At 71.5% G+C, this 56266-nt stretch carries 49 protein-coding genes and 2 pseudogenes (1 of these 51 cut by a window edge); 17 read left to right on the forward strand and 34 right to left on the reverse strand.

What is annotated here, in order from left to right:
- Positions 1-329: 329 nt before the first annotated feature.
- From ACZ49J_RS41980 to ACZ49J_RS41990, 3 genes and pseudogenes are all read right to left on the reverse strand, one after another.
- Positions 330-530 (reverse strand): annotated as a pseudogene (locus ACZ49J_RS41980) (TOBE domain-containing protein); the annotation flags it as partial.
- Between the two features lie 155 nt (positions 531-685).
- Positions 686-1078: a TOBE domain-containing protein gene (locus tag ACZ49J_RS41985; protein WP_467456498.1), complete on the reverse strand. Its 393-nt coding sequence runs from the start codon at positions 1076-1078 to the stop codon at positions 686-688.
- 183 nt (positions 1079-1261) lie between these two features.
- On the reverse strand, positions 1262-3748 hold the full coding sequence (locus ACZ49J_RS41990; RefSeq protein ID WP_467456496.1) for an alpha-L-arabinofuranosidase C-terminal domain-containing protein: 2487 nt from the start codon (positions 3746-3748) through the stop codon (positions 1262-1264).
- 145 nt (positions 3749-3893) lie between these two features.
- On the opposite strand from ACZ49J_RS41990, the gene ACZ49J_RS41995 reads away from it, so the two are divergent.
- A complete protein-coding gene (locus tag ACZ49J_RS41995; protein WP_467456495.1) occupies positions 3894-4343 on the forward strand; it encodes a DUF6314 family protein in 450 nt (149 codons plus the stop codon).
- Here the strand turns inward: ACZ49J_RS41995 and ACZ49J_RS42000 are convergent.
- The 3 genes and pseudogenes from ACZ49J_RS42000 to ACZ49J_RS42010 form a co-directional block, all read right to left on the reverse strand.
- On the reverse strand, positions 4340-4924 hold the full coding sequence (locus ACZ49J_RS42000; RefSeq protein ID WP_467456506.1) for a histidine phosphatase family protein: 585 nt from the start codon (positions 4922-4924) through the stop codon (positions 4340-4342). The genes ACZ49J_RS41995 and ACZ49J_RS42000 overlap by 4 nt on opposite strands.
- Positions 4925-5137: 213 nt before the next feature.
- Positions 5138-5467, reverse strand: a pseudogene (locus ACZ49J_RS42005) (GNAT family N-acetyltransferase); the annotation flags it as partial.
- 1 nt (position 5468) lies between these two features.
- Positions 5469-6911, reverse strand: a complete 1443-nt coding sequence (locus ACZ49J_RS42010) for an aminotransferase-like domain-containing protein (RefSeq protein WP_467456493.1) — start codon at positions 6909-6911, stop codon at positions 5469-5471.
- Between ACZ49J_RS42010 and ACZ49J_RS42015 the strand changes: the two genes are divergently transcribed.
- Together ACZ49J_RS42015 and ACZ49J_RS42020 are read left to right on the forward strand one after the other, a co-directional pair.
- Positions 6910-7830, forward strand: a complete 921-nt coding sequence (locus tag ACZ49J_RS42015; protein ID WP_467456492.1) for a DMT family transporter — start codon at positions 6910-6912, stop codon at positions 7828-7830. The two genes, ACZ49J_RS42010 and ACZ49J_RS42015, sit on opposite strands and share 2 nt — an antisense overlap.
- A 96-nt stretch (positions 7831-7926) precedes the next feature.
- A complete protein-coding gene (locus ACZ49J_RS42020; protein WP_467456490.1) occupies positions 7927-8127 on the forward strand; it encodes a DUF1918 domain-containing protein in 201 nt (66 codons plus the stop codon).
- A gap of 624 nt (positions 8128-8751) precedes the next feature.
- On the opposite strand, the gene ACZ49J_RS42025 is transcribed toward ACZ49J_RS42020, so the two are convergent.
- Positions 8752-10002, reverse strand: a complete 1251-nt coding sequence (locus ACZ49J_RS42025) for a glycoside hydrolase family 10-like protein (RefSeq protein WP_467456489.1) — start codon at positions 10000-10002, stop codon at positions 8752-8754.
- 189 nt (positions 10003-10191) lie between these two features.
- On the opposite strand from ACZ49J_RS42025, the gene ACZ49J_RS42030 reads away from it, so the two are divergent.
- Positions 10192-11064 carry a 3-hydroxybutyryl-CoA dehydrogenase gene (locus ACZ49J_RS42030; protein WP_467456487.1) on the forward strand — a complete coding sequence of 291 codons (873 nt, stop codon included), beginning with the start codon at positions 10192-10194 and terminating at the stop codon, positions 11062-11064.
- Positions 11065-11336: 272 nt separating this feature from the next.
- Entirely contained in the window at positions 11337-11594 is a 258-nt protein-coding gene (locus tag ACZ49J_RS42035) for a hypothetical protein (RefSeq protein ID WP_467456485.1), read from the forward strand.
- A gap of 24 nt (positions 11595-11618) precedes the next feature.
- Here the strand turns inward: ACZ49J_RS42035 and ACZ49J_RS42040 are convergent, their stop codons facing one another.
- The 10 genes from ACZ49J_RS42040 to infC all read right to left on the reverse strand — a co-directional run bounded on the left by ACZ49J_RS42040 (position 11619) and on the right by infC (position 22872).
- Positions 11619-12164 (reverse strand): NUDIX domain-containing protein, encoded by a 546-nt coding sequence (locus ACZ49J_RS42040; RefSeq protein WP_467456484.1) that lies wholly within the window; start codon positions 12162-12164, stop codon positions 11619-11621.
- 174 nt (positions 12165-12338) lie between these two features.
- Positions 12339-13679 carry a transcriptional regulator gene (locus ACZ49J_RS42045; RefSeq protein ID WP_467456482.1) on the reverse strand — a complete coding sequence of 447 codons (1341 nt, stop codon included), beginning with the start codon at positions 13677-13679 and terminating at the stop codon, positions 12339-12341.
- 292 nt (positions 13680-13971) lie between these two features.
- A complete protein-coding gene (locus ACZ49J_RS42050) occupies positions 13972-14916 on the reverse strand; it encodes a PP2C family protein-serine/threonine phosphatase (protein WP_467456481.1) in 945 nt (314 codons plus the stop codon).
- A 292-nt stretch (positions 14917-15208) separates the two neighbouring features.
- Positions 15209-17731, reverse strand: coding sequence for a phenylalanine--tRNA ligase subunit beta (gene pheT, locus ACZ49J_RS42055; RefSeq protein ID WP_467456480.1), 2523 nt, complete (start codon positions 17729-17731; stop codon positions 15209-15211).
- A complete protein-coding gene (gene pheS, locus ACZ49J_RS42060) occupies positions 17731-18852 on the reverse strand; it encodes a phenylalanine--tRNA ligase subunit alpha (protein ID WP_467456479.1) in 1122 nt (373 codons plus the stop codon). Before pheS ends, pheT begins: the two co-directional genes overlap by 1 nt.
- 159 nt (positions 18853-19011) lie before the next feature.
- The gene (locus tag ACZ49J_RS42065; protein WP_467456477.1) at positions 19012-20160 is read right to left on the reverse strand and encodes a sensor histidine kinase; all 1149 of its coding nucleotides are present in this window, start codon (positions 20158-20160) and stop codon (positions 19012-19014) included.
- A gap of 131 nt (positions 20161-20291) precedes the next feature.
- The gene (locus tag ACZ49J_RS42070) at positions 20292-21149 is read right to left on the reverse strand and encodes a TrmH family RNA methyltransferase (protein WP_467456476.1); all 858 of its coding nucleotides are present in this window, start codon (positions 21147-21149) and stop codon (positions 20292-20294) included.
- Positions 21150-21376: 227 nt separating this feature from the next.
- Positions 21377-21760 carry a 50S ribosomal protein L20 gene (gene rplT / locus ACZ49J_RS42075; RefSeq protein WP_019325184.1) on the reverse strand — a complete coding sequence of 128 codons (384 nt, stop codon included), beginning with the start codon at positions 21758-21760 and terminating at the stop codon, positions 21377-21379.
- Between the two features lie 120 nt (positions 21761-21880).
- Positions 21881-22075 (reverse strand): 50S ribosomal protein L35, encoded by a 195-nt coding sequence (rpmI, locus tag ACZ49J_RS42080; protein WP_086563630.1) that lies wholly within the window; start codon positions 22073-22075, stop codon positions 21881-21883.
- Positions 22076-22209: 134 nt separating this feature from the next.
- Complete coding sequence (gene infC / locus ACZ49J_RS42085) at positions 22210-22872, reverse strand: translation initiation factor IF-3 (protein ID WP_467456504.1); 663 nt, start codon at positions 22870-22872, stop codon at positions 22210-22212.
- Positions 22873-23250: 378 nt separating this feature from the next.
- Here infC and ACZ49J_RS42090 point away from each other — a divergent pair, with 378 nt between their 5' ends.
- On the forward strand, positions 23251-23673 hold the full coding sequence (locus ACZ49J_RS42090) for a DUF1844 domain-containing protein (protein WP_467456473.1): 423 nt from the start codon (positions 23251-23253) through the stop codon (positions 23671-23673).
- Between the two features lie 30 nt (positions 23674-23703).
- Here ACZ49J_RS42090 and ACZ49J_RS42095 read toward each other — a convergent pair whose 3' ends face one another.
- On the reverse strand, positions 23704-24435 hold the full coding sequence (locus ACZ49J_RS42095; protein WP_467456502.1) for an SseB family protein: 732 nt from the start codon (positions 24433-24435) through the stop codon (positions 23704-23706).
- A 149-nt stretch (positions 24436-24584) separates the two neighbouring features.
- Between ACZ49J_RS42095 and ACZ49J_RS42100 the strand changes: the two genes are divergently transcribed.
- Positions 24585-25610: a serine hydrolase gene (locus tag ACZ49J_RS42100; protein ID WP_467456472.1), complete on the forward strand. Its 1026-nt coding sequence runs from the start codon at positions 24585-24587 to the stop codon at positions 25608-25610.
- Between the two features lie 22 nt (positions 25611-25632).
- On the opposite strand, the gene mycP is transcribed toward ACZ49J_RS42100, so the two are convergent.
- Together mycP and ACZ49J_RS42110 are read right to left on the reverse strand one after the other, a co-directional pair.
- Positions 25633-26868, reverse strand: a complete 1236-nt coding sequence (mycP, locus tag ACZ49J_RS42105; protein ID WP_467456470.1) for a type VII secretion-associated serine protease mycosin — start codon at positions 26866-26868, stop codon at positions 25633-25635.
- Positions 26865-28058 (reverse strand): hypothetical protein, encoded by a 1194-nt coding sequence (locus ACZ49J_RS42110; RefSeq protein WP_467456468.1) that lies wholly within the window; start codon positions 28056-28058, stop codon positions 26865-26867. Before ACZ49J_RS42110 ends, mycP begins: the two co-directional genes overlap by 4 nt.
- Positions 28059-28602: 544 nt before the next feature.
- Between ACZ49J_RS42110 and ACZ49J_RS42115 the strand changes: the two genes are divergently transcribed.
- The gene (locus tag ACZ49J_RS42115) at positions 28603-29805 is read left to right on the forward strand and encodes an amino acid deaminase/aldolase (protein ID WP_467456466.1); all 1203 of its coding nucleotides are present in this window, start codon (positions 28603-28605) and stop codon (positions 29803-29805) included.
- A gap of 59 nt (positions 29806-29864) precedes the next feature.
- On the opposite strand, the gene ACZ49J_RS42120 is transcribed toward ACZ49J_RS42115, so the two are convergent.
- Genes ACZ49J_RS42120 through ACZ49J_RS42130 form a run of 3 tightly spaced genes read right to left on the reverse strand, consistent with a single transcriptional unit; the run spans position 29865 to position 33449 of the window.
- Positions 29865-30674, reverse strand: a complete 810-nt coding sequence (locus ACZ49J_RS42120) for a 3-oxoacyl-ACP reductase (RefSeq protein WP_467456465.1) — start codon at positions 30672-30674, stop codon at positions 29865-29867.
- 7 nt (positions 30675-30681) lie between these two features.
- Positions 30682-32067 carry an aldehyde dehydrogenase family protein gene (locus ACZ49J_RS42125; RefSeq protein ID WP_467456464.1) on the reverse strand — a complete coding sequence of 462 codons (1386 nt, stop codon included), beginning with the start codon at positions 32065-32067 and terminating at the stop codon, positions 30682-30684.
- An 11-nt stretch (positions 32068-32078) separates the two neighbouring features.
- Entirely contained in the window at positions 32079-33449 is a 1371-nt protein-coding gene (locus ACZ49J_RS42130) for a glutamine synthetase family protein (RefSeq protein ID WP_467456463.1), read from the reverse strand.
- 87 nt (positions 33450-33536) lie between these two features.
- Here ACZ49J_RS42130 and ACZ49J_RS42135 point away from each other — a divergent pair, with 87 nt between their 5' ends.
- The 3 genes from ACZ49J_RS42135 (at position 33537) to ACZ49J_RS42145 (ending at position 36893) form a co-directional block, all read left to right on the forward strand.
- Positions 33537-34283, forward strand: coding sequence for a FadR/GntR family transcriptional regulator (locus tag ACZ49J_RS42135; protein ID WP_467456462.1), 747 nt, complete (start codon positions 33537-33539; stop codon positions 34281-34283).
- Between the two features lie 352 nt (positions 34284-34635).
- Complete coding sequence (eat, locus tag ACZ49J_RS42140; RefSeq protein WP_467456460.1) at positions 34636-36081, forward strand: ethanolamine permease; 1446 nt, start codon at positions 34636-34638, stop codon at positions 36079-36081.
- Positions 36082-36188: 107 nt separating this feature from the next.
- Positions 36189-36893 (forward strand): gamma-glutamyl-gamma-aminobutyrate hydrolase family protein, encoded by a 705-nt coding sequence (locus ACZ49J_RS42145; RefSeq protein WP_467456458.1) that lies wholly within the window; start codon positions 36189-36191, stop codon positions 36891-36893.
- 21 nt (positions 36894-36914) lie between these two features.
- On the opposite strand, the gene ACZ49J_RS42150 is transcribed toward ACZ49J_RS42145, so the two are convergent.
- From ACZ49J_RS42150 to ACZ49J_RS42175, 6 genes are all read right to left on the reverse strand, one after another.
- Complete coding sequence (locus ACZ49J_RS42150) at positions 36915-37871, reverse strand: aminoglycoside phosphotransferase family protein (RefSeq protein ID WP_467456456.1); 957 nt, start codon at positions 37869-37871, stop codon at positions 36915-36917.
- A gap of 306 nt (positions 37872-38177) precedes the next feature.
- On the reverse strand, positions 38178-39128 hold the full coding sequence (locus tag ACZ49J_RS42155; RefSeq protein ID WP_467456455.1) for a LysR family transcriptional regulator: 951 nt from the start codon (positions 39126-39128) through the stop codon (positions 38178-38180).
- A gap of 75 nt (positions 39129-39203) precedes the next feature.
- Positions 39204-39944 (reverse strand): helical backbone metal receptor, encoded by a 741-nt coding sequence (locus tag ACZ49J_RS42160; RefSeq protein ID WP_467456454.1) that lies wholly within the window; start codon positions 39942-39944, stop codon positions 39204-39206.
- A complete protein-coding gene (locus tag ACZ49J_RS42165; RefSeq protein ID WP_467456453.1) occupies positions 39934-40512 on the reverse strand; it encodes a helix-turn-helix domain-containing protein in 579 nt (192 codons plus the stop codon). Before ACZ49J_RS42165 ends, ACZ49J_RS42160 begins: the two co-directional genes overlap by 11 nt.
- Positions 40513-41334: 822 nt before the next feature.
- Positions 41335-43956, reverse strand: a complete 2622-nt coding sequence (locus ACZ49J_RS42170) for an ABC transporter permease/substrate binding protein (protein ID WP_467456451.1) — start codon at positions 43954-43956, stop codon at positions 41335-41337.
- A complete protein-coding gene (locus tag ACZ49J_RS42175; RefSeq protein ID WP_467456449.1) occupies positions 43949-45037 on the reverse strand; it encodes a quaternary amine ABC transporter ATP-binding protein in 1089 nt (362 codons plus the stop codon). The genes ACZ49J_RS42170 and ACZ49J_RS42175 overlap by 8 nt, the downstream gene beginning before the upstream one ends.
- Positions 45038-45333: 296 nt before the next feature.
- On the opposite strand from ACZ49J_RS42175, the gene ACZ49J_RS42180 reads away from it, so the two are divergent.
- From ACZ49J_RS42180 to ACZ49J_RS42200, 5 genes are all read left to right on the forward strand, one after another.
- Positions 45334-46263, forward strand: a complete 930-nt coding sequence (locus tag ACZ49J_RS42180; protein ID WP_467456501.1) for a 5'-3' exonuclease — start codon at positions 45334-45336, stop codon at positions 46261-46263.
- 395 nt (positions 46264-46658) lie between these two features.
- Entirely contained in the window at positions 46659-47504 is an 846-nt protein-coding gene (locus tag ACZ49J_RS42185) for a siderophore-interacting protein (RefSeq protein WP_467456448.1), read from the forward strand.
- 31 nt (positions 47505-47535) lie between these two features.
- Positions 47536-47661 (forward strand): hypothetical protein, encoded by a 126-nt coding sequence (locus ACZ49J_RS42190; protein ID WP_467456446.1) that lies wholly within the window; start codon positions 47536-47538, stop codon positions 47659-47661.
- 585 nt (positions 47662-48246) lie between these two features.
- Complete coding sequence (locus ACZ49J_RS42195) at positions 48247-49803, forward strand: amino acid permease (protein WP_467456444.1); 1557 nt, start codon at positions 48247-48249, stop codon at positions 49801-49803.
- Positions 49804-50594: 791 nt separating this feature from the next.
- Positions 50595-51647: a terpene synthase family protein gene (locus ACZ49J_RS42200; RefSeq protein WP_467456443.1), complete on the forward strand. Its 1053-nt coding sequence runs from the start codon at positions 50595-50597 to the stop codon at positions 51645-51647.
- A 67-nt stretch (positions 51648-51714) separates the two neighbouring features.
- Here the strand turns inward: ACZ49J_RS42200 and ACZ49J_RS42205 are convergent, their stop codons facing one another.
- Complete coding sequence (locus ACZ49J_RS42205) at positions 51715-52167, reverse strand: GNAT family N-acetyltransferase (RefSeq protein WP_467456441.1); 453 nt, start codon at positions 52165-52167, stop codon at positions 51715-51717.
- Positions 52168-52259: 92 nt separating this feature from the next.
- Here ACZ49J_RS42205 and ACZ49J_RS42210 point away from each other — a divergent pair, with 92 nt between their 5' ends.
- Entirely contained in the window at positions 52260-53201 is a 942-nt protein-coding gene (locus ACZ49J_RS42210) for an RluA family pseudouridine synthase (RefSeq protein ID WP_467456440.1), read from the forward strand.
- Between the two features lie 18 nt (positions 53202-53219).
- On the opposite strand, the gene ACZ49J_RS42215 is transcribed toward ACZ49J_RS42210, so the two are convergent.
- The 4 genes from ACZ49J_RS42215 to ACZ49J_RS42230 form a co-directional block, all read right to left on the reverse strand.
- Positions 53220-54698: a cytochrome P450 gene (locus ACZ49J_RS42215; RefSeq protein WP_467456438.1), complete on the reverse strand. Its 1479-nt coding sequence runs from the start codon at positions 54696-54698 to the stop codon at positions 53220-53222.
- Positions 54699-54845: 147 nt separating this feature from the next.
- Entirely contained in the window at positions 54846-55466 is a 621-nt protein-coding gene (locus ACZ49J_RS42220; protein ID WP_467456437.1) for a GTP-binding protein, read from the reverse strand.
- Entirely contained in the window at positions 55447-55866 is a 420-nt protein-coding gene (locus ACZ49J_RS42225; protein WP_467456436.1) for a DUF742 domain-containing protein, read from the reverse strand. The genes ACZ49J_RS42220 and ACZ49J_RS42225 overlap by 20 nt, the downstream gene beginning before the upstream one ends.
- Positions 55863-56266: the 3' portion of a roadblock/LC7 domain-containing protein gene (locus ACZ49J_RS42230; protein ID WP_467456434.1), read on the reverse strand. 4 nt of this gene lie beyond the right edge of the window; 404 of the gene's 408 nt are visible here — the last part of the coding sequence; its start codon lies beyond the right edge, outside the window; its stop codon occupies positions 55863-55865. Before ACZ49J_RS42230 ends, ACZ49J_RS42225 begins: the two co-directional genes overlap by 4 nt.

Below are 56266 nucleotides of genomic sequence, written 5' to 3' on the forward strand. Positions count from 1 at the left end.
GCTCCAGTACCGCCACGACGTTCTCGATGGCTGTCTCACCGGAACCGGACTGGTGGCCGCCTCACCATGACGACATCACGCTTTCAGAGTCAGTAACCCCGAACGTCCGACGCCTACAGGATCGAGTTCGCCAGGTGGTCGGCATTACCGACGAGGAACCGGCTCGCCCCATCGCTCACGCACAGTGAACATCCAAGTCCATGATTTGCCAACTATCCCTCTCATAATTTGCCAACAAAGATTCTCCACGCGCTCCCGACCTGCGCGTCTCAGAACATGATTCGCCAACTAAAGTTCTCGGTCACACCCGGAGCAAGGGGCCGGGTGGCTCATCCGGCGGCGAGGGAGACCTCGGTGGACTTGATCAACGCGGTGACGGAGGAACCGTTCGCGAGCCCCAGGTCGGCGACCGCGTCCGCGGTGATCGCGGCGGTGAGTTCACCGCCCGCGACGGTGACCTTGACCGTGGCCATGGCGCCGCCGGTGGCGATGCCGCACACCGTGCCGGGCAGCCGGTTGCGGATGGACAGGCTCATGGAGCGCGTCACAGAGAAGGGGCGGGTCGGCCGGTGGGAATCCCCAGTGCGTTCCTCGCCGCAGTCTGCCAGGGCGCCGCTGCCGCGTCGCGTCAGGCGGGGCGCGCGTGTGTCGGCGTCACCTTGGCCGTCGCCCGGACCTCCGCCGCTCAGGAGCGGTCGATGTGCACGTTCGTCGACTTCACCCGGGCGGTGGCCTCCATGCCGACCTCGAGGCCCAGTTCCTCCACGGCCTCCCGGGTCAGCAGCGAGACCAGCCGGTGCGGGCCCGCCTGGATCTCCACCTGGGCCGCGACGTCACCGAGTTTCACGGCGGTGACGATGCCGGGGAAGGCGTTGCGGGCCGAGGTGTACGAGACGTCCTCATCGCCGCCGGTGCCGGCCAGCTCCACGGAGAACGCGGCGAGGTCCTTCCCGTCGATGAGCCGTCGCCCGGTCTCGTCGCGGCGGGTCGCCACCCGCCCCGCGTCCGCCCACCGCCGCGCGGTGTCCGGGCTCACCCCGAGCAGCCGCGCCGCCTGGCCGATCGTGTAGGACTGCATGCGCGCCAGCATAGGCTCACCGCCCCGGCCACTCCCCCCACGGGCGCTCCCGGGGTCGCACGACGCGGGCCAGGTCCTGAACGACCGTACAACGCCCCCGAGGAGGTGGACGCGCCGACGGAAGGGGTACGGGCGGCCCAGGCGTACTTCGGCGCCTGAGCCGCCCGCGGGATCACCGAACGCCTACTTCTGTTTGATCCGCAGGAACGTCACGGAGTTGGCCGGGAAGGTGTACGTGAACCTGTCGGCCACCCCGGTGAACGTGGACGTCACCGGCGCGACCGGCGTCTCGGTCTCGGTGTTCACCGCGTCCGGGGCCGCCTTGAGCGTGGTCACCCGGGCCGTGGAGCGGACCTTCGCGCCGCCGAGATCGACGGCCGTACGGGCCTGTGCCGCCTGGGCGTTGACGACCTTGACGATCAGGTCACCGGTCCTGGCGTCCTCCGTCACCACCTGCCGGAAGGGCTCGGTCGGCTTGTCGTCCTTGAAGCTGCCCCACTCCTGGCCGTCGAGGTAGAGGGTCACCTGACGGCCCCGCACCTTGACCTCGATGTCGTACGTACGGCCCGTCTCGATGGTCCCCGGCTTCGAGATCAGCGACGACTTTCCGCCGTCCACGGCCTGCTCGACCGCCGACGTGGTGTTGTTCCAGCCCCCGAGGTTCCACCAGTAGTAGTTGCCGGTGTCCTTGACGCCGAAGGCGACCAGGAAGCCCTCCTTGCCGGACTTCTTGGTGGCCTTCACCTTCAGGTCGTAGTCGTGCCAGGAGGTGTCGCCGGCCGAGACCATGGTGTTCTCGGCGGCCACGTCGGTCTGCACGTACTGCCCGTCCTGGATGCTCCAGCTGCCGCCGCCGGTGTGGTTCCACTTCGAGGCGTCGGCGCTGAAGTCGTCGCTGAGCAGCGTCTGCCCGTCCGCGCTCGTGACCTTCACGTCGTCGTACGCGGCGGTGGTCGCCCACGTCGACAGGCCGACGGCGCCCGAGATGGGGGCGGTCATGGAGGGCGTGCCGGTCGCGGTCGACGGCACCACACGGTCGCCGACGTTGGTCATGAAGAGCTTCTGGACCTCGTAGTTGGCCGAGTTCCAGGAGGCATGGTTGTTGAACCAGATCAGGTCCGGGCGCCACTGCACATAGTCCTCGTCCGCGAACAGCGGTGCGTACGAGGCGAGTTTGACGATGTCCGCGTTGCGCTCCAGACCCGTCATGAACGCGGCTTCGGTGAGGCCGTTCTTGAAGGTGTTGCCCTGGGACGCGTACTCGCCGAGGAAGACCTTCGGGCCGCCGCGGTCGTAGGAGTCGTAACGGTCGTTGTTCTGCAGGAACCACTGCGGGCTGTTGTAGTAGTGCTCGTCGACCATGTCGACCTTGGCGTCCCTGTTCAGCTTCCAGGCCGTGTCGAAGGTCGAACCGGAGTCGTCCGGGCCCGAGTTGGAGATCACCGTGATGTCGGGGTACTTGGCCTCGATCGCGGCGCGGAACCGCTGGAACCGGGCGAAGAACTCGTTCGGCAGGTTCTCCTCGTTGCCGACCGCGAGGTGGGTGAGGTGGAAGGGCTTGGGGTGGCCCATCTGGGCGCGCTTCCTGCCCCACGTCGACGTCACCGGGCCGTTGGCGAACTCGATGAGGTCCAGGGTGTCCTGGACATGGCGCTTGAGGAGCGCGTCGTCGTCGGTGGCCTTGTTCTGGCCGCAGCCGGTGACCAGGGCCGGGACGACGGGCAGCGGCATGGCGCCGATGTCCTCCGAGAAGCGGAAGTACTCGTAGTAGCCGAGTCCGTAACTCTGGTTGTAGCCCCAGAAGTTGGCGTTCGTGGGGCGCTGCTCGACCGGGCCGATGGTGTCCTTCCACTGGTAGGAGCGCTTGCGCTGCCAGCCCGAGGCCTCGCTGTAGTCCTGCATGGAGCCGGTGTTGACCAGGCAGCCGCCGGGGAAGCGGACGAAGCCCGGACGCAGGGCGGCGACCTTCTCCGCGAGGTCCTTGCGCAGGCCGTTGGGCTGGTGCTTGTAGGTGTCGCGCGGGAACAGCGACACCATGTCGAGTGCGGCGGCGCCCGAGGAGGCCACACTCAGACGCCCGACGGAGCTGGTACGGGTCGCGGTGAAGGCGGCGGTGTACTTGGCCCAGCCGCCCTTCACGGTCACCCGGCGGGCGGTCGCCAGGGTGCCGTCGGCGTCCTTGAGGGTGACGGTGAGGGTGCTGCCGCTCTCGGCGCGCGCCCACACCGAGAAGTCGTATCTCTTGCCCTCCTCGACGTGGACGCCGGTGTTGTAGCCCGCGTTCGTCACGGACGAACCCGCGCCGAGGGAGAGGTAGTTGCGGTTGCGCTCGTTGAGTCGTCCGTCGTCGTTCAGGACCTGCGCGGTGCCGTCGACCGCCCAGGACGTGAGGGGGGTGTACGAGCCGTTGTCGGCGGTGGAGTACTCGAAGGACCGGTTCTGCACGAGCTCGGCGTACAGGCCTCCGTCCGCGGCCCGGTTGATGTCCTCGAAGAAGACGCCGTACATCGTGTCGTCGATCTTCGCGCCCTTGGCGGTGGGGTCGACGGTGATCGCGTAGTCGGTGACGTCCTCGGCGTGCGCGGGGGCCGGGATGACGCCCGCCGCCAACAGGAAAGCGCTTGCCCCGAGGGCAAGTCTCCAGCGATTGCGAGTGGTGCTGTGTGACATGGATACTCCGCGGCTCAGCGATGGGAGTTGTTCGAAATTCCAGACAATGATCAGCACTTCGAACGGCAAGATAGGGAGGTGACTGGGACGCGTCAATGGGTCACGCGGCAGCGAAAGTTGCCGAAGGTACGAAAGCGAGGGATGGATGGACGAGTGCCTGCCGGTGCCGGACGTTCTGGCGTACCTCGCCGGGCGATGGCACGTACAACGCTCGGCGCGCGACCTCGCCGGCGGTGACGAGGGCTGCTTCGAGGGCACGACCGCTTTCAGCCCGCTGGACGGCGGCGGGCTCCTGCATCACGAATCCGGCACCTTCACCTGGCGGGGTGTCCCCCGCCCCGCGGAGCGGACGCTGCGTTTCCTGCCCGGCGCCGCTCCCGGCACCGCGGACGTCAGGTTCGCGGACGACCGCCCGTTCCACGGCCTGGACCTCACCTCGGGCCACTGGACGGCCGACCATCCCTGCTCTGCGGACCTCTACCGGGGCGAGTTCACGGTGTACGACGCGGACCACTGGTGCACGGTGTGGCGCGTGCGCGGCCCCGCCAAGAACCTGGTCCTGACGACCGACTACACACGCGCCCGGGGCGCCTAGGCCAGGTCCGCCGTCCCGTCCAGACGCAGGCGCCAGCGGCCGGAGTGGCCGGCGACGGTGGCCGTCGACAGAGGGCGGACGTCGATGTTCCAGTAGGTCGACGGCGGGGCCTTGAGCGCGTAGACGAGCGCGGCCCGGACGACGGAGGGTTCGGCCACGGCGACGATGCGGCCGCCGTCGTCAGCGGGACGTGTGTCGAGCCATTCGCCGACACGGGCGATGAAGGAGTGCAGGGACTCCCCTCCGTGCGGGGTCGCACGCGGATCGGCGAGCCACGCGTCGACCGCTTGCGGCTCCCGGGCCATCGCCTCGCCGAGCGTGAACCCGCGCCACCGGCCCATGTCGCAGTCCCGCAGTGCGGGCTGCGCCAGCGGAGCGTAACCGAGGGCGTCACCGGTGGCCCGGCTGCGCGGCGTGGGCGAGCAGTAGCGCAACTCGGCCGCGGCCAGCGGGACGAGGTCAGGGGCGGCGCGCTGCACCTCGTCCCAGCCGGCCTGGTCCATCGGCCGGTCGTCCCCGAAGCGCTCGGCGAGCAGCGAGGCGCTGCGCGCGGCGGCGACGAACGTGACCCGAAGATGCATGCGGCGATACTGGAACGCGGGACTCTGCAGGTCAATGGGCGTTATCCAGCAGTGACCCAGGGGGTCGCGAGGCTCACTCCGCCCCGTCGCCGTCCCCGGCGTACGCGAACGCCATCCACTGGTCCGGCTTGTCCAGTGCACGGAACCCGAGCCGTAGACGCCGTGCGCGTCATGGGTCGCGAGCAGGACGCGCCTCAGCCCGTACGGCCGCAGGTGCTCGCGCACGGCCGCGACCAGGGCGACGCCCAGGCCCTTCCCGCGTGCCTGCCGGTCGACGTACACGTCGCAGAGCCACGCGAACGTGGCCCGGTCGGTCACCACCCGCGCGTAGGCGACCTGCTCACCCGAGGACACCTCGTACGCCCCGAAGTTGAGCGACCCGGCGATCGCGCGCTCCTGCTTCTCGCGGGGCCGGCCGATGGCCCCGTACGCGTCCGTGGACAGCCAGCGGTGGACCCGCCCGAGGTCGATGCGGTCGGGTCGAAGGAGATCTCGTAGCCCTCGGGGAGGGCAGGCTCGTCGGTCATGGCGGGACGTTCGCAGCTCAGGGGAGCGCTGCCGAAGTGTTTCCCGCCGCCCTCAGCCTCCGCACCCCCGCGGTGATCTCCCCGGTCCCCGCCACGCCGGCGAAACTCAGCCGGAGGTGGGCGGCCGGGGGTTCGGCGCTGAAGTAGGGGCGCCCGGGAGTGACGGCGACGCCCGCGCGGAGCGCCTCGGCGACCAGGACGTACTCGTCTGTTCCGTCAGGCAGGCGCAGCCACAGGTGATAGCCGCCGGACGGGATGTGCGGCAGGCAGTACTCGGGCAGCTCAAGGCGCAGGGCGGACGTCATCGTGTCCCGGCGGCGCCTCAGCTCCGCCGACACCGCCCGCAGATGCCGTGACCAGGCCGGGGAGCCCACGAGTTCGAGGGCGGCCTCCTGCAGCGGGCGCGGCACGAAGAAGGTGTCGACGACCTGGATGGCGCGCAGCCGCTCCAGCACGGGCCCGCGGGCCGCGAGGGCGCCCACCCGGAAGCTGGGCGAGGTCGCCTTGGTGAGCGAGCAGACGTGGACGACCACCCCGTCGGGGTCCTCGGCCGCCAGTGGACGCGGCAGCGGCCCCGCGTCCTCGTGCACGAGCCGCCGCACGAAGTCGTCCTCGACCACGAACGCGCCCGCCTCGCGCGCGATCCGCAGCACCTCGCCCCGCCGCTCGGCGGAGAGCAGGGCGCCGGTGGGGTTCTGGAACAGCGGCTGGCAGACGAACACCCGCGCGCCGGTCGCCCGGAACGCGTCGGCGAGCAGCACCGGCCTCACCCCGTCCGCGTCCACGGGAACCGGGACGGGGCGCAGGCCTGCCGCCCGCGCGATCGCCAGCATGCCGGGGTACGTGGGCGACTCGACGAGCACCGGCGCGCCCGGCGGCGCGAGGGCGCGCAGCGCGGTGGTCAACGCGGACTGACCACCCGCCGTGACGAGCACCTCGGCCGCGGTGACGGCGCCCCCGATGCCGCGCGCGAACCACTCCCGCAGCTCAGGAACCCCCTCCACGGGTGGCCGTGCCCATGCCCCGGGACGGCGCCCCGCCCGCGACAGGGCGGCGCCCATCGCCTGCTCGGGCTGCAACGACGGGTGCAGATAACCCCCGTTGAACTCGATCACGCCCGGCGGCGGGGCCGCGAGCGAGGCCAGTACCCCCGAGGCGTCCACGGTCCGTGGCACCAGGTCGGCGGCGCCGTCCGCGCTCAGCGCGACCTCCTGCCACGAGGTGTCCCCGGCGGGAGCGGGGGTCCCGCGCGGCTCGGCGCGGAAGGCGCCCGCGCCGGGGCGCGTGACCACCAGCCCCTCGGCGGACAGTTGCGCCAGGGCGCGCGAGACGGTCACCGGGCTGACCTTGAAGCGTTCGACCAGTGCGCGGCTCGACGGCAGCTTTCCGCCCGGGGAGTAGCGGTCGAGCTCCTGTCTAAGCCGTTTCGCCAGTTCACCGACACTGTTACGCTCATGCATGAGAGCACACAGTAGCGCTACTGCGCCGACCAGGGTAGCGGTCAGCGCCCCACGGGAGAGCCCCCGTACCGTCGGCACCCTCCAGGCCGCCCTCGGTGTGGCCGCCTTCTCCCTCACTTTTCCCGCCACCGCCTGGGGGCTGGAGGGCTTCGGGCCCTGGTCCTTGGTGGCCGTACGAACCGTCCTCGCCGCCGTGCTCGCCGGCGGCTGTCTGCTGGTCCTGCGCGTTCCGCTGCCCGGCCGCCGCCACTGGGCGGGGCTCGCGGTCGTCGCCGCGGGGGTCGTCGTGGGCTTCCCGCTCCTGACGACGCTGGCCCTCCAGACCTCGACGACCGCGCACGCCGCCGTCGTCGTCGGCCTGCTCCCGCTCACGACCGCCCTGTTCTCCGCCCTGCGCGTGGGCACCCGCCCCTCCTGGACCTTCTGGGCGGCGGCCCTCGCGGGCGCGGCCGCCGTGATCGCTTTCACCGTGGGGCAGAGCGGCGGCGCCCTCACGGCGGCGGATCTGTACCTGTTCGGCGCACTGCTGGTGTGCGCGGCCGGTTACACCGAGGGCGGCCGGCTGGCCCGGGTCATGCCCGGCTGGCAGGTGATCGGCTGGGCGCTGGTGATGTGTCTGCCGCTCACCGTGCCGGGGGCGCTGGTGGCGCTGTCGTACGAGCCGGTGCTACTGACCGCGCACGGTGTTACCGGGCTGCTGTGGGTCGCCGCGGGCTCGCAGTTCCTGGGTCTGGTGGTCTGGTACCGGGGCATGGCCGCCATCGGCATCCCGAAGGCGAGTCAGTTGCAGCTGGCACAGCCTCTGCTCACACTGGTGTGGTCGGTGCTGCTGCTCGGTGAGCAGCTCACTCCCGCCGCGCCCGTGACGGCCGCGGCCGTACTGGTCTGCATCGCGGTCACGCAGCGGGCGCGTGGCTGACCGCTCGACCGCGGTGCCCTTGCCGGTCCCATCCGGCGCCATCCGCCATAGACTGCGATTACGGACCACTCCTGCGCGAACGAGGAGGCCCTCCAGATGCGTGCAGACGTAGGCGACATCCTGCTGGTGCACGGCCGGACCGTCGGGCAGCACGACAGGACCGCGATGATCGTCGAGGTACTGGGACCGAACGGCACTCCCCCGTTCCGGGTCCGTTTCGAGGACGACGGGCACGAGGCCCTGATGTCCCCCGGACCGGACTCGGTCGTCCGTCACCGCGGGGAGCCCGCACACTAGGCGCTCCGCGGAAGCGGGTGATGAATCCGCGGGCTGGTGGGGCTGATCGCGCCGCCGCGGACGGCGGCCAAGCCCCGCCCCCTCACGGGGCGAGGGTACGGAGCACGGTGTCGGCGGCCCGGCGCCGCACGGCCCTGGGCTTCCGGCCGGCGCCCCGGCCGTTGGAGGTGTTTCTCGCCCCCGCCGCCCCTTACCGTCCCGTCCCCGGGGCTCCACCCCGGACCCCGCTCCTCACATGCCGGAGGGGCCGGATTGTGTGGGGCCGCGCCCCGTAAGGAGCGTGGAGGGGCCGGCTTGCAGGGGCGCGGGGAACTGCGCGACCAGCCACTTCCGGCCCGCGCCCGGGCCGCGCCAAGCCCGCTCGGGACACCGCGCCGGGTCGGAACAGGCCGGGCCACCGGCCGACACCGACCGACCACCGGCACCGCGCGCCGCCGGTGCCCCGGATGCGTGGGCGCCGCAGCAGGAGTGGACGAGCCTCCGGCCACCAGCCACCAGCCACCGGCGACCGACCCTCGGGACCGGCCGCCCAGGTGGCTGAGCACCGCGGCGGGGCCGGTCAAGCCCCGGGGCACCGGGCGTACCGGGTCGCGGCAGGGTGCACCGGGGCGCGACGCCCCTGGGTCAGCTCGGCGGGTCGACCCGCTGCTTGTAGTGGTCGGCGACGACGCGGGCCATCGCGCCGATCCTGTCCTCCTCGACCTCCTTGGCCGAGAAGAACACGTGCCCCCTCACCTGCGGGTACTTCCCGGCGAGGGTGAGGTGGCGCGACAGTTCCCCGGGCTTCTGCCAGGCCGCCGGCTGTGCCGGGTCCCCGGCCTTGTACAGCGCCTCCCCCACGTACAGCCGTGTCCCGCTGCCGTCGGCGACCTTCGCCCACCAGGGGACCAGTTTGGCGTAGTCGGCGGCGGCGAGGCCGATGTTCCAGTACAGCTGCGGGCAGATGTAGTCGATCCAGTGCTTGCGGACCCATTTCCGGGTGTCCGCGTAAAGGTCGTCGTACGTCTGCACGCCGGCCTTCGTGTCGGAGCCGAGCGGGTCGGTGGCGGCGTTGCGCCACACGCCGAAGGGGCTGATGCCGAGCTGGGTGCCGGGCCGGATCTGCTTGATCTTCGCCGCCGTCTCGCGCACCAGTTTGTCGATGTTGTCGCGCCGCCAGGCGGCACGGCTGGAGAAGCCGCCGCCGTACTTGTCGTACGCCGCGTCGTCGCCGAAGGTCTGCCCCGCGACCGGGTAGGGGTAGAAGTAGTCGTCCCAGTGCACGGCGTCGACCGGGTACCGGCGCACGGCGTCGAGCATGGCGTTCTGGACGAAGGCGCGCACCGCCGGGATGCCGGGGTTGTAGTAGAGCTTGCCGCCGTAGGAGACGACCCAGTCCGGGTGCTTGCGCGCGGGGTGGGAGGCGGCCAGCTTCCTCGGGTCGTCGTGGAGTGCGACGCGGTACGGGTTGAACCAGGCGTGCAGCTCCAGCCCTCGCGCGTGGGCTTCCTCGACCGCCGTGCCCAGCGGGTCCCACCCGGGGTCCTTGCCCTGGGTTCCGGTGAGGTACTGCGACCACGGCTCGTACGGCGACGGCCAGAGGGCGTCGGCCGCGGGCCGGACCTGGAAGATCACCGCGTTGAGGCGGCGCTTCACGGCCGTGTCGAGGTGCCCGATGAGTTCGGCGCGCTGCTGCTTTGCGGTCAGACCGGGGCGGGAGGGCCAGTCGCGGTTGGTGACGGAGGCCAGCCACATGCCGCGCAGTGCGGTGGTGGGCGCCTCGCGCCTGGCCTTGTCGTCGTTGTCGTCGTCCCCTGTGGTGGCGCCCCAGGCGGCCGCGCCTCCCGCCGTGACCAGGCCGCCGAGCATCGCCCCGGCGAACAGACGCCGCGACATACGGCTCATTCCCGTGCCTTTCGTGAGCGTGCCGGGAACCCGCCCCGTTGCGAGCGCCCGTGCCCGGAAAGCCTGCCATGCGCGACCCGCGATACTGATCAGTAGCCGCCGAAGGTAACGTGCGGGTTTGGCGCAGGACCTGATCCCCGGGTTTCCTGTGATGATCCGTGGACCGGCGAGAGGGACGATGTGACAGGCAGTTCGGTAGATATCGCACGCGTCGGAGTGGTGGGCTGCGGCCAGATGGGAGCGGGCATCGCCGAGGTGTGCGCCCGCGCCGGACTGGACGTGATGGTCGCCGAGACCACCGGCGAGGCACTGGAGATCGGCCGTACGCGGCTGTACAACTCCCTGTCGAAGGCGGCCGAGCGCGGCAAGATCACCGAGGAGGAGCGGGACGCGACGCAGGCGCGGCTGAGCTTCACCACCGACCTCGGCGAGTTCGCGGACCGTGACCTGGTGATCGAGGCCGTCGTCGAGAACGAGCAGGTCAAGACCGAGATCTTCCAGGTGCTCGACCAGGTGGTGACCCGCCCGGACGCGATCCTCGCCTCCAACACCTCGTCCATCCCGCTGGTGAAGCTGGCGGTGGCCACCTCGCGGCCCGACCAGGTCATCGGCATCCACTTCTTCAACCCGGCGCCCGTGCAGCAGCTGGTCGAGCTGATCCCCGCGCTCACCACCTCCGAGGGCACGCTGAGCCGGGCCCAGCTCTTCACGGAGAAGGTGCTGGGCAAGCACGCGATCCGCGCCCAGGACCGGTCCGGCTTCGTGGTCAACGCGCTGCTGATCCCGTACCTGCTCTCCGCGATCCGGATGTTCGAGTCGGGCATCGCCAGCCGTGAGGACATCGACAACGGCATGGAGCTGGGTTGTGCCCACCCGATGGGCCCGCTCAAGCTCTCCGACCTGATCGGCCTGGACACGGTGGCCTCGGTGGCTTACTCGATGTACGAGGAGTACAAGGAGCCGCTGTACGCCGCTCCCCCGCTGCTCCAGCGCATGGTCGACGCGGGCCGGCTGGGCCGGAAGTCGGGGTCGGGCTTCTACACGTACCCCTGATGGAGCGAAAGCCCGATGGCGCGTCGGTCTGATGCGCCGTAGGCCCTGATGCCGCCGTAGGCCTGATGGCGGGTCAACCTGATTACCGTCCGTTGAACTTGGCATGCCCGTGGGCCCGGCACCGAAGCAGGTGCCGGGCCCACGGCATTCACACACCGTGTGCGCGCTGGGCACGCATATGCCCCTCGCACACGCTCCCCAGTCGTCCACCAGGGGAGTTGACTGCACGTGCGCCTGCAAGGGTGAGACGACTACAGAAAGGAGTGGGACTCGTGGCCACCGACCCCGAGCATCCCGTGGTCCACGGTGAACTCGCAGAGTTACGCCGCCGCCTCGACGTGGCGCACGCCCGCGTTGAGGGAGGGATCACCCTGCTCAGTCACCGTACCGAGCAGACCGCCAAGGAGGTCGACGACCTGAGCGCACGGATCGTCGCCCTGGAGCACACCCGATGGCCGCTGCCCGCGGTGGCGGCGCTCACGGCCGTGGGCGCGCTCGTCGTGGCGATCTGGCAGGCCGTGGGCCGCTGAACTCGCCGGACGCCGTTGGGGGGATCAGGGCATGGCGTCCTGCCCGAGCCTCAGATGGTGCAGGAGGAGCAGCGCGGCTGCCATGTTGGCGGCCGGGACCTCGCCGCGGGCGACCATGTCGGGAACGAGCTTGAGGGAAACCCATTCCCGGCGGTCGGACTCGAAGTCGTCCACGGGGTGGCCGACGTAGGTGCCATCGTCGGCCCAGAAGATGTGGTGCTTGGCGTCGGTGAGCCCGTTGGAGGGCTCGACGCTCATCAGGTGACGCAGGGGTCCCGGCCGCCAGCCGGTCTCCTCCTCCAGTTCGCGGGCCGCCGCCTCGGCGACGTCCTCGCCGTCGTCGACCACGCCCGCGGCGAGCTCCCACCCCCAGCTGTCGGTGATGAAACGGTGCCGCCACAGCAGCAGCACCTCGTTCGCCTCGTTCACCACCGTCGCCACGGCCACGGGCCGCAGCCGTATGAGGAAGTGATCGAGGTGCCGCCCGTCCGGCAGCTCGACATCCGCGAGATTGACGCTGAACCAGCGATTTTCATACACAGTTCGTTCGTTCTGTTTCGTCCACTGCACGGTTCTGCCACCTTCCGCCGAGTAAGTGGCAATATCGCAGCAGGACATGCCTGACAGCAGGCGCACAGTGAGCGCATGGCGGCCCGCTCGCGACACAGCGGAGGTGCGGTCTTCCCGTACGTTCTGAGCGGAGAGGCGCAGAGGGGCACAGTCTTCCTCGGTACGCCTTCCACGCTACAGCGGTACGCGCAGTGCCCCGTCGATGAGTTCGGCCGCTTCGGCCGTACCGGCGCAGCCGCTGCGTACGAGGTGCTCACGCACCGCCCGCAGTCTGTCGCGCAGCCGCTGGGACTCCATCCCTCTCGCCGTCTCGGCCATCTCGACGGCGGTCGCCACCGCCTTGTCGGCGTTGCCCTGCCGCAGTTCGATCTGGCTGAGCATGGCGAGCCGGTGGACGCGCCCCCGGTCGTGCGCCGGCGTGTCCACCGCGTGGGTGGCGTGCTCGGCCGCCGCCGTCAGATCGCCGAGACTGAGCAGGGCCTCCGCCACCTGCACGTTGACCAGGCCGGGCTGGACATAGCCGGTCTCGTCCGGCTCGTACCCGCGCCGGATGCGCTCGGCGGCCTGCTCGGCACGCCGGATGCAGGACAGCGCGCTCGTGCCGTCGCCGAGGTGCGCGTACGCCTTGGCCTGCATCGCGTACAGGTCCGAGGCGAGCGCCGGGGTGATGTGCCTGCCCGCGGCGCGCAGCGCGGCCTCCGCGAAGGCGACCGCCTGCCGGTACTCCTTCATGAACAGCGACTGGTTCACGAGCAGCGCGATCACATACGCGCCGAGCCCCCGGTCCCCGCTGGCCTTCGCCAGCCGCAGCGCCTGGTGGAAGTAGCGCTGGGCGAGCCCGTGGGCGTCGGAGTCGTACGCACAGATGCCCGCGACGGCCACCAACCCGCCCGTGGCACGGTGGAGTTGACGCCCCGTGGCATCGGTGTAGCTGCCCCGCAGCAGGGGCGCGGCCTCGGCGTTGAGGAAGCCGACGATACGGGTGCGCGTCGCTATGCCGCCCGCCTTGCGGTACATCTGCTCGTAGTGCGTGCGGGCCGCGCGCAGCATCTCGATGTCGGCCATGCTGACCTGGTGCCGGCCGCCGCGCGAGACGTCCACGTCCTCGGGCGGGTTCTCCCACTCCCACACGGGCATCACGGCGGGGGTTCCGGTGACGGCCGGGGCACCGAGGATGTGCGGGCGCTGCTGTTCGTCGGAGCGCCACAGCGCGGTGGCGCGCTCCACGAAGCCGGAGAGCGACGAACCGTGGGTGCCGGCCGGCTCGCCGGGGATGCCGAGTCCGATGTCGTCGAGGGTGACGGTGCGGTGCAGCCGGGTGGCGAGCACCTCGCAGATCAGGTCGGGCACCTGGCCGCGCGGGCGCTGGCCCTTCAACCACCGTGCCACCGCGGTGTGTTCGTACCTGAGGGCGAGACCGCGGGCGCGCCCTGCCTGGTTCACATGGGCGGCGAGGCCCGCGTGGGAGATCCCGGCCTCGTCGAGGATCGCGTCGAGCAGCGTGTTGGGCTGCATGGGTGCCCTCCGGTGGCTCGTACCGGCCGCGAGCAGCGTAGCGCTTCCCCTTTCACACGGGGTGTGAACCGAGTGCTCGTATCCGTGCTCTGCGTGCGGTGCCGCGGAGAGTTTGGGACCGATTGACTGAAATGCCTCGTGAAGAGGCCGGCCGGGCCGCCGGCTCCCCCTCGTACAGTGCGGTGGCCCGATTCCACGCCGTCCGCCCAGCTGCCTGCCCGACACTCCGTGGCGGGGCGGACGGCTCCGCCGGTGCGCTCCGCCGGTTGGCTCCGCCGGTGGAGCGGGGTGACTACACGTTGTTTGTCGGCTGCGGGTTCGTTGTGGCTGGTCGCGCAGTTCCCCGCGCCCCTACTGGGGCGCGCCGGTCGTTTCGCAGGACCAGGACCGCCACGTCGTCCGCGGGCCCTCCGCCGGTGTGACAGAGGAGTTGGGCGGACACGGTGCGGAGCACCTGCTCCGGTGAGAGGGGGCGGGTGCGGGCCGCCTCGGCGAGCACGGTGGGCAGCGGGAAGAACCTGCCGTGGGCGTCCCTGGCGTCGGTGACGCCGTCGGTGTGGAGGAACAGGGCCTCACCCGGCTGGAGTCGGCCGCAGTCGACGGGTGGGAGCTCGGCGGGGAGGGGGAACAGCCCGAGTGGGGGCAGGGGGTCGGCGCCGGTGAGGGGTTGTGCGCGGCCGTCGCCGAGGAGGTAAGGCCAGGGGTGGCCGCAGTTGAGGGCGCGCAGTGCGCCGTCGCGCCGGATCTCCAGCAGCAGTACCGTCACGAATTCCTCGGCGACCGGGTTGTCGGCGTCCGGTGCCGCCGCGGCCCGCTCGCGCAGGTGCCGGGCGAGCGCGTGGTCCAGCCTCCTGAGCAGGCAGGCGAGTTCGACCTCGTCGTGTACGGCCTCGCGGAAGCAGCCGAGGACGGCGGCGACGGTGCCGATCGCACCGCTGCCGTGCCCGCGGACGTCGCCCATCACCACCCGCACACCGTGCTCGGTGGCGACCACGTCGTAGAGGTCCCCTCCGGCGCCGGCACCTCGGTCGGCCGACAGTTGTGCGGCGGCCGCGGCCAGCCCGTCGATGCGCGCGGGCAGCAGCCTGAGCAGGGCGCCCTGTGCGGCGCCGGCGGCCCTGCGGACCTGTCGCAGCTCCCGGAACAGCACATGCCCGAGGTGCAGCATCAGCCCGGTGCCGACAGCGAGGAACACGGCGCCGCTGACGATCCTGGCCCCAGCCCTGGTACGAAACATGCCGATGGCCCCCCATCAGGCCCGGACAGCACACAGATGACCCCGGAAGGCCGGTCCGATTCTGTCGGCCGCATGCCCCGATCGGGCCAGATCGCCCCGACTTGTCACCCGAATGAGTGAAGTGACCGATGCGGGGCCAGGGGCGCACAAGAAGAGAGCGAAAGCTCCCTGGAGGGCGCGTGGGAGCGCAGCGCCAGGGCGCGGGGCCGTTACATGGTGCGGCCCCGCCGCGTGGGCGCGGCCGGCCACGGCGAACCCGCGGTCGGCCGCACAACGCGGTCCCCCGCGGCGACTACCCTCGCAGAACAGCCCCCGTACGCTCGCCCGCCAGGGCAACCGCCGCATCCCGGGCCGCCGACGCCTCGTCGACCGTCAGAGTCCGGTCACCCGCGCGGAAGCGGAGCGCGTACGCCAGGGACTTCCGCCCCTCCCCGAGCTGCTCGGCGTTCTCGTAGACGTCGAACAGCCGGATGGACTCCAGCAGTTCACCGGCGCCCTCGCGCAGCGCGGCCTCGACGTCCGCCGCCGGGACGTACTCGTCCACGACGAGCGCGACATCCTGCGTGGCGACCGGGAACGTGGAGATGCCCGGCGCCTGGGGCGTGCCGTCGCCGGCCCGCTCCAGCGCGTCCAGGTCGAGCTCCATCGCCGAGGCACGCGCGGGCAGGCCCAGGGCCTTCACCACACGGGGGTGCAGCTCACCCGCGTGGCCCACGACCCGCTCGGCTCCGTCGACGGTGATCGCCAGCTCGGCGCAGCGCCCGGGGTGCCACGGCCCGTACTGGCCCTTGCGGATGACCAGCTCGGCGCCGGCCTCGCGGGCCACCGTCCGCGCGGCCTCGACGGCGTCGGCCCAGTCGGCCGGACGGCCCTTGCCCCACCAGCCGGCCTGCTCGCGGGCGCCCGCGAGGACGACGGCGACGTGGCGCGGCTGCTCGGGCAGCGCGGCACCCAGCGACGCGATCTCCTCGTCGCTCGGGCGGCGGTCGACGGGCAGCGAGGCGGCGACGCGCTGGTCCTCGCGCGGGAGGAAGACCAGCCCGGTCTCGAACAGGGCGAGGTCGTGCGAGCCCCGCCCGTCGTTGCGCCGCAGCGCGCCGAGCAGGCCCGGCAGCAGTGACGTGCGCAGCGCCGGCTCCTCGTCGCTCAGCGGGTTGACGAGCTTGACGACACGGCGGGCCGGGTCGGCGGCGTCCAGCCCGAGCTGGTCGAAGACCTGCTCGCTGATGAACGGGTAGTTCGGCGCCTCGACGTAGCCGGCGCCGGCCAGGGCCCGGCCGACGCGGCGGTGCAGCCGCTGCCGGTGGGTCAGTCCGCGGCCCGAGGGGGGCTTGGGCAGCGTGGAGGGCAGGTTCTCGTAGCCCTCCAGGCGGATGACCTCCTCCGCCAGGTCGTTCGGCTCGGTGAGGTCGGGCCGCCACGACGGCACGGTCACGGTCAGCTCGTCCTGCCCGGTCACGGTGCAGCCGACGTCCTGGAGGCGGCGTACGACGGTCTCGCGGCCGTAGACGACGCCCGCGACCTTGTCCGGGTGGTGGGCCGGCATGGTGACCGTCCGGGACGCGGACGGCGCGACGACCTCGGTGACACCGGCGTCGGCGGTGCCGCCCGCGAGCAGGACCAGCAGGTCGACGGTGCGCTGGGCGGCGGCGGCCGCGGCCAGCGGGTCGACACCGCGCTCGAAGCGGCGGGACGCCTCCGACGACAGCTTGTGGCGGCGGGCCGTACGCGCGATCGCGACCTGGTCGAAGTGGGCGGCCTCGATGACGACGTCCGTGGAGGCGTTCGCCCCGTTCTCGGTGGCATCGTGGTCGGCGATCTCGGTGTTGGCACCGCCCATGACGCCCGCCAGACCGATCGGGCCGCGCTCGTCGGTGATCACCAGGTCCTCGGCGTGCAGGGTGCGCGTGACACCGTCGAGGGTGGTGATCTTCTCGCCCTCCTCGGCCCGGCGCACGCCGATCGTGCCCTGGACGAGCCCCCGGTCGTACGCGTGCAGCGGCTGGCCGAGCTCCATCATCACGTAGTTGGTGATGTCGACGGCGAGCGAGATCGGGCGCATGCCGACCTTCTGCAGCCGGCGCTTGAGCCAGATCGGGGACCGCGCCTCCGGGTCGAGGCCGGTGACCGTACGGGCGGTGAAGCGGTCGCAGCCGGCGGCGTCGGAGACCTCGACGGGGTAGCCGAACGCGTTCGGGACGGGCACGTCGAGCAGCGCCGGGTCGCGCAGCGGCAGACCGTAGGCGATGGCCGTCTCACGGGCGACGCCGCGGATGGACAGGCAGTCGCCTCGGTTGGCGGTGACGGCGATGTCGAGGACCTCGTCGACCAGTTCGAGCAGCTCGATGGCGTCCTTGCCGACCTCGGACTCCGGTGGCAGGACGATGATGCCCTTGGTGCCGTCGTCGCCCATGCCCAGCTCGTCGCTGGAGCAGATCATGCCGTGCGAGTTCCGGCCGTACGTCTTGCGGGCCGAGATCGCGAAGCCGCCGGGCAGCACGGCGCCCGGGAGGACCACGACGACCTTGTCGCCGACGGCGAAGTTGCGCGCGCCGCAGACGATCTCCTGCGGCTCACCGGTGCCGTTGGCGGTGCCGACGTCGACGGTGCAGAAGCGGATCGGCTTCTTGAAGCCCTCCAGCTCCTCGATGGTCAGCACCTGGCCGACGACGAGCGGCCCCTTGAGGTCGGCGCCGAGGTGGTCGACGGTCTCGACCTCCAGACCGGCCGAAATGAGCTTGGCCTGGACGTCGCGCCCGGTCTCAGTCGCCGGCAGGTCGACGTACTCCCGCAGCCAGGAAAGCGGGACCCGCATCAGATCTCCATCCCGAACGGCCGGGTGAACCGGACGTCACCCTCGACCATGTCTCGCATGTCTTCGACGTTGTGGCGGAACATCAGCATTCGCTCGATGCCGAAACCGAAGGCGAATCCGCTGTACTTCTCGGGGTCGACGCCGCAGGCCGTCAGGACCTTGGGGTTGACCATGCCGCAGCCGCCGAGCTCGATCCAGCCCTCGGAGGAGCAGGTGCGGCAGGGGCGGTCGGGGTTGCCGACGGACTCGCCGCGGCAGACGTAGCACACCATGTCCATCTCGGCGGACGGCTCGGTGAACGGGAAGAAGTTCGGCCTGAGCCGGGTCTTCATGTCCTCGCCGAACAGCGACTGGACCATGTGGTCGAGGGTGCCCTTGAGGTCGGCCATGGTCAGGCCCTCGTCCACGGCGAGCAGCTCGACCTGGCGGAAGACCGGCGTGTGGGTGGCGTCCAGCTCGTCGGTGCGGTAGACGACACCGGGGCAGATCACGTAGACCGGCAGCTCGCGGTCGAGCAGGGAGCGGATCTGCACCGGCGAGGTGTGGGTGCGCAGCACGACACCGGAGTTGCCGGACCCCTCCGGGCCCTCGATGAAGAAGGTGTCGGCCTCGCCGCGCGCCGGGTGGTCCGGGCCGATGTTGAGCGCGTCGAAGTTGAACCACTCGGCTTCGACCTCAGGGCCCTCGGCGACCTCGTAGCCCATGGCCACGAAGATGTCCTCGATGCGCTCGGAGAGCGTGGTCAGCGGGTGGCGGGCGCCGGCCGGTACGCGGTCGTACGGCAGCGTGACGTCCACCGCCTCCTCGACCAGCACACGGGCGTCCCGCTCGGCCTCCAGCTCGGCCTGGCGGGCGGCGAGGCCCTTGTTGACGGCGCCACGGGCCTGGCCGACCAGCTTTCCCGCGGCGGCCTTGGCGTGCGGGGGCAGGGCGCCGATCTCGCGGTTGGCGAGGGCCAGCGGGGAGGTGCCGCCGGTGTGGGCGACCTTGGCCTCCTGGAGCGCGTCGAGGGAGTCCGCGGCGGCGAAGGCGGTGAGCGCCTCGTCCCGCATGCGCTCGATCTCTTCCGGTTTCAACGCCTCGACCTCGACAGGGTCGTACGACTTATTGGGTGCCGACATCTCTTCCCGTGCTTCCGGTTGGCTGGCTGATGGTCCCCGTCACTGATCCGAATCACGGTCCGATCACGGATCGTCACCGACTCCGGGACACAAAGGTGCCAAAACTTGAGTCTAACGGGGCTGACGCAGGTGAATGTGCCCGTGGGGCCTCGGTCGGCGTTACTGGAGATACGCCGGGGTGCCCACGGGCAACGTAAATCGGAACTCGGCGCCGCCGGCGGGGGCGCGGCCGACCGTGATGGTGCCGCCGTGGGCCTCGACGATGCCCTTGACGATGTAGAGCCCGAGGCCCGTGCCACCGCGCTTGCTGCCCCGCCAGAAGCGGGTGAAGACGCGGTTCATGGACTCCTCCGGGATGCCGGGGCCCTCGTCGCTCACCGTGACCGACGTGGCGGTGTTCTCGCCGTCCTCTCCTTCGCGGGGGGACGCCGAGGGCTGGACGTCAATGGTGACGGTTCCCTCGCCGTGGCGCACGGCATTTTCCAGCAGGTTGCTGAGCACCTGGTCGATCTTGTCGGGGTCGGCCCACAGGGAGGGCAGGGGCTGCTGGATGCGCAGCAGGAAGCGGTCGGCGGGCTGACCGGCGGCGACGTACGCCTGGATGTGCCGTCCGACGGCGGCACCGATGTCGACGGGCTGGCGGCGCACTTCGAGCCGCCCGGAGTCGATGCGCGAGATGTCGAGGAGCTCGGCGATGAGCCGGGTGACACGATTCGCGTCGGCGTCGACGGTCTCCAGCATCAGCTTCTTCTGGTCGTCCGTGAACCGTTCCCACTTGGCGAGCAGGGTGGCGGTGAACCCCTTGACGGAGGTGAGCGGCGAGCGCAGCTCATGGGCGACGGTGGCGATCAGTTCGGCGTGGCTGCGCTCGGTGCGGCGGCGTGCCTCGGTGTCGCGGAGCGAGACGACGACCCGGTGGACGGGCCCGGTGGGTTCGGTACGGACGTAGCGTGCGGAGACGAGCACCTCACGGCCACCGGGCAGCAGCAGGTTCCGCTCGGGCTGCCCGACGCGGATGGAGAGCCCGCCGTAAGGATCCGTCAGCTGCCACCACCGGCGGCCCTCCAGGTCCTCTAACGGAAGAGCCGCGTCAAGCCGGAGTCCGAGGGCTTCGCCGGCGGGGACGGCGGTGATCCGGGCGGCGGCGGCGTTGAAGCAGATGACACGGCCCTGCTCGTCCGCGACGACGAGTCCGTCCGGGAGGTCGTCGGGGTCGACGCCGAGCTCGGCGAGGTCACCGTGCCGGGTCGTGGCCGCCTCGGCGCACACGTCCCGTGCGCCCGGCGCCCTGCTCGTGCCGACACTCATCCCCGTACCCCACCTCTCGTCTTGCATGGGGGTCCTCCCTGCTCATGGGGGTCCTCCCTGTTCGAGCGGAGCCGGGAACCTGGGAAAGCAGCCGAGAGCTCGGGGGGAGGGCCCCCGAGCCCGCCACCCTACTAGCCGAGGGTGACGGAACGGCACCCTCCCGAGGCGCGCTGTGCACGGGCGGACGCGTAGAGACATACGGCGGCGGCGGTCGCGAGGTTCAGGCTTTCGGCCTTTCCGTGGATGGGAACGCGCACGACGGCGTCGGCCAGCGCACGCGTCTCCTCCGGAAGTCCCCACGCCTCGTTGCCGAAAACCCAGGCGGTAGGCCCGCCCATGGCCCCTTTGTCCAGCTGGTCGTCGAGGTCGTCGTCCCCTGCCCCGTCGGCGGCGACCACGCGCACCCCGGCTTCCCTGAGCCCGGCCACGGCCGCCTCGACGGGCACGCCGACGGCGACGGGCAGGTGGAAGAGGGAGCCCACGGAGGCCCGCACGGCCTTGGGGTTGTACAGGTCGACGGACGCGTCGGTGAGTACGACGGCCTCGGCCCCGGCGGCATCGGCGCACCGCAGCACGGTGCCGGCGTTTCCGGGGTCCCGTACATGGGCGAGGACGGCGACGAGCCGGGGGCGGGCCCTGAGCACGTCCTCGAAGGGGGTGTCGAGGAACCGGCACACCCCCACGAGCCCCTGCGGGGTCACCGTGGTGGAGATGTCGGCGATCACGTCCTCGGACGCGAGGTGCACGCGGGCTCCTGCCGTGCGTGCCTCTCCCACGATGTCGGCGTAGCGCTCCGCGGCGTCGAGGGTCACGAACAGTTCGACGAGGGTGGGTGTGCCGTCGGTCCGGTGCCCGGCCGCCTCCCGCACGGCCTGCGGCCCCTCCGCGAGGAACAGCTGTTCCTTCCCTCGGAAGTTCCGCTTGGCGAGCCGCCGCGCGGCCAAGACGCGAGCGGAGCGCGGGGAGATCAGCTCGGGGGCGGAGGGCATGGGGGCACCTTCGGGGGTCCGTGATGTTTCAGCCCGTCCGGCGTTTGAGGACGAGGCCGAAGGCCGACAAGCGGGGGTCTGGGGGCGCAGCCCCCAGGGACGGGACGGGCAGGGGCGGCGGGCGAGGAAACCGGGTCCGGACGCACTCGGACCCGCAGGCGGGAAACGGCCTGCGGGTCCGGGTCACGTCACGTACGCGGCCGAAGCCGGCGCAGCGTCACGCAGCGTCACGCCGCCTTCGGCGCGTTGACGTCGCTCGGCAGCGCCTTCTGCGCGACCTCGACGAGCGCGGCGAACGCGCCCGCGTCGTTGACGGCCAGCTCGGCCAGGATCTTGCGGTCGACCTCGATGTTCGCGGCCTTCAGACCCTGGATGAAGCGGTTGTACGTGATGCCGTTGGCGCGGGCAGCGGCGTTGATGCGCTGGATCCACAGCTGACGGAAGTCGCCCTTGCGCTTCTTGCGGTCGTTGTAGTTGTAGACCAGCGAGTGGGTGACCTGCTCCTTGGCCTTGCGGTACAGGCGCGAACGCTGACCGCGGTAACCGGAGGCCTGCTCGAGGATCGCCCGGCGCTTCTTGTGGGCGTTGACTGCCCGCTTGACGCGTGCCACTTCTCTAACTCCTTGTAGCGGGGCCGCGGTGGTTCCTCACACGGCCCGGAAACGAATGGGTCCCGGTCTCTCGGTGAAGGCGGGCGCCGGACGCCGGTCGGGCGTCGGGCGCTCCCCGCCTCACTTGCCGAGAAGCTTCTTGATCTTCTTGGCGTCGCCCGGGGCCATCTCGGCGTTGCCGGTGAGGCGACGCGTCACGCGGGACGACTTGTGCTCGTTGTAGTGGCGAATGCCGGCGCGCTCACGGAGCACCTTGCCCGAGCCGGTGACCTTGAAGCGCTTCCTGGAACCGCTGTGCGACTTGTTCTTCGGCATAGCGCCGTTACTCTCCTCGTCATGGCGCTCCGGTGCCCGGTCGCGAAACCGGGCACGGTGGAACGTCCTGTCTATCGGTTGACATCCCTGGACTGTCGGCCCAGGGCGATCCCCTGGACTCGCGTCCCGGGGAATCACGCCTCGGCGGGCTCCTCGGCAGGCTCCTCGGCCTCGGCGGCGTTCTGCGAGCGGCCTGGGTTGGCCTTCGCCTCGGCCTTGCGGGCCGCCTGCGCCTCACGGGCCTCGGCCATCGCCTCGGTCTTCTTCTTGTGCGGACCGAGAACCATGATCATGTTGCGGCCGTCCTGCTTCGGGTTCGACTCGACGAAACCGAGGTCCTGGACGTCTTCCGCGAGCCGCTGCAGCAGTCGGTAGCCCAGCTCGGGCCGGGACTGCTCGCGACCACGGAACATGATCGTGATCTTGACCTTGTCGCCCTGCTTGAGGAACCGGACGACGTGACCCTTCTTGGTGTCGTAGTCGTGCGGGTCGATCTTCGGCCGGAGCTTCATCTCCTTGATGACCGTGTGCGCCTGGTTCTTGCGCGCCTCACGGGCCTTCATGGCCGACTCGTACTTGAACTTCCCGTAGTCCATGAGCTTGCACACGGGCGGACGGGCGTTCGCCGCGACCTCGACCAGGTCCAGGTCGTACTCCTGCGCAAGCTCCAGTGCCTTGGCCAGCGGGACAATGCCCACCTGCTCGCCACTGGGACCGACAAGTCGCACCTCGGGAACGCGAATCCGGTCGTTGATGCGGGGCTCGGCGCTGATGGATCCTCCTCGGTAGCACCCCACGACGGTCTGGCGGACCGCCGTGTATGTCTGGTTGACATAGGGACCAACCATCGCGGCGCATGAAAAATGCCCCGGACGGGACACAGGCGGGAGCTCCAGACTGCCGGAGCACCGCCGCAGTGAACCGCGGGGCGCGCTTCGGGCGACTCCACCGTCCGTACGGAACGGTGGTGGCCGCCTGACCGGTGACCTGCCGTCCCGGAGGAGGGTCAGGTGGGAGTTCGGAGCCTCCACTTGCGGGTCGAACACGCTGTTTTTCCTTTGGCGCGTCCGACCGGTCGTCACCCAAGGTTAGCAGCTACCGAGGGCAGGTGCGAACCAGCGTGCGGGCGCCTCCCGCGCTCGGGCACCACGGCGGCTGGGCCTATCGTGTGGGACATGAGTGACACCTCCCCCTCGGGCCCGGCCGGCACCCCCGGCTCCGCGGATGCTCCCGGCTCCGCGGATGCTCCCGGCTCCGCCTCGAATCCCGACTTCGACAGCATGGCCCGCGACATCGCGGAGGTCCCGGCGGTCGAGGTGATCGTGACGGTCGCGGTGAACCTGATGAGCGCCGCCGCCGTGAAGCTCGGTCTCACCGAGGAGGGCGACAAGTACAAGGATTTGGACGAGGCCCGCAAGCTGGTGCACGCCCTCGCCGGTCTCCTCGACGCGTCCGCGACCGAGATCAGCTCCTTCCACGCGGCCCCGCTGCGCGACGGCCTGAAGTCCCTGCAGCTGGCGTTCCGCGAGGCGTCGCTGGTCCCGGACGAGCCGGGACAGGGCCCGGGCGAGAAGTACACGGGCGCGGTCTACGGCTGACGCGCCCGTTCGACGAGCTCCACCGCTGGTTCAGTCACGTACGTACAAGGGCTCGCCCGGTGGCGTGGTCCCGGCCGGCAGCAGTGCCAGGTCGAGGCCGCGCACCAGGCGGGCCCGCAGCGTCTCGTCGGCGGCGAGGCGCTGCGCGACCGCCCGGGCGGCCTCGGCCGGGGGCGCGGACGGGTCCAGGACGAGGGCGAGGGTGCCGTCTGCCTGTCCCGGCCCGAGGTGGGCACGGAGCACGGCGGGCTCGGCGGCCACGGCGTCGCGTACGGCCTCGACGACGGCCGGGTCGGCGAGCGGGTCCGTGGTCGTGCGCCCCTCGGCGAGGGCGAGCAGCGCGGGCCCGGTCAGCTCGTACGGCACCGGTCCGGCCATGTCCAGCACGATCGTGTCGGCCTTCTCGTGGGCCGCGGCCTGGAGGGCCTGGTGCAGGGGTACGGCGACGGGGCGGGCGGCGGGGTCCCAGCGGGCGAGCGCGTCGGTGGAGGTGAAGGCGGGCAGGGCGGTGCGGTTCCCCGCCTTCAGGGTCGGCACCGCCATGTCGCTGGTCTTTTCGCGGCGCAAGCCCCTCTCGTCCTCCTCGACCTCACCGAGGACGGCCACGACGGGGACGAGCAGCCGGGCCCCCTTGAGCGCCTCCAGGACGGGCCCCACGGCCGAGCGGTCCTCGGCCCAGGCCGTGAGCGCCGCGCTCAGCCGGGGATCGGCGGAGCCGTCGTCGTCGGAGAAACCAGGGTCGGGAATGTTCTTGTTCGCCACGGTCACCGACCCTATCGGGGGAAGCCTCCTGCGCCTTTGCGGGGCCGGAAACGCGGCGTTCACCGCGCTCACGGGTTTCTCAGCAATCCCTGACACGCATCTAACAAACGGCTAACCCGGCGCACAGTGCGGGCCTGAAGCATCGCGGCATGCCTCCTCACAGAGCCCGTCGCGCTCGGCCGGCCCGGCGCCGTCCCGTCCTCTGCTCGGCGCTGGCCGCCGCGGTCATGATGACCGGCACGGCCGCCGGGGCCGTCTTCGTGAAGGGACGGGCGCACGGCTCGGAGGGCACCGTATCGTCGTCGGCGTCATCGTCCTCGCCCTCGGCGTCCGCCTCGGCGAGTGCGCAAGAGGCTACGGAGGAGGCTTCGTTGCAGCCTGTGGCGGCGCCCGAGGTGGATCACGACGCGCTGCTCGCGGCCGCGCTGGAGGAGGTGACGGTCGAGGACGGCGCCGACGTGTCCGTGGCCGTACTGGACGTGGAGTCCGGGCAGAGCGCGGTGTACGGGAAGGCGCGGTTCGACACCGCGAGCATCGTGAAGGCCGACATCCTGGCGACGCTGCTCCTGCAGGCGCAGGACGCGGGCCGGGGGCTCACCGCGCAGGAGAAGGCGTACGCCACCGCGATGATCGAGAACAGTGACAACGCGTCCGCGACCGCGCTGTGGAAGGCGATCGGCCAGGGGGCGGGTCTCGACGCGGCGAACGAGCGCTTCGGGCTGACCGGCACCGAGGGCGGCGACGGGCTGCTGTGGGGGCTGACCCAGACCACGGCGGCGGATCAACTGGTCCTCCTCCAGCAGGTGTTCGGGGAGGACTCGGAGCTGAGCGAGGCCTCGCGGGCGTACGTGCGGGAGTTGATGGGGCGGATCGCCGTGGACCAGGACTGGGGTGTGTCGGCGGCCGGGTCGGAGTTCGCCCTGAAGAACGGGTGGCTGCCCCGCAGCACGACCGGGCTGTGGGACATCAACAGCATCGGGCGCGTCACCGCGGACGGGCACGACTACCTCGTCGCGGTGCTGTCGAAAGGCAACACCACCAAGGCGAAGGGCGTCGCGCTGGTGGAGGCGGCCGCGCAGGCGGCGGTGTCGGCGTTCGCGGACGAGGACGGGGGCGGGGGCGGGGGCGCCGAAAGCGTGGAGACCGTCGCGGCGCGGGAGCGGCAGTCGCGGTAACCGTCCGGGGTCTCGTACCGGCTCAGAGGCCGTAGCGGTCCGTGTGGTAGTCCGGTCGCCCCCGGCCCCGCCACAGCACCACGGCCCCGCCCAGCAGCAGGATGCCCATGCCGCCCGCGACCGGGGCGGCCCAGCTGAAGGCGCTGTCGTCCTCCTGGGACGCGTCCGGGCCGTTTCCGAAGTACTCACTGCCGTACGCCGCCGGGTGGAGCCCCTGGGGTTTGATCCTGCCGCCCACCTTGATCGCGGCCGCCGGGTCGACGAAGCCGAAGCCGTGGGAGTCGTCCCGGCCGCCCGCCGGCGCGTCCCGGGCCGTGTCCTCCAGGAGCTGCTTGATCTGGGCGGGGGTCAGGCCGGGGTGGGCCGCCCGGACGAGGGCGACCGCGCCGGAGACGAACGCGGCCGCCGCGCTCGTGCCCCAGCCCTCGTAGTACTTGCGGTCCGGGTCGGCGATGACGACGTCGTCGCCGGGGGCGCTGACGGTGGCGTACCAGCGGCGGGTGGAGAAGGAGGCGCGGGTGCCGTACTTGTCGACGGCGGTGGCGGCGATGACCCCCGGGTAGGCCGCGGGGTACGAGATGTGGTCGCCCTTCTCGCCGCCGTTGCCCGCGGAGGCGACGACGACGGAGCCCTTCTTGAGGGCGTACTGGACGGCGGCGTCCTCGGCGGGTTCGGGGTGGGCGGACTTGGAGTCGTCGCCCAGGGACATGTTGATGACGTCGGCGCCGTGGTCGGCGGCCCATCGGATGCCCTCGGCGAGGGCGTTGCCGCGGGTGTTGCGGGCCTTGGTGCGGGCCGAGTCGCCGTCCTCGAGGATGACGCGGACCGGGAGGATCTTCGCAGCCGGGGCGATGCCCAGGACACCGTCCCCGCCTCCCGGGCCGTGTCCGTGGCCGGCGATGATCCCGGCCATGGCGGTGCCGTGCCGGGCCCAGGCGCGGTCGCCCCGGCTCGCCCCGAAGCCGACCATGTCCTTGCCGGGCAGGACGTTGCCCACCAGGTCGGGGTGCTCGTCGTCGACGCCGGTGTCGAGGACGGCCACGGTGACGCCCTCGCCCTTGGTGGTCCGCCAGGCCTCCGTCGTGTGGAGGGCGTCCAGGCCCCACTGCTGGTTACGGATGCTGTCCGCGTGGGCGGTGGTGGACGGGACGAGGACGAGGGAGGCGGCGAGAAGGACGCTCAGCGCGCCGGTCCTGCCGCCGGTCCTGCGGCCACTCCTGCGGTCCGTGCGGGCTTTCACGGGCGGCGTACGGGTCATGAGGGTTCGTCCCCGGCGGCGGCGACCGTCTTGCGGAAGCCGCGTTCGACGCGGTCGGCGAGGCCCTGGGCCTCGTGGCCGAGGCCCGCCTGGGCGGGGGCCGTGGTGGCGCCGGTCTTCATGGCCTCCTCGGCGGGCTGCGGCTCGGTGACGGTGCGGCCGTCGGCGAAGCCGGAGACGGCGTAGACGACGACCGGCGCGTCGGTGAGGACGGAGAGGGTCCAGGAGGCACGCTGCTCGGCGCCGAAGCCGGCGGCGACGGTGCCCTTCGCCGCGTACGGGAGGGGCATCAGGTCGGCGCGCCGGTCCAGGCCCTCCTTCGCGAAGCGCGACTTCAGGGAGGACATGGCGGCGGAGTCGGCCGTGGTGAAGAGCAGGCCCACGGTGGTGACGTTGCTGCGGGTGGCGTCGGTGTAGGTGGCGCGGAGCAGCCGCAGGCAGCCGGCCGGGGCGAGGGCCTTGCGGAGCAACGGGTCGAAGGCGTTCCGGCAGCCGCTGTCGGGGGCGACGGCGATCCGCGTCCAGGTCCGGTCCGCGCCGCCGGGTCCGGCGCCCTCGCCGTGGATGGTGCGCGGGAACAGCTGGTCGACGGGCACGCTGTGCCACAGCTGTCCGGCGGCGGCGAAGCGGCCTCGGTCGCCGTCGGCGTCCGTGTCTCCGGTGAGCCAGCTCCCGGTCACCGCGCCGCCGATGAGTCCCAGGCCCAGGACGACGCAGGCGGCGGCCGCCAGCGTGCGCGAGCGGCTGGGCCGCGCGCGCGTGGCGTCGCGTGTCTCGGGGTGGTACGTCTCGGGCCGCGCGAAGGTGATGTACGGGCGTTCGGGGCGTGGGCCGAGGGCCCTGTCGAGGGCCTCGACGGAGCGCCGCGAGGAGCTCCACGCGGGTGTCCAGCGGGGCGGCTCCTCGGGCGGGGCGGCTCGGCGTGGCTCCGCCGTGGGCCTCGGCGGAGCGCCGGCGGCGCCGGACGGCGCGGCGCCGGGCCGGTTCGGCGCGTCCGCCGGCGCCGGTGGTGGGGCGTCGGGGAAGCGCGCCGAGGCCGCGGGTGGGGGCAGGGTGCCCGGTGCGTTGCCCTGTGCGGCGGCCCGGCGGAAGTCGTGCGGCCGCGACCGCTGTGGGGCCGCCCCGGGCTTGGGGGAGCTCGTGTCGCGGGAGGCGCCCGGCGGTGTGCCCGGCGGGGCGGAGGGAGGCATGGGCGGTGCGCCGGCGGCCGGTGGTCGCGGGGGCGCCGGAGCGGGCGCGGGGCGCGGCGGTGGCAACGGGGCACTCGTGGATCGGGATCCGCCCGGCACGGCGCTGTTCGCGGCCGAGCCCGGCTGCGGGCCCTCCTGCGCGGACTGGGCCTCGCCGTCCCCGGGTGCGGTGGAACCGTTCCCACCCGGCGTCCGCGGAGGCGCCGGTGGACGGGGCGGAGTCGTGGGGCGTGGGGGGATGGAGGCGCGACGCGCTTCGGTACTCATGCACCCCCCGTTTCCTCGTGTCAGGCCGCCGCGGAGACCGTCCTGGCGTACGACCGCCCGTGGGGAGCGGTCGCCGTCCGGGAGCCGCCTGCCCGGATGTCGCCACGGGCATCCGTACCCGTGGCGGGGCATGGCCATCCACGGCCGAGGTCGTCCCCATGTGTGCGCGTCACTCTACGGGTTGCCACGTGCCAAGACGGAACCAGTCCGCACACCCGGGCGATCTGCCCGGAACGTCCCCCTACCCAGCGGTAATCGAGTCTGGCAGGCTTCGTTCATGACTGCCCGTTCCGCTGACCGCGCCCGCTACGACCGGGCCACCGCTCATCTCGACGCCCCGCTCGCGATCGTCGACCTGGACGCCTTCGACGCGAACGCCGACGACATGCTCCGCAGGGCCGGCGGCAAGCCGATCCGTGTGGCCAGCAAGTCCGTCCGCTGCCGGGCACTCCTCGAACGCGTCCTGGGACGCGAGGGTTTCGCGGGCATCATGTCCTTCACGCTCGCCGAGTCCCTGTGGCTGGCGCGGTCCGGCTTCGACGACGTGCTGCTGGCCTATCCGTCGGCGGACCGCTCGGGCTTCGCCGAACTGACCGGTGACCCCAAGCTCGCCGGCGCCGTGACCGTCATGATCGACGATCCCGCCCAGCTCCAGCTCATCGACGACTCCCGCGCGGGCGGTTCCGAAGTCGTACGGGTCTGCCTGGAGTTGGACACGTCCTTGAAGCTGCTCGGCGGACGTGTGCGGGTCGGCGCCCGGCGCTCCCCGCTCCACTCCCCCGCCCAGGTCGCCGAGATGGCCCGTACGGTCGCCCGGCGGCCCGGGTTCAGGCTGGTCGGGATCATGGCGTACGAGGGGCACATCGCCGGTGTCGGTGACTCGCTCGCGGGGCGGCCGTTCCGCTCGCGGGCCGTCCGGCTGATGCAGGCCGCCGCGAAGAAGGAACTCGCCGAGCGGCGCGCCGAGGTCGTGCGCGCCGTCCGCGCGGTGGCGCCCGACCTGGAGTTCGTCAACGGCGGGGGCACGGGCAGCATTCAGCACACCGCCGCCGAGGACGCGGTCACCGAGATCGGGGCCGGGTCGGGGCTGTACGTGCCGCGGTTGTTCGACAACTACACCTCGTTCAGGGGCCGTCCGGCCGCGCTGTTCGCGCAGCCCGTCGTCCGCCGTCCGGGGGTCGGCGTGGTCACCGTCCTGGGCGGCGGCTACCCGGCCTCGGGCGCCGCGGGCCGCGACCGGCTGCCCGTCCCGTACCTGCCCGAGGGACTGAGGTACGACCCGCAGGAAGGACCCGGCGAGGTCCAGACGCCGCTGCTGGGCGCGCCCGCCGACGACCTCCTCATCGGCGACAAGGTGTGGTTCCGGCACGCCAAGGCCGGCGAGCTGTGCGAACGGTTCGACGTGCTGCACCTCGTGGCGGACGACGAGGTGACGGCCACCGTGCCGACGTACCGCGGAGAGGGCCACACCTTCCTCTGAGCGGGGTGTTGACCGGGCCCCTGGCGCGACCGCGGTGGCGCCAGGGGTCTGTCGCGTGGCTAGAGCGGGGTGACGTACGCGCCCGAGATGCCGCCGTCCACCAGGAAGTCGGTGGCGTTGACGAAGGACGAGTCGTCGCTGGCGAGGAACGCGACGGCCGCCGCGATCTCCGTCGCCTCCGCGAACCGCCCGAGCGGGATGTGCACGAGGCGGCGGGCGGCCCGCTCCGGGTCCTTGGCGAACAGCTCCTGCAGGAGGGGTGTGTTGACCGGGCCGGGGCACAGCGCGTTCACGCGGATGCCCTCCCTCGCGAACTGCACACCCAGCTCGCGGGACATGGCCAGCACACCACCCTTGGAGGCCGTGTACGAGATCTGGGAGGTCGCCGCGCCCATGCGGGCCACGAACGACGCGGTGTTGATGATGGAGCCCTTCCCCTGGCGCCGCATGTAGGGGATCGCGGCCTTGCAGCACAGGTACACGGAGGTGAGGTTGACCTCCTGGACCCTCTTCCACGCCTCCAGTCCGGTCTCCAGGATGGAGTCGTCGTCGGGCGGCGAGATGCCCGCGTTGTTGAACGCGATGTCGACGCTGCCGTAGGTCTCGTAGGCGGTCCTGAAGAGCGCCTCGACCTGTTCGGGGTCGGTGACGTCGACCTTCACGAAGGTCCCGCCGACCTCGTCGGCGACCGCCTTGCCGCGCGTGTCGTCGACGTCGCCGCAGACCACGTGGGCCCCTTCGGAGGCGAGGCGGCGCGCGGCGGCGAGACCGATGCCGCTGCCCGCGCCGGTGATGACGGCGGTACGGCCGACGAGGCGGCGGCAGATGCTTTCTTCGGTGGTGCCGGTGGTGCCGGTGGTGTCGCTCATGTGCGGCTCAGGCCTCCGTGCTGATGAAGACGTTCTTGGTTTCGGTGAAGGCGGTGAGCGCGTCCGGGCCGAGCTCGCGGCCGATGCCCGACTGCTTGAAGCCGCCGAAGGGGGTGGAGTAGCGGACGCTGGAGTGGGAGTTGACGGACAGGTTCCCCGCGCGGACGGCCTGGGAGACGCGCAGCGCCCGGCCGACGTCGCGGGTCCACAGGGAGCCGGAGAGGCCGTACGGCGTGTCGTTGGCCAGCCGGATCGCGTCCGCCTCGTCCTCGAAGGGCAGGACCACCGCCACCGGGCCGAAGACCTCCTCGGCGGCCACGCGCGCGTGGGGCTCGACTCCGGTCAGGACGGTGGGCGGGAACCAGAAGCCGGGGCCTTCGGGGGCCTTGCCGCGGATGCCGGGCGCGTCCGGGTCGACGTAGGAACGGACGCGGTCCAGCTGGACCTTGGAGATCAGCGGCCCCATCTGCGTGTTCTCGTCGGCCGGGTCACCGACGAGAACGGACTCGATCGCGGGCGCGAGCAGGTCGAGGAACCGGTCGTACACGGACCGCTGCACGAGGATGCGGGTGCGGGCGCAGCAGTCCTGTCCGGAGTTGTCGAGGAACGACATGGGGGTGGCGGACGCGGCGGCCTCGATGTCGGCGTCGGCGAAGACGATGTTGGGGCTCTTGCCGCCGAGTTCGAGGGTGACGCGCTTGAGCAGGGCCGAGCCCTTCGCCAGCACCTGCTTGCCCACGGCGGTGGAGCCGGTGAACACGATCTTCGCGATGCCGGGGTGCTCGACGAGGGCGTTGCCCGCGACGGTGCCGTGGCCGGGCAGCACCTGGAACAGCCCCTCCGGAAGCCCTGCCGCCAGGGCGAGTTCGGCCAGGCGGAGAGCGGTGAGCGGGGTCGTCTCGGCGGGCTTGAGGATGACCGCGTTGCCGGCCGCGAGCGCGGGGGCGGTGCCCCAGGCTGCGATGGGCATCGGGAAGTTCCAGGGCGCGATCACGCCCACGACGCCGAGGGGTTCGTGGAACGTGACGTCCAGGCCGCCGGCGACCGGGATCTGGCGTCCGGTGAGCCGCTCGACGCCTCCGGCCGCGTAGTCGAGCAGGTCGCGGACGTTGCCCGCCTCCCAGCGCGCGTTGCCGACGGTGTGTCCGGCTTCGCGGACCTCCAGCCGCGCCAGCTCCTCGATGTGCTCGTCCACGGTCGCGGCGAAGCGGCGCAGGAGCCGGGCACGGTCGGCGGGGGCGAGGGCCGCCCACTCGCTCTGGGCACGGGCGGCCCGTACGACGGCCGCGTCCACGTCCTGTGCGGTGGCGGCCGGGACGGTGGCGACGACCTCCTCGGTGGCCGGGTTGAGTACCTGGAGTTCGTGCTCGTGCTGGTCGTGGTGCTCGGACAAGAGGGGACCTCTCACATGCGTTCGAAGGAGCGGCGCAGCTCCCAGTCGGTCACCGCGGCGTCGAAGGCCTCCAGCTCCACGCGCGCCATGTTGCGGTAGTGCGCGACCACCTCGTCGCCGAAGGCGGCCTTGGCGATGGGGCTGGTCTCCCAGAGCTCGGCGGCCTCGCGCAGGGTGGTGGGCACGTGCGCGTAGTCGGCGGTGTACGCGTTCCCCGGGCAGGCCTCGGGAAGCTCCAGCTTCTGCTCGATGCCGTACAGCCCGGCCGCGACCAGGCCCGCGACGGCGAGGTGCGGGTTGACGTCACCGCCCGGGAGCCGGTTCTCGAACCGCGTGGAGCGGCCGTGGCCGACGACCCGGAGCGCGCAGGTCCGGTTGTCGTGGCCCCAGGCGACGGCGGTCGGCGCGAACGAGCCCGGCTGGAACCGCTTGTACGAGTTGATGTTGGGCGCGTACAGCAGGGAGAAGTCACGGAGCGCGGCGAGCTGTCCGGCGAGGAAGTGCCGCATGACGGGTGACATGCCGCCGGGGTCGTCCGCGGAACCGGCCATGACGTTGGTGCCGTCGGCGTCCGTCAGCGACAGGTGGATGTGGCAGGAGTTGCCCTCGCGCTCGTTGTACTTGGCCATGAAGGTGAGCGACACGCCCTGCTGGGCGGCGATCTCCTTGGCGCCGGTCTTGTAGATGGCGTGCTGGTCGCAGGTGACCAGGGCCTCGTCGTACTTGAAGGCGATCTCGTGCTGGCCGGGGTTGCACTCGCCCTTGGCGGACTCGACGGTCAGGCCGGCCCCCGCCATCTCGTTCCTTATCCGGCGCAGCAGCGGCTCGATACGGCCCGTCCCGAGCACCGAGTAGTCGATGTTGTACTGGTTGGCCGGGGTGAGCCCTCTGTAGCCCGCGTCCCAGGCCTGTTCGTAGGTGTCCTTGAAGACGATGAACTCCAGCTCGGTGCCGACCTGGGCGGTGTAGCCGAGTGCGGCGAGGCGGTCGAGCTGGCGGCGCAGGATCTGGCGGGGGGCGGCGACGACCGGTGTGCCGTCGTTCCAGGCCAGGTCCGCGATCAGCATCGCCGTACCCTCGTTCCAGGGCACCCGGCGCAGTGTGCTCAGGTCGGGGTGCATGGCGAAGTCGCCGTAGCCCCGGTCCCAGGAGGACATCTCGTACCCGTCGACGGTGTTCATCTCGGTGTCGACGGCGAGCAGGTAGTTGCAGCCCTCCGTGCCGTGCGCGAGCACCTCGTCGAGGAAGAAGCGCGCGGCGAACCGCTTGCCCTGGAGGCGCCCTTGCATGTCGGGGAAGGCAAGGACGACGGTGTCGATCTCGCCGCCCGCGACGAGGGCGCGCAACTCCTCGACAGCGAGCGGGGGTGTGCGGTCTGCCACGGGAAAGCCTCCTTAGGGCTTCTTCGGCCAAGCCGGGAGCCATAAGGTATTACCCGCGACCATTAATTGGGAAGGGGGTGCGGCCACATGTCGCAGGCGGGGACGGAGCACGGGATGCCCGAGGCCAACGACCGGCTGACGTCCGTGCTGCGGCCGGTGCGGGCGGGCAACGGCTTCGAGGAGGCCCTGGAGCAGATCCTCCAGGTCGTCAGACTCGGCCTGGTCCCGGGCGGTGAGCGGCTGCCGTCGGAGCGCGAGCTGGCCGAGCGCCTCGGGATCAGCCGGGTGACGCTGCGCGAGGCACTGAAGGTCCTGCAGGACCAGGGCCTGGTCGAAGCGCGGCGCGGCCGGTACGGCGGGACCTTCGTGGTTCCCCGCACCGACGCCCCCGGCGAGGACGAGCTGCGCCGCCGCTTGAAGGACGTGGACCTGGAGGACACGCTCCGCTTCCGCGAGGTGCTGGAGGTGGGCGCGGCCGGACTGTGCGCGGCGCACGGCCTCGACGACGATCGGGCCGGCCTGCTCCGCGAGGCGCTCGCCCGCACGCACGACGCCCCGCTCGCCGAGTACCGCAGGCTGGACACGCTGCTGCACCTCACTCTCGCCGAACTGTCCGGCTCCCCCACGCTCACCGCCCAGTACGCGGCCGTCCGCGCGACCGTGAACGACCTCCTCGACTGCATCCCGTTGCTGGTGCGCAACCTGGAGCACTCGCAGCGGCAGCACACCGCCCTGGTGGAGGCCGTGCTCGACGGGGACGCCGACGGGGCGCGGGAGATCGCGCGCGAACACTGCGCGGGCACGGCGGCCCTGCTGCGCGGCTTCCTGGGGTGAACGAACCCGGGCCATGGCGGACGCCCGGGACGCGGCGGACGCCTTGGCCGTGGCACACCCCCGGAACGCGGCGGACACCAGGTCGCGGGGCGCGCGCCGCGCGTCGGACGGGCCGGGATGCGGAGAGCTCGCGGCGCCTGCGCTCCATGACGGGGGGACACCGCCCGTCCGACCGGGCGGGACGGCTCCGCCTCCCCGTCACGCACGCATTTACGGCCGCGTAACGCACGGGTATTGCTTTCGTGCCACCGGCCGGGCAAAGGTATGGACTCGATCCATTGACCCGGGAATCGGTCGACCCCACCGTGCCCGGAAGAAAATCCGCATCCGCCGCCCCGTGGGGAGTCGCGCCATGTCCCTGGAATCCACCAGCACGCCCACCGCCGAAGAGGCGGACGACTATCTGGAACGCAGGACGCTGCGCCGGGGCAGCGCCGGCTGGGTGCTGCTGACCGGCCTCGGCGTCGCCTATGTCGTGTCCGGTGACTACTCGGGCTGGAACTTCGGCCTGGCCGAGGGCGGCTTCGGCGGCCTGGCGATCGCCATGGTGCTCATGGGCGCGATGTACGCCTGCATGGTCTTCGCCCTCGCCGAACTGTCCTCGGTCCTGCCCACCGCGGGCGGCGGCTACGGTTTCGCGCGCCGCGCGCTCGGCCCGTGGGGCGGCTTCCTGACCGGCACGGCGATCCTCATCGAGTACGTTCTCGCGCCTGCCGCCATCGTCATCTTCATCGGGGACTACGTCGAGTCGCTGGGCCTGTTCGGCCTGGAGTCCGGCTGGCCGATGTACCTGGTCTGCTTCGCGATCTTCCTGGGCATCCATCTGTGGGGCGTGGGCGAGGCGCTGCTCTTCAGCTTCATCGTCACGGGCATCGCGGTGGCCGCCCTGGTCGTGTTCGCCCTGGGCGCGCTGCCCGGTTTCGACGCCTCGTCGCTCGACGACATCCCGGTCGACTCGTCCGCCCTGGGCGCGAGCTCCTGGCTGCCCATGGGTCTGCTGGGCATCTGGGCGGCGTTCCCGTTCGGCATGTGGTTCTTCCTGGGCGTCGAAGGTGTGCCGCTCGCCGCCGAGGAGACCAGGGACCCGGCCCGTACGCTGCCGAAGGCGATCCGCTGGTCGATGGGCGTCCTCGTGGTCCTGGCCGTGGTCACGTTCTTCGCCGCCGCCGGGGCACGCGGCTCGGCCGCCATCCAGGATGCGGGCAACCCCCTCGTCGAGGCGCTCCAGCCGGACGGCGAGCCCACGCCGCTGAGCAGGATCGTGAACTACGCGGGCCTCGCGGGTCTGGTCGCGTCGTTCTTCTCCCTCATCTACGCCGGCTCCCGCCAGCTGTTCGCCCTCTCCCGCGCGGGCTACCTGCCCCGCTTCCTCTCCCTCACCAGCAGCCGCAAGGCCCCTTACCTGGGCCTGCTGGTGCCGGGCACGATCGGCTTCGCGCTGGCGGCGGCCACGGGTGACGGCATGCGCATGCTGAACATCGCCGTCTTCGGCGCCACGATCAGCTATGCGCTGATGTCGCTGTCGCACATCGTCCTGCGCCGCCGCGAGCCGGACCTGGAACGGCCGTACCGTACGCCGGGAGGCGTGCTGACGTCGTCGGTCGCCCTGGTCCTCGCCTGCGCGGCGCTGGTGGCCACGTTCCTGGTGGACGTGACGGCGGCGCTCATCGCGCTCGCGGTCTACGCGGTCGCGGTCGCGTACTTCGGGCTCTACAGCCGCAAGCACCTGGTGGCGAAGGCGCCGGAGGAGGAGTTCGCGGCGCTGGCGGCTGCCGAGGCAGAGTTGGCACGGGACTGAGACGTCCTGGAACGACACAGTCCCGGGGCGCCACCGTCCCGGGACGACCCGTTTGCCGCGGCCCGGCCGGTCCGGGCCCCGACCAGTTCGCCGCGAAGGAGCAACAGGTGACCAGGCCGCTGATCGGTGTGAGTACGTATCTGGAGCCCGGCGCCCGCTGGGGCGTCTGGGAGCTGGAGGCAGCCCTGCTGCCGGTCGGCTATCCGCGGCTCGTCCAGGCGGCGGGCGGGCTCGCCGCGATGCTGCCGCCGGACGACCCGTCGTACGCCGCCGGGACGGTCGCCCGTCTCGACGGCCTGGTGATCGCGGGCGGCCCCGATGTCGACCCCGACCGCTACGGTGCCGAGCGCTCTCCCCGCACCGGTCCGCCCGCACCGGAACGCGACGCCTGGGAGCTCGCCCTGATCCGCGCGGCCCTGGCCGCCGGACTTCCACTGCTGGGGATCTGCCGCGGTATGCAGCTCCTCAACGTGGCCCTCGGCGGGACGCTGGTCCAGCACCTCGACGGCCACGTCACACAGGTGGGCGTGTTCGGCCGCCACTCGGTGAAGCCCGTGCCGGGCACCCTCTACGCGGACATCGCCCCCGAGGAGACGTCCGTGCCGACCTACCACCACCAGGCGGTGGACCGTCTCGGCGAGGGGCTCGTCGCCTCGGCTCACGCGGAGGACGGCACCGTGGAGGCGGTCGAGCTGCCGGGTCGGACCTGGGTGCTCGGCGTCCAGTGGCACCCGGAGATGGGTGAGGACACGCGCGTGATGCGAGCCCTCACCCGGGCGGCTTCCCAGGTCGCCTCCGGCGCCGTCTCCTGAGCACTCCCAGCCGTTCCCGGGCTATTCCCCGAGCCGCCTCCTGAGCCACTCCAGCGCGGCCTCGCCCTGCGCCCGCTGGAAGGCGCGCAGGGTCGGCAGGCCCGGTGGCGATGGCTGCCGGCAGCTTCTGATCATGAACCCGGCGAAGCCCGCGAGGGTCGCGGTGACCGCGTCCGGCTCGGCGTCCCGTCCCAGCGGATGCGCGGCGAACACCTCCTCCGGATCGGGACCGCCCTGCGCCCGCACCGACGGCAGCATGAGCAGCAGGTCGAACCAGGGCGCGGCCCCGCGCCGTGCGTGCGGCCAGTCGACGAAGACGACACGCCCGTCCTCCGTGAGCAGGATGTTGTCGGCGCGCAGGTCGCAGTGGGCGAGGGTGTCGCCGACGGCCAGGGACGTCCAGGATGCGGCCAGTTCGGCGAGACGCGGCAGATGGGTCACCGTCCAGGGGTCGAGCCCGTCTCCGCCGTCGCCCTCGTCGGTCATCTGCCGCCACCCGTCAAAGGCGTCGGCCAGGTCCTCGACAACCGTCGGGCCGTCGAGGGGCGCGGGTGTGAGGAGCCGGCTCAACTCCCCCACGGCGTCCAGCACGCGCGCCAGCTCTCCCTCGCGCCACGGGACGTGCGGCTGCCGGCCCGCCACGTCCTCGAAGACGAGCGCGACCCAGGTGCCGTCGTCGTACGAGCCGAGGAGGGCGGGCGCGGGGACGTCGTGGGGCAGGGCCGCGGCGTTCCGCGCCTCCTCGCGGTGCATGCCCGGGCTGACCGGGTTGGCCTCCGCGCTCACCGCCTTCACGAAGGCCCGTCGGCCTTCGGCCGTGGTCACGCGCGCGGCCACGCCGGGGGAGAACCCGCCCGTCTGGGTGACCGCCCGTACGACGGGCGCGCCGAGCACGCCGGCGACGGCGGCGCGTACCGTGACGGGCAGGGCGTCCCAGGGGGTCCGAACGCCTGCGGCCGGTGGGGCGGGGAAGGTCATGTCCGGCATCGTGGCGGTTGGAGCGTGGCGGTCTCCACCGCTTTTCCTCGCCCCCGCCGTCCCTACCCGTCCCATCCCTGAGGGCTGCGCCCCCAGACCTCCGCCGTCGGCCTGACGGCCTCGTCCTCAAGCGCCGGACGGGCTGGAAAATCCAGCCCCTCCGGCGCTTGAGGAGCGGGGGTCCGGGGGCGGAGCCCCCGAAACCGGGGTCCGGGGGCGGAGCCCCGAGCGGGGTCGAAGGGGCAGCGCCCCTGGGGATGGGACGGGTAGGGGCGGCGGGGGCGAAAACAACGCTGCTGCCCCCCGTCACCCCACCCGGCTCCGCGTCAGCGCCAGCAGATCCCGTCCCGGCCCCGTGGGGCGATGCCCCGTGGGCCACACCGCCCGCAGGGCCCGCCGCAGGTGGACGCCGTCCAGAGGAACACTGACCAGACGCCGCGCCGACAGCTCCTCACCGAGGGCGAGTTCGCTCAGGACGGCGGGCCCCGCCCCACTCACCGCCGCGGCCTTCACCGCGGTCGTCGAGGACAGCTCGATCAACGGCCGCGCCAGACCCCCCAGCGCCGCGTCGAGCACCTGCCGCGTACCGGACCCTTCCTCCCGGAGGATCAGCGGCGTCGCCGCGAGCTCACCCGCGTCCAGCGGCTTGCGGCGCCGTGCCCACGGGTGCCCCGGCGCGGCCACCACGATCAGCCTGTCGTGGGCGACGACCGCCGAGTCAAGGCCCGTGGGCACGCTGACGCCCTCCACGAACCCCAGGTCCGCCTCCCCGTCCAGCAATCGCTCCGCGACGACCGCCGAGTTGCCCGCGAGCAGTGAGACCGCCGTGTCCGGCCGCTGGGCGCGCAGCGCGATGAGCCACCCCGGCAGCAGGTACTCCGCGATCGTCATGCTCGCGGCGACACGCAGCCGGGAGTCGCGCCGGTCCCGCAGCGCCTGCGCCCCCGCGTCGAACGCCTCGGCCGCCTCCACCACTCGCCGCGCCCAGTCCGTGACCAGGGCACCCGCGTCCGTGAGCCGCGAACCCCGGGGTGACCGGTCGACCAGGGCCACGCCCAGCTGCCGCTCCATGGAACGGATCCGGCTGCTCGCCGCCGGCTGGGTGATGCCCAGCTCCCGCGCGGCCCGCCCGAGCGAGCCCAGCCGCGCCACGGCCAGCAACAGCTCCAGGGCGCCGAGATCCGGCACCCGGTGGGCGAGCCCGCCCCGGGGCGCGGCACCCCCGCCGCCCTGCTCCTCAGCCTTTCCCTTGCCCATGCCCTCGCCCCTGCCCCATGCCCCTAAAGCCAGCTTATGTCCGTCCCGGCGTGAGGTCCCTGGTGGGGTCCGGGATCAGCGGAGCGCTGCCCGCAGCGCCTCGCCCAGCGCCCGCGGTGCCTGTGTCAACGACGGCCCGTACCAGGTGAGATGACGCCCGCTGACCAGTGCGCACGGCAGCCCCGGGAACGCCTCGGGTCCGTCGGCGGCGGTGAAGCGGTACGGCTCGTCCGGCAGGACGACGACATCGGGTCCGGCGGCCCGCAGCTCCTCGACGGGAACGCGCGGGTAACGGTCCGCGTGTGCCGCGTACAGGTTGTCCACGCCGAGCCGCGCCAGGACGTCCCCCGCGAAGGTGTCCCGCCCGAGGACCATCCAGGGCCGGCGCCAGATCGGTACCACGGCGGTCGTACGGCGGTCGGGGGACGGCAGCCGGGACCAGGCCTCCTCCGCCTCGTCCAGCCACCGGGGCCTCGTCGGCGCGCCGCACGCCCGCAGCACCCGCTCCAGTTCGCGGAAGGCCCCCGGGACGTCCCGTACCTCGGTGACGAGGACCTCGACGCCCGCCTCCCGCAGCGCGGTCAGGTCGGGCTCGCGGTTCTCCTCCTCGTTGGCGATCACCAGATCGGGCGACAGCCCGATGATCCGGTCGGTCTTCGGGTTCTTGGTGCCGCCGATCCGTACGACGCCCAGATCGGCGGGGTGGGTGCACCAGTCGGTGGCGCCGACCAGCGCGCCGGGCACGGAGAGCGCCACGGCCTCGGTCAGCGAGGGGACGAGGGAGACGACACGGGGCACGAGGGGGTCACCCACCACGACGGTGCCGGTCCTCCAGGGCCTCGATGTGGTCCGCCACGGCGACCACGATCACCCGGGTGTCGGGCACCGCGGCCCGCCACCGGTGCCGTACGCCGCCGGTCAGGTACATCGTGTCACCGCGCCCCAGCCGGTGGGCGCGGCCCTCCGCCTCGACCTCGACGGCACCGTCGGCCACGTACATCAACTCGTCGTTGCGGTGCTGGACTTCCCGGCCCTCGTCGTGGTCGCCGGTGACCTCGTAGGCGTGCAGCTGGTGGTGTCCGCGCACCAGGGAGCGCGTGGTGGACCCGGTCGGCGCGTAGGCGTCCGTGTCGGCGCGCACCACGTCGACGCTGCACGCGGGGTCGGCCGCGGCGAGCAGTTCGACGGCCGTCGTGCGGAGAGCGTCGGCGATGCGCTCCAGGGACGGCTTGCTGGGGCGGGCCCGCTCGTTCTCGACCTGGCTGAGGAAGGGGACCGACAGGCCGCTGCGCTCGGCGACGACGGCGAGAGTGAGCTCCAGTGTCCGGCGCCGCCGCCGGACGGCCGCGCCTACCCGAAGGGGCTGTTCTTTGTGGTCGCCCATAGCTCCGGCTCCCTCCTTCGCTCGTCGGTCCGCCGCTGTCCGGCACGGCTGCTCCACTTGGTACAGCCGCTACTGATACACCACTGTTCCGCGACTCATCCGGCGCGCCTTCCCTGATGAGTTCTCTGCACCCTACGCATGTTCGGCAAACCGTTTCATGCGCCCGTCACATCGATGTCAATTCGGGTGACGGTCAGGGTCACAGTTCGCGCCAGTGGAGAGAGCGGCCCGCCTTCCCCGGCGCCTCTTCGTCCGGCAGGACAAAGAGGCTGGCCAGGGGCGCGGGGCGCCTCTCCAGTTCGGTGAGGAGAACCGCGGACGGGCTGGTAACGGCTTCGCCGTCGCCGTGAGCACGGGGCGCCGGCCGACCGGCTCGTCCGGTCGCCGGACCGCGGGCGCACCCGCTGGTTCACGACGTCGCGGCGGTGGTGAGCCGGAGGCGTACGCGGTCGCCCGCGGTGCCGCCGGTCCCCCGGCCTTCGAGGGCACTGTCGAGTCGATTCTCCGCCGTGGCCTGCCAGATTGTGAAGTAGCGCAGAGTAGTGAGTCATGGACGGTAGGTCGCGCGCGGCGGAGTGGCCGACGACCGCCGACCACTCGGGGCGCAGCGCGAGAGGATGCGGGGCGCGATCGTACGTGCGGTCCGCGCCCCGGTCAGCAGGGCCCTGGGGCCGGCGTGGCCGCGGACCCCGACGTGGTTGGCCGGATCCATCTCGTACGCCAGTACGTTGCCGCAGTGCCGTCGTCGCCGACGACGGCACTGGAACACGCCGTTCGGACACGGGAGAGACCCACCCCTCGGGCGGTCCCCGTGGGACGCTGCTACCGCGGGGTCATGCGGCCGACCATGTCCGGGTGCTCCTTCAGCCACGCGGCGACCGCTTCCTCCTCGTGGCCCTGGCCGCGCTTGTTGATCTCGGCCTCCAGGGTCCCGAGCTCGTCCTCGCTCATCTTGAAGTTCCTGATCCACTTGGTGAGTTGCGGGTACCGCTCGGGGAACTTCTCGTTGGCGATGGTGCGGATCGTGTTGCCCTCGCCGAAGAGCTTCTTGTCGTCCTTCAGCTTGGTGAGGTCGTACTGGCTGTACGCCCAGTGCGGCGACCAGAGGACGACGGCGATGGGCTGCTTCCTGGCGTAGGCGCGCTTGAGCTCGGCGAGCATCGCGGGCGTGGAGCCGTCGACGACGTCGTACTCCTTGTCCAGGCCGTAGCCGGGCAGGACCTTGGTCTTGAGCAGGTTCATCTCGCCCGTGCCCGGCTCGATGCCGATGATCTTCCCGTCGAAGAGGTCGGCCTTGCCCTTGAGGTCCTCGTAGGACGTGACGCCCTTGACGTAGGAGGGCACGGAGACCTCCAGCGAGGTCGGCTCGTACCAGGTGCCGAGGTCGGCGAGTCTGTCCTTGCTCTTGTCCCAGTAGTTCTTCTGCGCGTACGGCAGCCAGGCGTCGAAGTTGAGGTCGAGGTCGCCGGAGGCGAGGCCGGTGTAGACCGGGCCGACGTCCATCTGCTTGAGGTTCAGCTGGTAGCCGCGCCGCTCCAGGACGTTCTTCCAGAGGTAGGTGACGGCGATGTCCTCGTCCCAGGGGAACCAGGCCACGTCGATGGGCCGCTCGGCCTCGGCCGGAGTCGCACCGGTGCCGCCCGCGACCGGGGCCAGCTTGTCGACGAGGTCCGGGTTCCGCTTGAGCCAGGCGCGCACGGCGTCCTGCTGCTTGCCCTTGCCCGCCTTGTTGATCTCGGCTTCCAGGCTGGTGAGCTGCTTCTCGGTCATCCGGAAGTTCTTCAGCCACGTGCCGACGACCGGGTTCTCGCTGGCGAAGCCCTTGCGGGCCACGGTGTGCACGCCGTCGCCCTTGCCCCAGGCGCCCTTGGGGTCCTTGAGCTTCCTCAGGTCGTAGTCGTTGTACGCCCAGTGCGGTGACCAGAGCGTGACGACGATCGGTTCCTTCTCGCTGTAGGCCCGCTTGAGCTCGGCCAGCATCGCCGGCGTGGAGCTGTCGACGACCTTGTACTCCTTGTCGAGCCCGTACTCCTTGAGGACCTTGCTCTTGAGCAGGGCCATCTCGCCGGCGCTGGACTCGATGCCGGTGATCTTCCCGCCGAAGGTGGCGGCCCTGCCCTTGAGGTCCGCCAGCGAGTCGACGCCCTTCATGTACGACGGCACGCTCAGCTCCAGCGAGGTCTGGCCGTACCAGGCTCCGAGATCGTCGAGTTCGCTGCCGTACTTCTTCCAGTACTGCTCGTGAGTCGTCGGCAGCCAGGCGTCGGTCTGGAAGTCGACGTTGCCCGCCGCGAGGGAGGTGTAGAGCGGACCGGCCTCGAACTGCTTGGCGTCCACCTGGAAGCCGCGCTCCTCGAGGATCTCCTTCCACAGGTAGGTGGAGGCGACGCCCTCGTCCCAGGGGATGTAGCCGATAGTGATCTTCTTGCCCTGGCCGACGTCCTTGCCGCCGGCGGCGGCCGTGGTCGTGCCGCCGCCGTCGCCGCCGAAGACGCCCATGCCGCCCGCCACGAGGGCGAGGATCACGACACCGATTACGGCGACCTGCGGGCGGGGCCGGTACGACCAGATCTTCAGGCCCTGGGCGGCGCGCGCCCTGACGGCGGCGCGGCGGCCCAGCGGGGAGACCTGGGTCCCCAGGGCGCTGGTCATGCGGTCGAGGTAGATCGCGAGGATGACGATGGCGACCCCGGCCTCGGAGCCGAGGCCCACGTTGAGCTGGCCGATGGCCTCGTTGACGTCGCCGCCGAGGCCGCCGGTGCCGACCATGCCGGCGATCGCGGCCATGGACAGGCCCAGCATGATGACCTGGTTGACGCCGGCCATGACGGTGGGCAGCGCGAGCGGCAACTGGACGCGCAGCAGTGTGTTGCGGGGTGTGGTGCCGAACGCCTCGGCGGCCTCGACCAGTTCCTTGTCGACCTGGCGGATGCCCAGCTCCGTCATGCGCACACCGGGGGCGAGCGCGAAGATCAGGGTGGCGACGATGCCCGCGGAGGCGCCGGTGCCGAAGAACAGGATCGCCGGGATGAGGTAGATCATCGCGGGCAGCGTCTGCATGAAGTCAAGGATCGGCCGGACCAGCCCGCTGACCCGGTCGGAGCGCGCGGCCCAGATGCCCACCGGCACGGCCACGACGAGCGCGATGATCGTGGCGACGAGGACGAGCGACAGGGTCACCATCGCGTTCTCCCACAGTTCGAGGGAGTCGATGAAGGCGAAGCCCGCGAAGGTGAGGACACCGGCCGTCGTACCGCGCAGCCAGAAGGCGAGCACGGCGAAGATGCCCGCGAGCAGGAGGGGTTCGGGGGCCTGGAGGACGGCGTCGATGCCGTCGTAGGTGCCGACGAAGACGGTCTTGAGGAAGTCGAAGAGCCAGGCCATGTGGCCGAGCAGCCAGTCGACCGTGTCGTTGACCCAGTCGCCGAGAGGGATCCTAGGCACGGGCCACCGCCTTGTCGCCGTCGGTGTCCCGCGGGGAGTCGCAGGTCGCGGGGGCGGTCCGCTCGTCGCCGAGGAAGCCGACGAGGCGTTGTCCCGTGACGACGCCCACCAGCCCTCGTTCCGCGTCGAGGACCGCGACCGGGTGCGACAGGCGGGCGCTGATCGCGCACAGCTCGGTGAACGGGGTGTCGGGGGTCGCCGTCTCGCAGCCGCAGTCCGCCTCGTCGCCTCGGACGTCCCGGTCCATGACGGCGCCCGCGGTGAGCACGCGGGAGCGGTCGACGTCCTGGATGAAGGAGGCGACGTAGTCGTCCGCGGGGCGGATCAGGATGTCCTCGGCGGTGCCGTTCTGGACGATGCGTCCGTCGCGCATGACGGCGATGCGGTCACCCAGGCGCATGGCCTCGTTGAGGTCGTGCGTGATGAACACGATGGTCTTCTTGAGGGTCTTCTGCAGGTCGAGCAGCTGGTCCTGCATGTCACGGCGGATCAGCGGGTCGAGGGCGCTGAAGGACTCGTCCATGAGCAGCAGGTCGGCGTCGGTGGCGAGGGCCCGGGCCAGCCCCACGCGCTGCTGCATGCCGCCGGACAGTTCGTCGGGCCAGGACTTCTCCCAGCCGACCAGGCCGCACAGGGCGAGCGCCTCGTCGGCGCGACGCTCGCGCTCGGCGCGGGGCACGCCCTGCACTTCCAGGCCGTAGGCGGCGTTCTCGCGAACGCTGCGGTGCGGGAACAGCGCGAAGTGCTGGAAGACCATGCTGATCTTCTTCGAGCGGACCTCGCGCAGCTCGCGGTCGCCGATCGCGGTGAGGTCCTGGCCGTCGAAGCGCACCCGTCCGGCGGTGGGCTCCAGCAGTCCGTTGAGCATGCGCAGCAGCGTGGACTTTCCCGAACCGGAGAGGCCCATGACGACGAAGATCTGCCCGGGCTCCACCGTGAAGGAGGCGTCGATCACGGCCGCGGTGGTGCCCTCGGCGCGCAGTTCCTCGCGGTCGGCTCCGCCGCGGAGCCGTTGAACCGCCTCGTCGGGTCGTCTGCCGAAGACCTTGTACAGGTTCTCGGCCTCAAGCCTGGATGACACGGATACCTCTCTTCTCGCAGCAGGACGGCCCGTGCCCCCGCCGACGGGCCGTGGAGCGTGGCGGGCTCCGCCCGCCGGGCCCCGTGGGCGTACTCCGCCCGGCCGCTGTCCACGCTCCGGCGGATCCGCTCGGCGAACGTGGTTGAAGGCGCAACCGACCCTGCTCCGGGCGCGCACCTGCCCTCGCCCGAGCAGCTCAAACGCTGCGGGTGCCTCGTTTCACAAGCCCTTCACCCCGGCCGCCGCGGCACTTCCGGGGATGCGTCGGACGCCCGCTGTCAGCGCCGTACGGCATGATGCGGAAGGTGACCCGACGCCTGATGCTCCTCGACACCGCCTCGTTGTACTTCCGCGCCTACTTCGGGGTGCCGGACTCCGTGAAGGCTCCGGACGGCACCCCCGTGAACGCCGTGCGCGGACTGCTCGACTTCATCGACCGCCTGGTCAGGGACCACCGGCCCGACGACCTGGTGGCCTGCATGGACGCGGACTGGCGGCCGCAGTGGCGGGTCGACCTGATCCCCTCCTACAAGGCGCACCGCGTGGCCGAGGAGCACGAGGTGGGCCCGGACGAGGAGGAGGTGCCGGACACGCTGTCGCCGCAGGTGCCGGTCATCGAGGACGTCCTGGACGCGCTGGGCATCGCGCGCGTGGGCGTCGAGGGGTACGAGGCGGACGACGTGATCGGCACGTTCACGGCGCGGGCGAAGGGCCCGGTGGACATCGTCACCGGCGACCGCGACCTGTACCAGCTGGTCGACGACGCCCGCGCGGTCCGCGTGCTGTACCCCCTCAAGGGCGTCGGCACGCTGCAGCTCACCGATGAGGCGGTGCTGCACGAGAAGTACGGCGTGGGCGGCGCCGGGTACGCGGATCTGGCACTGCTGCGCGGCGACCCGAGCGACGGGCTGCCCGGGGTGCCGGGCATCGGTGAGAAGACGGCGGCGAAGCTGCTGGCCGAGTTCGGGGACCTGGCCGGGATCATGGCGGCGGTCGACGACCCGTCGGCGAAGCTCACGCCGTCCCAGCGCAGGAGGCTCGACGAGGCCCGCCCCTACGTCGCGGTGGCCCCCCGGGTCGTCCGGGTCGCCGGCGACGTACCCTTGCCCGAGGTGGACACGGCGCTCCCGCGCGAACCGCGGGATGCGGCGAGGCTGGACGGGCTCGCCACACGCTGGGGCCTGGGCGGTTCGCTGCAGCGGCTGCTCACGACGCTGCGGACCTGACCGGTACGCGCACCGCGGGACCTGACGGCAAAGCGCGCCGCGCGGACCGCGAAGGCGGACGGAACACGCATGCGGGCGGACCGCGAAGGCGGGCGGAGCAGAGCGCGGGCGGCAGTCCTCACGCGGTTCTCACCATCCTGCGGATTACTCACGTCCCAGCGGATGGCGTCTCGGCGGATGACGTCCTGGCGGAGATGCGGCGCCACTCCGATCGCAGAACGATTCCTCCGCCACAGGGTATGGCTCGTCTTCCGGCGGTACCCGGGGCGTGAGGGGGCACTTGGGGGGCGGGCAGGTCAACGCCCGCCGTGGTCATCGACGCTTCGAGCATGAGGTGTTGCCGGGGGGAAGGTGTTAGCTTAGGTAAGCCTAAGCTAGGTATTTGGGAGGCCGCCATGGCAGAGCGTCCGGTACGCAGGGCCCCGAAGCCCCACTCCGCGAGAGTCGTCCGCACCGAGCGGCTGACCCCGCACATGCAGCGTGTCGTCCTCGGCGGCGAGGGTCTCGCCGAGTTCGCCACGAGGGGCAGCACCGACCACTATGTGAAGCTGCTCTTCGGACCGGACGGCGTGACCTACCCGGAGCCCTTCGACATGGAGCGGATCCGTGCGGAGTTCCCTCGCGAGCAGTGGCCCGTGACCCGGACGTACACGGTCCGCGCCTGGGACCCCCAACTACGCGAACTCACCCTGGACTTCGTGATCCACGGCGACGAGGGCCTCGCCGGCCCGTGGGCCACGCGGGTCCAGCCGGGTGAGGTCGTCCGGCTGCTGGGCCCCGGCGGTGCCTACGCGCCGAACCCTGACGCCGACTGGCATCTGCTCGCCGGTGACGAGAGCGCCCTGCCCGCGATCGCCGCCTCGCTGGAGGCGATGCCCGACGGCGCCAGGGCCTTCGCCTTCATCGAGGTGTCCGACGCCGACGAGGAGCAGAAGATCGCCTCCGACGTGGAGGTCGTCTGGCTGCACCGCGGTGACCGTCCCACCGGTGAGGCCCTGGTCGAGGCCGTCCGCGCGCTGGAGTTCCCCGAGGGCCGCCTGCACGCGTTCGTCCACGGCGAGGCGGGGCTGGTGAAGGAGTTGCGGCGACTGCTCCGCGTCGAGCGCCAGGTCCCGCGCGAGGACCTGTCGATCTCCGGCTACTGGCGGCTCGGGCACAACGAGGACAACTGGCAGGCGACCAAGCGCGAGTGGAACGCGCGGGTGGAGGAGGAGCAGGAGGGCGCGGCCACGAGCGCGTGACCGGCACGCAAGGCGCCCGACCGACCGCCGCATGACCACCGCCGCCGGCCCGCCGCCGCTGCCACCCCACCGCCGTCGGCCCACCGCCGCCTACCCGCTCGTCGGAGGTGGGCGGCCGCGGGGTGCGGCGGCCGCGGGGGCGGTGGCCGCCTCCTGAACGGCGGTTCCTCCTACGGGACATCAACGACTGGCGCCCCACCGACCGCTGGTACGACCGGAACGCGCCCGTGAACAGCCACACCGCCGCCACCGTGAACGGGAGAAGCGCTCCGCCGCGGCCGACCACGGCCACGGCCACGGCAGTCCGGCTGCTCGGACAGCGCCGAACGGCCCGTGACCATCGCCCGGTCAAGCGGATCGAGGTCGGCGACGCGCCGCATCCAGGAGGGCATGCGACGCGCCAGTAGCGCGCCGAGTGCCGCGCCGACCCCGTCCGCGAGGGGCGCGACCCGCGCCGTCCGTCGGCGAGCACCTTCTCGGGGCTCTCCCGGGCCGGGGCCACCGGGCCATCCGGCCACGGACATATCGCGTCCCGAGCCACCGAGCCACCGAGCCACCGAGCCACCGAGCCACCGAGCCACCGAGCCAAGAGACACGACATACGCCCCCGGTAAGGTCCAACGGGGCCGTGAGAAATTGGGCCCGCTCAGGACATCACCGCGTCATGCCCGCGAAACAGCCACTCCCTAATTTCTGTCGCCCGACAGGAACTCCGTGCGCTGTGCGAAGGCAGGTCGCCTCCATGACGAGCACCACTCCACCTGATGTCCGCCCCGATCCCGCTGGATCGTCCGACGAACGCTCCCTGATGGCGTTCGGCTACCGCCAGGAACTGCACCGCAGCCTCGGCAGGTACGCCTCGTTCGCCGCGGGGTTCTCCTTCATCTCGGTCCTGACGACCGTCTTCCAGTTCTTCGCCTTCGGGTACGCGTTCGGCGGTCCCGTCTTCTTCTGGACCTGGCCGGCCGTGCTGATCGGCCAGTTGCTCGTGGCCGCGTGCTTCGCGGAGCTGGCCGCCCGCTACCCGATCTCGGGCGCGATCTACCAGTGGTCGTCGCGCCTGTCGAACCTCACCTTCGGCTGGTTCGCGGGCTGGATCATGGTGATCGGGCAGATCGTGGTGGTCGCCGCGGCGGCGCTCGCGCTGCAGATGGTGATGCCGGCCATCTGGTCGGGCTTCCAGCTCGTCGGGGGCGATCCGGCGCCCACGTCCGCCACCGGAGCGGCCAACGCGGCCGTCCTCGGCGTGATCCTGCTGGCTCTCACCACACTCGTCAACGTCCTCGACAACCGTGTGCTGTCGGTGGTCAACCGCGTCGGTGTGACCGCCGAGATCATCGGTGCCGCCCTGATCATCGTGCTGCTGCTGACCCACTCCGAGCGCTCCCCCGGCATCACGTTCCACACGGCCGAGGGCAGTACCGGTCTCTTCGGAGCCCTGCTCGTGGGCTCCTTCGCCGCGGCGTACGTGATGATCGGCTTCGACAGCGCGGGCGAGATGAGCGAGGAGACGCACCACCCGCGCCGCACCGCGCCCCGCACCATCCTCACCGCACTCGGCGCGGCCGGACTGCTGGCCAGTCTGCTCGTGCTCGGCGGCCTGCTCGCAGCGCCCAGCCTCACCGACGGCAAGCTGGCCGTCGAGGGCCTGAGCTACGTCCTGACCAGCAGTCTCGGCGACGGTGTCGGCCGTCTCCTGCTCGCCGACGTGGTGGTGGCCATCGCGGTGGCGACCCTCGCCATCCAGACGGCGGCCTGCCGCATGCTCTTCTCGATGGCCCGCGACGGCCAACTGCCCTTCTCCGGCCGGCTCGCGAAGGTCAACACCCGCACCGGCATGCCCAGCGCACCCGCCCTGGTGGTCGGCGTCCTCGCGGCGGCCCTCCTGCTCCTCAACTTCGCCTCTCCGGAGGCGTTCCTCGCCATCGGCACGACCTGCATCGTGATGCTGTACCTGGCGTACGCGATGGTCACCGGCCCGCTGCTGGTGGCCCGCCTGCGCGGACGCTTCGCCGTCGACGGCACCGACGAGACGGGCGCCCCTCTGTTCTCCCTGGGCCGCTGGGGCCTCCCGGTCAACGCGCTCGCCCTCCTCTACGGCCTCGTCATGACCGTCAACCTGGCCTGGCCGCGCGCGGAGGTGTACGACCCTGCGGGTGGACACTGGTACTTCCAGTGGTTCACGGTGTTGTTCTTGCTGGTGACCGTAGGGCTCGGGGTCCTGTACCGGCTGACGCGCGCACAACGCGGACACGCCGCTGCCGAGCCTGCTCAGGCCCTCCCAGAACCGGCTCCCTAGGACTCCGTGGCCGCTGAGTGATGTCTTCCTCGACCGCCGGCAGCCCACGTACATGCGCAAACAGTCCCGGGGCACGCGCGGCCCACAGCTCGTGGCCCGGAACTGGAGGTGGGACAGCTCGAAGCGCCCTGCCTCAGCAACGAACCGCTTCCGCAACGGAGGGTCCGTCCATGCGCCGGGCCGCACGCCCTTTCCGACGGCTGGAAACCATCGCATGGTGCGAAGTGGCGGGGCGGTCGGGGTGAGTTGACGGCATGAGGGGGTGTCGCACCGCGCCCGTGGGGGGTAACGCCTGCCAGCCCCCCGCCCCGAACAGTTGACGAAACACGGAGGGGCGCTGGAAGGTTGGACGGGATCCACGACCTGGCCGCCCACGCACTGTCGTGGCGGTGACAACCACCGATTCACCGCGCCGTCCGGCGGCCGCCTCGAAGGCCGCGGCCGACGACACCGCCCAGCAGGCAGGTGGCAAGGCCCCGTCCGACCGGTTCCGCCAGCAGGCCCATTCGTGCACGAGTCAGCCCCGCCGAAGGCACAGCTTCCAGAGCACAGCGCGTAGTTCACGGACTTGGTCGACTCCGCCACCCGGAGGGCATCGTGAAAGGCTCTGCTCCTGTCCGGTCAGCTGGGGCCGTCACCCTGGCCGGGCACACGCATCAGTTGGTGCGGTGCCCCTGGCCGCCCTGTGCGCCCGCTGGCCGATCGCGAGCTGATCGCATCGCTCGCGGCGCAATTGATTACCGGCAAGGAACTCACATTCCGCTGCGCCAAGAAACGGAGGCCTGTCCGGCATGAACCCTTTTCCCAGCCCTGCTCACGGATCCAGCCACACGCGTGAACTTCACCGCGAGAACACGCCTTCAGGCGTCGATCTGAACATTCCCTTTCCGGTGCGAATAAGCCCGCACAGGGAGGCCGCCCGGGAAGCGGCCCTGTCCTGGCTGCAGAAGCACGAGATCCTGCGGTCTCCTGAAGCCGTCGCCGAGTGGGGGTCCTGGGACGTGCCTTTGATGATGGCCGTCACATTTCCCGACGCGACCGAAGAAGGGTTGATCAACGCGGCGAAGTTCCACTCACTCGCCTTCCTCATAGACGACCAGTTCGACCCCGAGGAGCAAGGGAGGGACAAGCTCCTGCACGGCGTGGCACACGAGATGGTCGCCATCATGTTTCGACAGAACGACGCTCCTTTAGGACTGTCAACGCCGGCGACCCGGGCGTACCGGGACATCTGGCGGGAAAAGCAGTCCCGCATGTCTGCTGCCTGGTGCGACCGTTTCGCGGCGAACTGCGCCCGCTGGCTTCTCGCCTACCTGCGAGAGACCGCTTTCGTCGACCAGTGGCTCACCGTCGAGGATTACATCCCGCTGCGCCGGCTCACCGTGGGAATCCACTGGTGCCTGGACCAGTCCGAATGGACCGCAGGATTCGAAGTGCCCGCTCATGTAGCGGCTCTGCCAGCATTCCAAGCCATGCGGCATAACGCGGTGGACGCCGTGGCTTTCACCAACGACATCCAGTCCGAGCTGCGGGAAAAGGCCCGGCATGAAGCCCAGAACAACCTGGTGCTCACCCTTCAGCACCAGTACGGCTGCGGCCTGCTCGAAGCACGGCAGCGCGCGGCCATCATGACGGAGCAGGCCATAGCCGGCTTCGTCCGCCGGGCCACCGAACTCCTGGACATCTGCCAGGGCATGCATCTGAGCACAACAGAACTGCGGGCCGTTGAGACCAGCGTCGAAGGCTGCCGGTCGTGGATCGCCGGCAACTACTACTGGGGCGAGCGCACCGGGCGCTACCGCCACATCGGCGGCCCGGCCTACAACGACGACATCCTCGCGTAAGCGCCGCTCCCGACCCTCCCCGTACACGAGCACAGGACCCATGCGCCGTGCACGCGCGCGTGGAGGGTCAGTCCCCCTGCAAGCGCGCGTGCAGGTGCATGTCGTGCCAGCCGTCCTGGTGGAGGAGGGCGCTGCGTTTGGTGCCCTCCAGGGCGAACCCGGCCTTGGCGGCAACGGTCCAGTACGCGACCTCCGCCGTCCCCTCGTCCAGCCGGATGCTCCGCAGGGCCACGCGTCCTCTCAGCCGGTCGGTGTCCGTGTCAACGACGGCCCACTGTGCCTTGTCCTCCCTCTCCCACTCCTGCTTCCACTCGTCGATCCAGCCCCGTACCTCGTCCTCGGAGTCGGCCGCACGGACATGCCACTGATGTATGACCGGATCCTGGAAGGCCTCGTGGACGGCTGGGACGTCCTGCGCTGTCCAAGGGCGCAACAGCAGGCCGTCAGCGGCAGGGATCGTCGGCTGAGGGAACTGGGCGAGAGTGCCGGCGGTGAGGACCGCGCGGTTGAGGTAGGGCATGCGCAGCATCCTGCCAACGGGCGCAGCCGGGGCACATCGCTTTTCGGCGTCGCCTCGCCCCCTGTCAGCGCTGCCTCGTACGCTTGATCCTGATGAGACGCCGCACCCCGCCCCCGCTCTCTCCCCTGCCGCAACGCGACGGGGTGGACGCGGTGCGCGTACGGTTGCCGCCCGGAAGCGCCTGGGCGACCGTGCGGGATCATCTCGTCGACCGGCTCTCGGCCGGGGCCGGGGTGATCGACGGGATGCTCGACGCGGGGCGGATCGTGGACGCCGAGGGGCGTCCGGTGCCGAGGGACATGACATACGCGCCGGGGATGTTCGTGTGGTTCCACCGGGAGCTGCCCGACGAGGAGCGCGTGCCGTTCACGATCGACGTCGTGTACCAGGACGAGCACGTCGTGGTGGCCGACAAGCCGCACTTCCTGGCCACCACCCCTCGTGGCAGCCATGTCGCCGAGACGGCACTGGCCCGGCTGCGGCGGGAGCTGGGAGCCCCGGCGCTGAGCGCCGCACACCGACTGGACCGGCTGACGGCCGGGCTGGTGCTGTTCACCGTGCGCCCCGAGGAGCGCGGCGCGTACCAGTCGCTGTTCCGCGACCGGCGAGTGGCGAAGGAATACGAGGCGGTCGCCCCGTACGACCCCGCACTGGCCCTGCCGCGCACCGTGCGCAGCCGGATCGTCAAGGAGCGCGGAGTCGTGGCGGCCCGCGAGGTCGAGGGCGAGCCCAACGCCGTCAGCCGGGTCGAGTTGCTGGAACACCGGAACGGGCGTGCCCGGTACCGGTTGGTACCGCGTACCGGGCAGACGCACCAGCTGAGGGTGCACATGAGCGCCCTGGGGGTGCCGATCCTCGGTGATCCCCTCTATCCGGTGGTGACCGGCCCCGTGGCGGCCGGTGACTTCCGGCGGCCGCTCCAACTGCTCGCACGGTTGCTGGAGTTCACCGACCCGATCACCGGGTGCGAGCACCGGTTCGTCAGCCCGCGTGTGCTGCGGGCATGGTCGTCGTACGAGGAGTGGGCCGGGTAGCCGCGGTGCCGGGGCTGCTCAGTGGCCACGCCACCAGCGCAGGAGGCGCCCGAACACGCCCGGCCGGGCGGCCGGTTCGGGCGATGGCGTCGGCGCCGGTGTCCCAGCAGCAGCCGAGGCGGGCTCCGGTGCCGCCGTCCGCGGCTGTGGCGTGCCGGCCTGCCAGTTACTGGGCCGCTGTGACGACACGGGGTGAGCGGGTCGCGCCATGACGTCCTGTTGGGGCTTGGGCGCGAACTTCACCGGCAGTTCCACCAGGTGCCGGTTCGAGATGGACGCCCGCCAGCTCAGCTCGTGCTCGTCGCAGGCGAGTTCGACGTCGGGAAGGCGGGTCAGAAGCGCGTCGACGCCGACATCGGCGATGGCACGGCCGATGTCCTGGCCCGGGCACTCGTGGGGACCGCCGCTGAAGGCGAGGTGAGAGCGGTTGCCGTGCATGTTGGCCTTGGAGTCGGGCCGGACGCGCGGGTCGACGTTGCCCGGCGCGATACCCATGATGAGGCCGTCGCCCTTGCGGATGCGCTGGCCGCCCAGCTCGGTCTCCTGCTTGGCGAAGTAGGCGAGGACGGTGCTGAACGGCGGCTCGTCCCACATGGACTGTTCGACCGCCTGGGGCACCGTCATCTGGCCGCCGTTGAGCTGGGCGCGGAACCGCGGATCGGTGAGCACCACCCGCAGTACGTTGGCGAGGAGGTTGGCGGTGCTCTCGTACGCGACGATCAGGACGAGGCGCAGGTGCTGGCTGACCTCCTCGTCGGTGAGCCGCGCCGGTTGGTTGATGAGGTGGCTGGTGAAGTCGTCCTTGGGTTCCGCGCGGCGGCGGGCGGTGAGCCGCGTCAGGACGTCCATGATGTACGCGTTGCTGGCGATGGCGGTCTCGGTGCCCTTGGGCAGGTCGCGGGCGGCCTCCACGATCCGGTCGTTGTACTCGTCGGGCATGCCCAGGATCTGGCACATCACCATCATCGGCAGGCGCTCGGCGAACTGGCTGACCAGGTCGGCTCTGCCCTTCTCGCAGAACTCGTTGACGAGGTGCTGGGTCGCGCGGTTGATGTGGCGGCGGATGCCCCGGTGGTCGATCGTCGACATGGCGCCGGTCACCGCGCCGCGCAGCCGCAGGTGCTCGTCGCCCTCGGCGTGGCAGCAGAGGGGCTGCCAGGCGAGATGCGGCATGAGCGGGTGATCCGGCTTGACCGTGCCGTCCTGCAAGGGGGCCCACAACCGGGTGTCACGGCTGTACTGCGAAGGGGTCCGCACCATGTGCATGTTCTCGCCGTGACCGAGCACCACCCAGATCGGCACGTCCTCGTGCAGCAGCGCGGGAGCCACCGCGCCGTGCTCGGCGCGGAGTTTCTCGTACAGGGCTCCGAGGTCCTCCGCCTCGGGGCCGTACAGCCGGCGCAGGCCACCGGGGCCCATGCCGTGCGCGGGGCAGCCGGGGGGCGGGGCGGCCATGGGGTCGTCCGTGTCGGTCGGGGAGAGGGATTCAGGCGTCACGATGGTCGCTCCGAAGCTGAAGTTGGGTTCGGTGGTGTCAAGGGGTGATGGCGCCCTGAGGCTCACGGGCTCCGGGCCGGACGAAAGGAGAGCGGCACTCGTACCGCCGTGCGGCTCAGGCGACGGCGGCTCAGGGAGACCGCGGGCTCACGCCGGTGCCTTCGCCCGAGCCAGCGCGTGCAAGAAGCGCAGCAACGTCATCAGTACGTCCCGGCTGGAGGCCCGCCGCCGCACGTCGCACTCCACGATGGGGATCTCCCTGGGCAGGTCGAGCGCCGAGCGGAGCTCCTCGATGGGGTAGCGGGGGGCGTCCGGGAAGGTGTTGACGGCGACCACGAACGGCACGCCCCGCTCCTCCAGGCGCCCGATGACGTCGAAGCTGACCTCCAGGCGGCGGGTGTCGAGCAGGACGACGGCGCCGAGGGCGCCCTCGAACAGGCCGTTCCACAGGAACCAGAAGCGTTCCTGGCCGGGGGTGCCGAAGAGGTAGAGCACGAGCTGGTCCGTGATGCTGATGCGGCCGAAGTCCATGGCCACGGTGGTGGCCGTCTTGGACTCGGAGCCGTAGTTGTCGTCGACTCCGATGCCGGCCTGCGTCATGGTCTCCTCGGTCGTCAGCGGCCTGATCTCACTGACGGAACCGACCATGGTGGTCTTGCCGACTCCGAAGCCGCCCACGATCACGATCTTCACCCCGGCCTCTGCCGTGTGCGGCAGGTGGTCCTCGGTCCGAGGACCCGTGACGGGGTCAGAGCTTTTGAAGTCCATGCATCACCGCTTCGAGGAGGGAACGGTCGGCCCGCGCCTGCTGGACGATCGGGGCGCGCGCCTGTACCAGATCGGCCGCCAGCAGCTCGGTGAGCAGGACGGTCACCACGCTGAACGGCAGGTTGAGGTAGGCCGAGATCTCGGCCACGGACAGGGGTGCCTGGCAGATCCGGAGCAGCGCCGACTGCTCCGGCGTGGCGGAAGGCGGCAGTTCGGCGCTCGCCACGATCAACGTCACGAGGTCGATCGGGGCCCGCTCGCCGTCCTCGACGGCCCCTCCCGTGATGATGTACAGCCGCTCGGGATTCTTCGGCGGAGGGCCGTCGTGTGCGGCCTCACTCGTGGGTGGCGGCGGGGGCTGTTCCTTGGGGTGGCGCCGCCGGCGCTGTGGAGGCGTCATACGGTCTGCCCGTTGCGCCGGGGCGGACTCGTCAGATGGGAGCCGATACGGGCGACGAGGTCGCGCATGCGGTTGCTCATCATGCCGGGTTCCGCGACCGCGTTGGCGAGGACCGCGAGGTAGGCGTTGGGGCCCGCTTCCATCATGTAGAAGTAGCCGCCCTGAATCTCGATGATGACCACGCGCATCCGGCCGTCACCGGTGGCGATCTCGGCGGCGACGGCGCCGGCCAGGCTCTGCAGGCCCGCGCAGGCCGCGGCGACACGGTCGGCGGCGTCCGGGTCACCGCCGTACCGTGCGATGCGCAGTCCGTCGGCGGAGAGCACCACCACCTGCTGGACGCCCGGTACTCCGTCGGCGAGATCCTTGAGCATCCAGTCGAAGTTGGCTCGCGGCATGG

This window comes from Streptomyces sp. NPDC030840 (assembly GCF_055572015.1).

Coding starts and splice junctions, on each gene's coding strand:
- ACZ49J_RS41985 (WP_467456498.1), bottom strand. CDS start 1,078: ATGCAGTCCTACACGATCGGCCAGGCGGCGCGGCTGCTCGGGGTGAGC.
- ACZ49J_RS41990 (WP_467456496.1), bottom strand. CDS start 3,748: ATGTCACACAGCACCACTCGCAATCGCTGGAGACTTGCCCTCGGGGCA.
- ACZ49J_RS41995 (WP_467456495.1), top strand. CDS start 3,894: ATGGACGAGTGCCTGCCGGTGCCGGACGTTCTGGCGTACCTCGCCGGG.
- ACZ49J_RS42000 (WP_467456506.1), bottom strand. CDS start 4,924: ATGCATCTTCGGGTCACGTTCGTCGCCGCCGCGCGCAGCGCCTCGCTG.
- ACZ49J_RS42015 (WP_467456492.1), top strand. CDS start 6,910: ATGAGAGCACACAGTAGCGCTACTGCGCCGACCAGGGTAGCGGTCAGC.
- ACZ49J_RS42010 (WP_467456493.1), bottom strand. CDS start 6,911: ATGCATGAGCGTAACAGTGTCGGTGAACTGGCGAAACGGCTTAGACAG.
- ACZ49J_RS42020 (WP_467456490.1), top strand. CDS start 7,927: ATGCGTGCAGACGTAGGCGACATCCTGCTGGTGCACGGCCGGACCGTC.
- ACZ49J_RS42025 (WP_467456489.1), bottom strand. CDS start 10,002: ATGTCGCGGCGTCTGTTCGCCGGGGCGATGCTCGGCGGCCTGGTCACG.
- ACZ49J_RS42045 (WP_467456482.1), bottom strand. CDS start 13,679: ATGCAGCCCAACACGCTGCTCGACGCGATCCTCGACGAGGCCGGGATC.
- ACZ49J_RS42050 (WP_467456481.1), bottom strand. CDS start 14,916: ATGTTTCGTACCAGGGCTGGGGCCAGGATCGTCAGCGGCGCCGTGTTC.
- pheT (WP_467456480.1), bottom strand. CDS start 17,731: ATGCGGGTCCCGCTTTCCTGGCTGCGGGAGTACGTCGACCTGCCGGCG.
- pheS (WP_467456479.1), bottom strand. CDS start 18,852: ATGTCGGCACCCAATAAGTCGTACGACCCTGTCGAGGTCGAGGCGTTG.
- ACZ49J_RS42065 (WP_467456477.1), bottom strand. CDS start 20,160: ATGAGTGTCGGCACGAGCAGGGCGCCGGGCGCACGGGACGTGTGCGCC.
- ACZ49J_RS42070 (WP_467456476.1), bottom strand. CDS start 21,149: ATGCCCTCCGCCCCCGAGCTGATCTCCCCGCGCTCCGCTCGCGTCTTG.
- rpmI (WP_086563630.1), bottom strand. CDS start 22,075: ATGCCGAAGAACAAGTCGCACAGCGGTTCCAGGAAGCGCTTCAAGGTC.
- ACZ49J_RS42090 (WP_467456473.1), top strand. CDS start 23,251: ATGAGTGACACCTCCCCCTCGGGCCCGGCCGGCACCCCCGGCTCCGCG.
- ACZ49J_RS42100 (WP_467456472.1), top strand. CDS start 24,585: ATGCCTCCTCACAGAGCCCGTCGCGCTCGGCCGGCCCGGCGCCGTCCC.
- mycP (WP_467456470.1), bottom strand. CDS start 26,868: ATGACCCGTACGCCGCCCGTGAAAGCCCGCACGGACCGCAGGAGTGGC.
- ACZ49J_RS42110 (WP_467456468.1), bottom strand. CDS start 28,058: ATGCCTCCCTCCGCCCCGCCGGGCACACCGCCGGGCGCCTCCCGCGAC.
- ACZ49J_RS42115 (WP_467456466.1), top strand. CDS start 28,603: ATGACTGCCCGTTCCGCTGACCGCGCCCGCTACGACCGGGCCACCGCT.
- ACZ49J_RS42120 (WP_467456465.1), bottom strand. CDS start 30,674: ATGAGCGACACCACCGGCACCACCGGCACCACCGAAGAAAGCATCTGC.
- ACZ49J_RS42135 (WP_467456462.1), top strand. CDS start 33,537: ATGTCGCAGGCGGGGACGGAGCACGGGATGCCCGAGGCCAACGACCGG.
- eat (WP_467456460.1), top strand. CDS start 34,636: ATGTCCCTGGAATCCACCAGCACGCCCACCGCCGAAGAGGCGGACGAC.
- ACZ49J_RS42150 (WP_467456456.1), bottom strand. CDS start 37,871: ATGACCTTCCCCGCCCCACCGGCCGCAGGCGTTCGGACCCCCTGGGAC.
- ACZ49J_RS42155 (WP_467456455.1), bottom strand. CDS start 39,128: ATGGGCAAGGGAAAGGCTGAGGAGCAGGGCGGCGGGGGTGCCGCGCCC.
- ACZ49J_RS42165 (WP_467456453.1), bottom strand. CDS start 40,512: ATGGGCGACCACAAAGAACAGCCCCTTCGGGTAGGCGCGGCCGTCCGG.
- ACZ49J_RS42180 (WP_467456501.1), top strand. CDS start 45,334: ATGCGGAAGGTGACCCGACGCCTGATGCTCCTCGACACCGCCTCGTTG.
- ACZ49J_RS42185 (WP_467456448.1), top strand. CDS start 46,659: ATGGCAGAGCGTCCGGTACGCAGGGCCCCGAAGCCCCACTCCGCGAGA.
- ACZ49J_RS42190 (WP_467456446.1), top strand. CDS start 47,536: ATGACCACCGCCGCCGGCCCGCCGCCGCTGCCACCCCACCGCCGTCGG.
- ACZ49J_RS42195 (WP_467456444.1), top strand. CDS start 48,247: ATGACGAGCACCACTCCACCTGATGTCCGCCCCGATCCCGCTGGATCG.
- ACZ49J_RS42200 (WP_467456443.1), top strand. CDS start 50,595: ATGAACCCTTTTCCCAGCCCTGCTCACGGATCCAGCCACACGCGTGAA.
- ACZ49J_RS42205 (WP_467456441.1), bottom strand. CDS start 52,167: ATGCCCTACCTCAACCGCGCGGTCCTCACCGCCGGCACTCTCGCCCAG.
- ACZ49J_RS42210 (WP_467456440.1), top strand. CDS start 52,260: ATGAGACGCCGCACCCCGCCCCCGCTCTCTCCCCTGCCGCAACGCGAC.
- ACZ49J_RS42220 (WP_467456437.1), bottom strand. CDS start 55,466: ATGGACTTCAAAAGCTCTGACCCCGTCACGGGTCCTCGGACCGAGGAC.
- ACZ49J_RS42225 (WP_467456436.1), bottom strand. CDS start 55,866: ATGACGCCTCCACAGCGCCGGCGGCGCCACCCCAAGGAACAGCCCCCG.